This is a genomic window from Streptomyces sp. NPDC059897, from assembly GCF_042730865.1.
Classification (GTDB): Bacteria; Actinomycetota; Actinomycetes; order Streptomycetales; family Streptomycetaceae; genus Streptomyces.
Genome location: NZ_JBHWKQ010000018.1, coordinates 11,563 through 68,863, shown reverse-complemented (window position 1 = coordinate 68,863; position 57,301 = coordinate 11,563). Strand labels below are relative to the sequence as shown.

At 70.4% G+C, this 57,301-nt stretch carries 50 protein-coding genes and 2 tRNA genes; 9 read left to right on the top strand and 43 right to left on the bottom strand.

Annotated elements, in window-relative coordinates:
• Positions 1–1,241 precede the first annotated feature (1,241 nt).
• From ACFV9W_RS21160 to ACFV9W_RS21115, 10 genes are all read right to left on the bottom strand, one after another.
• A complete protein-coding gene (locus ACFV9W_RS21160) occupies positions 1,242–2,114 on the bottom strand; it encodes a Pro-rich N-terminal domain-containing protein (protein ID WP_385763061.1) in 873 nt (290 codons plus the stop codon).
• 134 nt (positions 2,115–2,248) lie between these two features.
• Positions 2,249–3,349, bottom strand: coding sequence for a 3-dehydroquinate synthase (gene aroB / locus ACFV9W_RS21155; protein ID WP_385763059.1), 1,101 nt, complete (start codon positions 3,347–3,349; stop codon positions 2,249–2,251).
• On the bottom strand, positions 3,346–3,861 hold the full coding sequence (locus ACFV9W_RS21150; RefSeq protein WP_385763057.1) for a shikimate kinase: 516 nt from the start codon (positions 3,859–3,861) through the stop codon (positions 3,346–3,348). The genes aroB and ACFV9W_RS21150 overlap by 4 nt, the downstream gene beginning before the upstream one ends.
• The gene (gene aroC, locus ACFV9W_RS21145; protein WP_385763055.1) at positions 3,858–5,042 is read right to left on the bottom strand and encodes a chorismate synthase; all 1,185 of its coding nucleotides are present in this window, start codon (positions 5,040–5,042) and stop codon (positions 3,858–3,860) included. The genes ACFV9W_RS21150 and aroC overlap by 4 nt, the downstream gene beginning before the upstream one ends.
• Positions 5,043–5,171: 129 nt before the next feature.
• A complete protein-coding gene (locus tag ACFV9W_RS21140; protein WP_385763053.1) occupies positions 5,172–6,005 on the bottom strand; it encodes a shikimate dehydrogenase in 834 nt (277 codons plus the stop codon).
• Positions 5,986–7,635, bottom strand: a complete 1,650-nt coding sequence (mltG, locus tag ACFV9W_RS21135) for an endolytic transglycosylase MltG (RefSeq protein WP_385763051.1) — start codon at positions 7,633–7,635, stop codon at positions 5,986–5,988. The genes ACFV9W_RS21140 and mltG overlap by 20 nt, the downstream gene beginning before the upstream one ends.
• Positions 7,636–7,763: 128 nt before the next feature.
• Positions 7,764–8,228 (bottom strand): Holliday junction resolvase RuvX, encoded by a 465-nt coding sequence (gene ruvX / locus ACFV9W_RS21130; RefSeq protein ID WP_326014249.1) that lies wholly within the window; start codon positions 8,226–8,228, stop codon positions 7,764–7,766.
• On the bottom strand, positions 8,228–10,900 hold the full coding sequence (gene alaS / locus ACFV9W_RS21125; protein WP_385763048.1) for an alanine--tRNA ligase: 2,673 nt from the start codon (positions 10,898–10,900) through the stop codon (positions 8,228–8,230). Before alaS ends, ruvX begins: the two co-directional genes overlap by 1 nt.
• Entirely contained in the window at positions 10,900–11,265 is a 366-nt protein-coding gene (locus ACFV9W_RS21120) for a DUF6167 family protein (protein ID WP_385763046.1), read from the bottom strand. The genes alaS and ACFV9W_RS21120 overlap by 1 nt, the downstream gene beginning before the upstream one ends.
• Before the next feature lie 8 nt (positions 11,266–11,273).
• Positions 11,274–11,720, bottom strand: a complete 447-nt coding sequence (locus tag ACFV9W_RS21115; RefSeq protein WP_385763044.1) for a DUF948 domain-containing protein — start codon at positions 11,718–11,720, stop codon at positions 11,274–11,276.
• A gap of 185 nt (positions 11,721–11,905) precedes the next feature.
• On the opposite strand from ACFV9W_RS21115, the gene ACFV9W_RS21110 reads away from it, so the two are divergent.
• Entirely contained in the window at positions 11,906–14,146 is a 2,241-nt protein-coding gene (locus tag ACFV9W_RS21110; RefSeq protein WP_385763042.1) for an ATP-binding protein, read from the top strand.
• A 54-nt stretch (positions 14,147–14,200) separates the two neighbouring features.
• Here the strand turns inward: ACFV9W_RS21110 and rpsD are convergent, their stop codons facing one another.
• The 5 genes from rpsD to ACFV9W_RS21085 form a co-directional block, all read right to left on the bottom strand.
• A complete protein-coding gene (rpsD, locus tag ACFV9W_RS21105) occupies positions 14,201–14,815 on the bottom strand; it encodes a 30S ribosomal protein S4 (RefSeq protein ID WP_327664298.1) in 615 nt (204 codons plus the stop codon).
• 365 nt (positions 14,816–15,180) lie between these two features.
• Positions 15,181–16,548, bottom strand: a complete 1,368-nt coding sequence (locus tag ACFV9W_RS21100) for a replication-associated recombination protein A (protein WP_385763040.1) — start codon at positions 16,546–16,548, stop codon at positions 15,181–15,183.
• A gap of 60 nt (positions 16,549–16,608) precedes the next feature.
• Complete coding sequence (locus ACFV9W_RS21095; protein WP_385763038.1) at positions 16,609–17,250, bottom strand: vitamin K epoxide reductase family protein; 642 nt, start codon at positions 17,248–17,250, stop codon at positions 16,609–16,611.
• 178 nt (positions 17,251–17,428) lie between these two features.
• A complete protein-coding gene (hisS, locus tag ACFV9W_RS21090) occupies positions 17,429–18,691 on the bottom strand; it encodes a histidine--tRNA ligase (protein ID WP_385763036.1) in 1,263 nt (420 codons plus the stop codon).
• A gap of 13 nt (positions 18,692–18,704) precedes the next feature.
• Positions 18,705–19,415 carry an MBL fold metallo-hydrolase gene (locus ACFV9W_RS21085; protein WP_385763034.1) on the bottom strand — a complete coding sequence of 237 codons (711 nt, stop codon included), beginning with the start codon at positions 19,413–19,415 and terminating at the stop codon, positions 18,705–18,707.
• A gap of 142 nt (positions 19,416–19,557) precedes the next feature.
• Between ACFV9W_RS21085 and ACFV9W_RS21080 the strand changes: the two genes are divergently transcribed.
• Positions 19,558–20,334 (top strand): peptidylprolyl isomerase, encoded by a 777-nt coding sequence (locus ACFV9W_RS21080; RefSeq protein WP_385763032.1) that lies wholly within the window; start codon positions 19,558–19,560, stop codon positions 20,332–20,334.
• Between the two features lie 202 nt (positions 20,335–20,536).
• Positions 20,537–21,769 carry a DUF349 domain-containing protein gene (locus ACFV9W_RS21075; protein WP_385763030.1) on the top strand — a complete coding sequence of 411 codons (1,233 nt, stop codon included), beginning with the start codon at positions 20,537–20,539 and terminating at the stop codon, positions 21,767–21,769.
• Between the two features lie 142 nt (positions 21,770–21,911).
• Here the strand turns inward: ACFV9W_RS21075 and ACFV9W_RS21070 are convergent, their stop codons facing one another.
• The 15 genes from ACFV9W_RS21070 to pgsA form a co-directional block, all read right to left on the bottom strand.
• Positions 21,912–24,434 carry a RelA/SpoT family protein gene (locus ACFV9W_RS21070; protein ID WP_385763028.1) on the bottom strand — a complete coding sequence of 841 codons (2,523 nt, stop codon included), beginning with the start codon at positions 24,432–24,434 and terminating at the stop codon, positions 21,912–21,914.
• Between the two features lie 170 nt (positions 24,435–24,604).
• The gene (locus ACFV9W_RS21065) at positions 24,605–25,144 is read right to left on the bottom strand and encodes an adenine phosphoribosyltransferase (protein ID WP_385763026.1); all 540 of its coding nucleotides are present in this window, start codon (positions 25,142–25,144) and stop codon (positions 24,605–24,607) included.
• Positions 25,145–25,299: 155 nt separating this feature from the next.
• A complete protein-coding gene (secF, locus tag ACFV9W_RS21060) occupies positions 25,300–26,436 on the bottom strand; it encodes a protein translocase subunit SecF (protein WP_385763024.1) in 1,137 nt (378 codons plus the stop codon).
• A 1-nt stretch (position 26,437) separates the two neighbouring features.
• Complete coding sequence (gene secD / locus ACFV9W_RS21055) at positions 26,438–28,192, bottom strand: protein translocase subunit SecD (protein ID WP_385763188.1); 1,755 nt, start codon at positions 28,190–28,192, stop codon at positions 26,438–26,440.
• 140 nt (positions 28,193–28,332) lie between these two features.
• Positions 28,333–28,854, bottom strand: coding sequence for a preprotein translocase subunit YajC (gene yajC, locus ACFV9W_RS21050; protein WP_385763022.1), 522 nt, complete (start codon positions 28,852–28,854; stop codon positions 28,333–28,335).
• Positions 28,855–29,018: 164 nt separating this feature from the next.
• The gene (ruvB, locus tag ACFV9W_RS21045; RefSeq protein ID WP_385763020.1) at positions 29,019–30,098 is read right to left on the bottom strand and encodes a Holliday junction branch migration DNA helicase RuvB; all 1,080 of its coding nucleotides are present in this window, start codon (positions 30,096–30,098) and stop codon (positions 29,019–29,021) included.
• 47 nt (positions 30,099–30,145) lie between these two features.
• Complete coding sequence (gene ruvA / locus ACFV9W_RS21040; RefSeq protein ID WP_385763018.1) at positions 30,146–30,757, bottom strand: Holliday junction branch migration protein RuvA; 612 nt, start codon at positions 30,755–30,757, stop codon at positions 30,146–30,148.
• A complete protein-coding gene (ruvC, locus tag ACFV9W_RS21035) occupies positions 30,754–31,329 on the bottom strand; it encodes a crossover junction endodeoxyribonuclease RuvC (protein ID WP_385763015.1) in 576 nt (191 codons plus the stop codon). Before ruvC ends, ruvA begins: the two co-directional genes overlap by 4 nt.
• A gap of 105 nt (positions 31,330–31,434) precedes the next feature.
• Positions 31,435–32,187: a YebC/PmpR family DNA-binding transcriptional regulator gene (locus ACFV9W_RS21030; protein WP_385763013.1), complete on the bottom strand. Its 753-nt coding sequence runs from the start codon at positions 32,185–32,187 to the stop codon at positions 31,435–31,437.
• 44 nt (positions 32,188–32,231) lie between these two features.
• Positions 32,232–32,837 (bottom strand): pyridoxal 5'-phosphate synthase glutaminase subunit PdxT, encoded by a 606-nt coding sequence (pdxT, locus tag ACFV9W_RS21025; RefSeq protein WP_385763011.1) that lies wholly within the window; start codon positions 32,835–32,837, stop codon positions 32,232–32,234.
• Positions 32,837–33,736: a pyridoxal 5'-phosphate synthase lyase subunit PdxS gene (gene pdxS / locus ACFV9W_RS21020; protein ID WP_385763009.1), complete on the bottom strand. Its 900-nt coding sequence runs from the start codon at positions 33,734–33,736 to the stop codon at positions 32,837–32,839. Before pdxS ends, pdxT begins: the two co-directional genes overlap by 1 nt.
• Before the next feature lie 123 nt (positions 33,737–33,859).
• Positions 33,860–34,405, bottom strand: coding sequence for a hypothetical protein (locus ACFV9W_RS21015; protein WP_385763007.1), 546 nt, complete (start codon positions 34,403–34,405; stop codon positions 33,860–33,862).
• A 32-nt stretch (positions 34,406–34,437) separates the two neighbouring features.
• Positions 34,438–35,598, bottom strand: coding sequence for a glycosyltransferase family 4 protein (locus tag ACFV9W_RS21010; RefSeq protein ID WP_385763005.1), 1,161 nt, complete (start codon positions 35,596–35,598; stop codon positions 34,438–34,440).
• Complete coding sequence (locus ACFV9W_RS21005; protein WP_385763003.1) at positions 35,595–36,509, bottom strand: phosphatidylinositol mannoside acyltransferase; 915 nt, start codon at positions 36,507–36,509, stop codon at positions 35,595–35,597. The genes ACFV9W_RS21010 and ACFV9W_RS21005 overlap by 4 nt, the downstream gene beginning before the upstream one ends.
• Positions 36,506–37,216, bottom strand: a complete 711-nt coding sequence (gene pgsA, locus ACFV9W_RS21000; RefSeq protein WP_385763001.1) for a phosphatidylinositol phosphate synthase — start codon at positions 37,214–37,216, stop codon at positions 36,506–36,508. Before pgsA ends, ACFV9W_RS21005 begins: the two co-directional genes overlap by 4 nt.
• Before the next feature lie 193 nt (positions 37,217–37,409).
• On the opposite strand from pgsA, the gene ACFV9W_RS20995 reads away from it, so the two are divergent.
• Together ACFV9W_RS20995 and ACFV9W_RS20990 are read left to right on the top strand one after the other, a co-directional pair.
• Positions 37,410–39,626 (top strand): elongation factor G-like protein EF-G2, encoded by a 2,217-nt coding sequence (locus ACFV9W_RS20995; RefSeq protein WP_385762999.1) that lies wholly within the window; start codon positions 37,410–37,412, stop codon positions 39,624–39,626.
• Positions 39,627–39,788: 162 nt separating this feature from the next.
• Positions 39,789–41,561: a hypothetical protein gene (locus ACFV9W_RS20990; RefSeq protein ID WP_385762997.1), complete on the top strand. Its 1,773-nt coding sequence runs from the start codon at positions 39,789–39,791 to the stop codon at positions 41,559–41,561.
• Positions 41,562–41,582: 21 nt separating this feature from the next.
• On the opposite strand, the gene ACFV9W_RS20985 is transcribed toward ACFV9W_RS20990, so the two are convergent.
• The gene (locus tag ACFV9W_RS20985) at positions 41,583–42,146 is read right to left on the bottom strand and encodes an HIT family protein (protein WP_385762995.1); all 564 of its coding nucleotides are present in this window, start codon (positions 42,144–42,146) and stop codon (positions 41,583–41,585) included.
• Between the two features lie 67 nt (positions 42,147–42,213).
• Between ACFV9W_RS20985 and ACFV9W_RS20980 the strand changes: the two genes are divergently transcribed.
• The gene (locus ACFV9W_RS20980; RefSeq protein WP_385762993.1) at positions 42,214–42,909 is read left to right on the top strand and encodes a potassium channel family protein; all 696 of its coding nucleotides are present in this window, start codon (positions 42,214–42,216) and stop codon (positions 42,907–42,909) included.
• Between the two features lie 12 nt (positions 42,910–42,921).
• Here the strand turns inward: ACFV9W_RS20980 and thrS are convergent, their stop codons facing one another.
• The gene (gene thrS, locus ACFV9W_RS20975) at positions 42,922–44,901 is read right to left on the bottom strand and encodes a threonine--tRNA ligase (RefSeq protein WP_385762990.1); all 1,980 of its coding nucleotides are present in this window, start codon (positions 44,899–44,901) and stop codon (positions 42,922–42,924) included.
• A 157-nt stretch (positions 44,902–45,058) separates the two neighbouring features.
• Here thrS and ACFV9W_RS20970 point away from each other — a divergent pair, with 157 nt between their 5' ends.
• On the top strand, positions 45,059–45,613 hold the full coding sequence (locus ACFV9W_RS20970; protein WP_385762989.1) for a DinB family protein: 555 nt from the start codon (positions 45,059–45,061) through the stop codon (positions 45,611–45,613).
• Between the two features lie 3 nt (positions 45,614–45,616).
• On the opposite strand, the gene ACFV9W_RS20965 is transcribed toward ACFV9W_RS20970, so the two are convergent.
• Both ACFV9W_RS20965 and ACFV9W_RS20960 read right to left on the bottom strand, forming a co-directional pair.
• The gene (locus ACFV9W_RS20965; protein WP_385762987.1) at positions 45,617–46,837 is read right to left on the bottom strand and encodes a hypothetical protein; all 1,221 of its coding nucleotides are present in this window, start codon (positions 46,835–46,837) and stop codon (positions 45,617–45,619) included.
• A gap of 36 nt (positions 46,838–46,873) precedes the next feature.
• Positions 46,874–47,440 carry a DUF4365 domain-containing protein gene (locus ACFV9W_RS20960; protein WP_385762985.1) on the bottom strand — a complete coding sequence of 189 codons (567 nt, stop codon included), beginning with the start codon at positions 47,438–47,440 and terminating at the stop codon, positions 46,874–46,876.
• Positions 47,441–47,624: 184 nt separating this feature from the next.
• On the opposite strand from ACFV9W_RS20960, the gene ACFV9W_RS20955 reads away from it, so the two are divergent.
• Positions 47,625–48,350, top strand: a complete 726-nt coding sequence (locus tag ACFV9W_RS20955; RefSeq protein ID WP_385762983.1) for a 3'-5' exonuclease — start codon at positions 47,625–47,627, stop codon at positions 48,348–48,350.
• Positions 48,351–48,479: 129 nt separating this feature from the next.
• Here ACFV9W_RS20955 and ACFV9W_RS20950 read toward each other — a convergent pair.
• From ACFV9W_RS20950 to ACFV9W_RS20910, 9 genes are all read right to left on the bottom strand, one after another.
• Positions 48,480–48,551, bottom strand: a tRNA-Val gene (locus tag ACFV9W_RS20950).
• 53 nt (positions 48,552–48,604) lie between these two features.
• Complete coding sequence (locus ACFV9W_RS20945; RefSeq protein WP_385762981.1) at positions 48,605–49,060, bottom strand: SRPBCC family protein; 456 nt, start codon at positions 49,058–49,060, stop codon at positions 48,605–48,607.
• An 18-nt stretch (positions 49,061–49,078) separates the two neighbouring features.
• Positions 49,079–51,823 carry a Tat pathway signal sequence domain protein gene (locus tag ACFV9W_RS20940; RefSeq protein ID WP_385762979.1) on the bottom strand — a complete coding sequence of 915 codons (2,745 nt, stop codon included), beginning with the start codon at positions 51,821–51,823 and terminating at the stop codon, positions 49,079–49,081.
• Positions 51,824–51,886: 63 nt separating this feature from the next.
• Positions 51,887–52,483 (bottom strand): hypothetical protein, encoded by a 597-nt coding sequence (locus tag ACFV9W_RS20935; protein ID WP_385762977.1) that lies wholly within the window; start codon positions 52,481–52,483, stop codon positions 51,887–51,889.
• Entirely contained in the window at positions 52,480–53,352 is an 873-nt protein-coding gene (locus ACFV9W_RS20930; protein WP_385762975.1) for a carbohydrate ABC transporter permease, read from the bottom strand. Before ACFV9W_RS20930 ends, ACFV9W_RS20935 begins: the two co-directional genes overlap by 4 nt.
• Positions 53,349–54,305, bottom strand: a complete 957-nt coding sequence (locus ACFV9W_RS20925) for a carbohydrate ABC transporter permease (RefSeq protein ID WP_385762974.1) — start codon at positions 54,303–54,305, stop codon at positions 53,349–53,351. Before ACFV9W_RS20925 ends, ACFV9W_RS20930 begins: the two co-directional genes overlap by 4 nt.
• A gap of 31 nt (positions 54,306–54,336) precedes the next feature.
• A complete protein-coding gene (locus tag ACFV9W_RS20920; protein WP_385762972.1) occupies positions 54,337–55,626 on the bottom strand; it encodes an ABC transporter substrate-binding protein in 1,290 nt (429 codons plus the stop codon).
• A gap of 221 nt (positions 55,627–55,847) precedes the next feature.
• Positions 55,848–55,919 (bottom strand) — tRNA-Val (locus ACFV9W_RS20915).
• 63 nt (positions 55,920–55,982) lie between these two features.
• On the bottom strand, positions 55,983–56,453 hold the full coding sequence (locus ACFV9W_RS20910) for a TIGR02611 family protein (RefSeq protein WP_385762970.1): 471 nt from the start codon (positions 56,451–56,453) through the stop codon (positions 55,983–55,985).
• A 190-nt stretch (positions 56,454–56,643) separates the two neighbouring features.
• Between ACFV9W_RS20910 and ACFV9W_RS20905 the strand changes: the two genes are divergently transcribed.
• Positions 56,644–57,057: an SsgA family sporulation/cell division regulator gene (locus ACFV9W_RS20905; RefSeq protein ID WP_004002642.1), complete on the top strand. Its 414-nt coding sequence runs from the start codon at positions 56,644–56,646 to the stop codon at positions 57,055–57,057.
• Positions 57,058–57,301 lie beyond the last annotated feature (244 nt).

Below are 57,301 nucleotides of genomic sequence, written 5' to 3'. Positions count from 1 at the left end.
CGTCTGCCGCGATCACCGGCACGGCGCCGCATCACCCCGGCTTCGCCGACCCCCGGTCACCTCCCACCCACCCGCCCCCTCCGGGGGCTTCGGCCCGACCGGGGCCCGGCACGCGGCACGCGGCGTCAGCGCCGGACCGGACTCGACCGCCGGGGCGGTACGGGGGGGCTGCCGCCGGTGCGGGTGGGGGTGCCGAGGTGGGCGGAGTGGCGCTGGTGGGGGTACCGCGGGGCGGGACCCGCCGGGATTACGGCTGCCCGGGCGCGGTCACTCACCGGAGCCTACGTCTGCCGCCATCACCGGCACGGCACCGCACCACCCCGGCTACGCCGACCCCCGGTCACCTCCCACCCACCCGCCCCCTCCGGGGGCCTCGGCCCGACCGGGGCCCGACCCACGACGCCGACGCCGGCGCCAGACCGGACGGGACCGCCGAGCGCAGCGGGCATGGCCCCCACCGTGGTCGGAGCCTCATTCTCGTTGCGCGGCACCGTGCGCCGCCTTGCCCACCCTGCCGCCCCAGGCGGCAGATTGCCCAAGGCGGTGGCGGCCGACCGCAACGGGCGGGGACCAGGTCTGGCGGCAGACTGCCCAAGCCTGTTGCAGCCGACCGCGACGGGTGGGGTCCAGGCCTGACGGCAGACTGCCCAAGCCTGTTGCAGCCGACCGCAAACGAGTGGGGACCGGGCCTGGCGGCGGCTTGCCCATGGCGGGACGGCCGGCCGCAAACGAATGGGGACCAGGTCTGGCGGCGGACTACCCAAGCCGGTTCCGGCCGACCGCAACAAGCAGGGAGCGGGCCTGGCGGCGACTCGCCCATGGCGGACGCGGAACCCCGTGGGGCCGAGGCCCCCGGAGGGGGCGGGAGGGTGGGAGATGGGCGGAGGAAACGGGCTCAGCGCGTCGCAGGCCGGGGTCAACCAGAGGCAACCGGCACGGCACGGGCACCGCACACCCTCATCCGCCGCAAACAACCCACCCCGCACGGACACCCCACACCCTCACCCACCGCAAACAATCCACCCCGCACACCTCACGCCCTCGTCCGGGAGACCCACCGTGGCACCCGGCCCAGCCGACTCCACCGGAACCAGGCCCACCCGCCGACCCGGCCCAGCCGAGCCCACCCGAATCGACCGACCCGGGCCCAGCCGAGCCCACCCGCACCGACCAGCCCACCCGAATCGACCAACCCGCCCGAGCCACGCCCCCCGGTCCTACGCCGCCGTCCTACGCCCCCGTCACCACTTCGGAGGGCTCGTGATCGCTCGGGCCAGGACCTCGTCGAGGACCTGGGCCGTGCCGGGGACGTCCAGTTGGGAGTTGTCGATGATCGGGAGGCCCGAGCCGTACCAGCCGGCCATCCGGCCGTGGATGCGGGCGACCTCCTCGTCGGTGAGGCGGCGGTTGCCGCTGCGCCGGGAGTTGCGCTCCAGGACGATCTCCAGGCCGGGGAGGAGGACGACCGGAAGAAGGCCGGGTCCCACGTGCCGCTTCCAGCCGCCGAGGCCGACCACGGGCCGGTCCGGGAACACCGCATCGTCGAGGATGCAGGAGATTCCATTCGCCAAGAAGTTCCGCGCGGCGAAACCGCAGGTGCGGCGGGCCAGCCGGTACTGCGCCTCGCTGTTGTCGTTCCACCCCGACTGCGGGTCGGCGAAGCCGGAGCGTACCCATTCCCGTACGTCGTCGAGGCTGATGTGGGCCGTCGGGACGCGACGGCTCTCCGCCCAGTGGCGGGCGACGCTCGTCTTGCCCGCGCCCGCGGGCCCGATGAGCAGCACGGCGAGCGTGGTCGACGTGGGGTCGGCGGGCGCCTGCGCGGGCGGCGGGCTCGGCACGGCCACGGGCGCGCCGGTCGGCAGCTGAACGTGCCCGGTGGTCTCGCGCGGCGGCTGCTGCGGCGGATGCGCGGCCTGCGGCGGTGGCGGGGCCGGGGCCTGCGGCGCCTGGATGTGCGGCGGCTGGGCCGGCGGATGGTGCGGCGGCGCCCCGCTGAAGCCCGGCATGCCTGGCGGCGGCTGAGGCGCGTGACTCGCCTGCGGCAAGGGGCCGGGCGGCACCTGTCCCGGCCGATGGGGCGGCGGCAGCGGAGACCCCCCTGCGTGCTGCATCCGGTGCCACTCCATCTCGTACGACGGTCAATTGGGCGCCGGCGAACGGGGCGCTACTGAACGGTACCGTCCCCGGCCGCCGTTGTGTGAACGGCCGGGGAGGTCACGACGTGCCCGAACGTGAACGGACCGCCCTATTCCGCCACTTCGCCGTACGCGGCGAGCAGAACCGCCGGGTCCGGGCCCTCCAGGACGGTGGGCCGGCCGAGGCCGTCGAGGACGATGAAGCGCAGCAGGTCCCCGCGGGACTTCTTGTCGACCTTCATGGTCTCCAGGAGCTTGGGCCACTGGTCGTAGCGGTACGACAGGGGCAGCCCCACGGACTCCAGGACCGTGCGGTGGCGGTCGGCCGTCGCGTCGTCCAACCGGCCCGCCAGACGGCCGAGTTCGGCGGCGAACAGCATGCCGACGGAGACCGCCGCGCCGTGCCGCCACTTGTAGCGCTCGTTCTTCTCGATGGCGTGCGCGAGCGTGTGCCCGTAGTTGAGGATCTCGCGCAGGCCCGCCTCCTTGAGGTCGGACGAGACCACCTCGGCCTTGACCCGGATGGCGCGCTCGATCAGCTCGGCGGTGTGCTTGCCGGTGGGCGTACGGGCCGACTCCGGGTCCTCCTCGATGAGTTCGAGGATCTTCTCGTCGGCGATGAAACCGGCCTTGATGACCTCGGCGAGACCGGACACGAAGTCGTGCACGGGGAGGGAGTCGAGCGCCGCCAGGTCGCACAGGACCCCGGCCGGCGGGTGGAAGGAGCCCACCAGGTTCTTGCCCTCGGCCGTGTTGATGCCGGTCTTGCCGCCGACCGCCGCGTCCACCATGGCGAGCACGGTCGTCGGGACGGCGATCCAGCGCACGCCGCGCAGCCAGGTCGCGGCCACGAACCCGGCGAGGTCCGTGGTGGCCCCGCCGCCGACGCCGACGACGACGTCGGAGCGCGTGAAGTTGGACTGCCCGAGGGCCTTCCAGCAGTACGCGGCGACCTCGGCGGTCTTGGCCTCCTCGGCGTTCGGCACCTGGATGGCGATCGCCTCGTAGCCCTGGTCGGCCAGGTCCGCACGGAGCGCCTCACCGGTCTCGGCGAGCGCCTCAGGGTGCACGATGGCGACACGCTTGACCTTGTCGCCGATCAACGAGCCCAGCTCGCCCAGGAGTTGACGCCCCACCAGGACCTCGTACGGGTCCGTGCCGGCGGTGCCGCCGACATGGATACGGGTGATCTGCTCCGGCTGCTCGCTCATGCCTGCTTCAACTCCAGTGCGTCGAGGACCGCTTCGGCGACCTCTTCGGGGGTGCGGCCGTCGGTGGCGACGACCACCCGGGCGACCTCGGTGTACAGATGCCTGCGCGCCTCCATCAGCTCCCGCCACTGCTTGCGCGGGTTGACGGCGAGCAGCGGCCGGGCCGCGTTCAGGCCGGTGCGCTTGGCCGCCTCCTCGACGTCCATCGAGAGATAGACGACGGTGTGCCCGGTGAGCAGGGCGCGGGTGTCGGCGTCGAGGATCGAGCCGCCGCCGAGCGCGAGGACGCCCTCGTGGTCGGCGAGCGCCGTCGCGACGGAGGCCTTCTCCAGGGCGCGGAAGTGCGCCTCGCCCTCGTCGACGAAGATGTCGGCGATGGTGCGGCCCTGTGCGGTGACGATGTCGTCGTCGGTGTCCCGGTAGGCGCAGCCGAGCCGCTCGGCGAGCAGCGCGCCCACCGTCGACTTGCCGACGCCCATGGGTCCGACGAGGACGACCTGCGGGCCGCTCACCGGATCTGGAGGTTGTCGAGGTACGACGTGACGTTGCGCCGGGTCTCCGGCACACTGTCGCCGCCGAACTTCTCCGCGACCGCGTCCGCGAGGACGAGCGCGACCATGGCCTCGGCGACGATGCCGGCGGCCGGGACGGCCGAGACGTCGGAGCGCTGGTGGTGGGCCTGGGTGGCCTCGCCGGTGGCGACGTCGACGGTCTTCAGGGCGCGCGGCACGGTCGCGATCGGCTTCATCGCGGCGCGCACCCGCAGCAGCTCACCGGTGGACAGGCCGCCCTCGGTGCCGCCCGCGTGTCCGGAGACGCGGCGGATGCCGTCGTCCGTCTTCACGATCTCGTCGTGCGCCTGCGAACCGGGCACCCGCGCGAGCTCGAAGCCGTCGCCGATCTCGACGCCCTTGATGGCCTGGATGCCCATGAGCGCACCGGCCAGGCGGGCGTCGAGCTTGCGGTCCCAGTGCACGTGCGAGCCGAGGCCCACCGGCACGTCGTAGGCGAGGACCTCGACGACGCCGCCGAGCGTGTCGCCGTCCTTGTGGGCCTGGTCGACCTCGGCCACCATCTGCTTCGACGCGTCGGCGTCCAGGCAGCGCAGCGGGTCGGCGTCCAGCTTCTCGACGTCGGCCGGGGTCGGGTAGACGCCCTGCGGGGCCTTGACCGAGCACAGCTCGACGACGTGGGAGACGATCTCGATCCCGGCCGTCTCCTTGAGGTACGAGCGGGCGACCGCGCCGAGCGCGACCCGGGCGGCCGTCTCGCGGGCGGAGGCGCGCTCCAGGATCGGGCGGGCCTCGTCGAAGCCGTACTTCTGCATGCCGGCGAGGTCGGCGTGGCCGGGCCGCGGGCGGGTCAGCGGCGCGTTGCGCGCCATGTCCTTGAGGATCTCCGGGTCGACCGGGTCACCGGACATGACCTGTTCCCACTTGGGCCACTCGGTGTTGCCGACCATGATCGCGACCGGCGAGCCGAGCGTCAGGCCGTGCCGCACGCCGCCGAGGAAGGTGACCTCGTCGCGCTCGAATTTCATCCGGGCCCCGCGGCCATAGCCGAGGCGGCGCCGTGCCAGGTGGTCCGCCACCATCTCCGTGGTGATCGGAACGCCGGCGGGAAGTCCCTCCAGCGTCGCGACGAGTGCGGGGCCGTGCGACTCCCCCGCGGTCAGCCAGCGCAACCTGCTCAACGGTGCTCCTCATGCTCGCGCTCTGTGTATGGGAACGATCCTCCCACGTCCACGGAGCCCGGCGTTTCGGGTGTCCGGGGTACGGACTGCGCATGAGACGCACGCCACTCGCGCGTGGCGTCGAAACCGTCAGCCGAGCGCCTTGACACCCGCCTCGCGCATCGCGGAGAGCACCGGGCGGGTGTCGCCGGTGAACTGCTCGAACTGGAAGACCGCCTGGTGAACGAGCAGGTCGAGCCCGCTGAGCACCGCCCCGCCGCGCCGCTCCCAGGCCGCGGCCAGCGGCGTGGGCCACGGATCGTAGAGGACGTCGAAGAGTGTGCCGACGCTCTCGGGAACCGTCTCGACCAGGTGGTCCGTGCCGCCCTTGGGTGTCGTGGCGATCACCAGCGGGGCCTCGAAGGCCGCCGTCGCCTCGGACCAGTCGGCCGTGCGCACCCGCACCCCGAGGCGTTCGCCCCAGCCGCGCATCTCGTCGGCGCGCTGCTCGCTGCGTACGTAGGTGACGACCTCGCCGGTGCAGATCCGGGAGAGGGCGGCGAGCGCGGAGGACGCGGTGGCGCCCGCGCCGAGGATCGCCGCCGACTCGACCTTTTCCACGCCGCGCTCGTGCAGCGCCGCGATCAGCCCCGGGATGTCGGTGTTGTCGCCGACCTTCCGCCCGTCGGCACGCAGCACGACCGTGTTCACGGCCTCCACGGAGCGCGCGGTCTCCGTGATCTCGTCGAGCAGCGGGATCACCGCCCGCTTCAGCGGCATCGTCAGCGACAGCCCGGCCCACTCGGGTCCGAGTCCGGCGAGGAAGGCGGGCAGCGCCGCCTCGTCGGTCTCGAACCGGTCGTAGCGCCACTCGTCCAGGCCGAGCGCCCTGTACGCCGCGTTGTGCAGTTGCGGCGACAGGGAGTGGGCGATGGGCGAACCCAGAACTGCCGCCCTGCGCACGTCAGTTGACCTGGCTGGCATTGAACTTGTCCTTCAGCTTCTCGAACTCGGCGTTGGTCTTCGCGAACTCGGTCTTGTGCATGCCGTCCGTGGCCACGAAGTAGATCCAGCCGTCGCTCGTCGGCTTGAGCGTCGCGGCGAGCGCCACGTCGCCGGGGTTGCCGATCGGGCCGGGCGGCAGCCCCTTGCGCGTGTAGGTGTTGTACGGGTCCTTGTTGCTGTTGATCTCGGACTCGCCGATGTTGATGTTGCTCTGACCCTTGAGGTAGTTGAAGGTCGAGTCGAACTGCAGGAGCTGATTGGTCTCCGTGTTGGTCGACTTGAGGCGGTTGTAGACGACCTCGGCCATCTTGCGGAAGTCGTCGTGCGTCTTGCCCTCGGCCTGTACGAGGCTCGCGACGGTGAGCACCTGCCACGGGTTGTCGAGGCGGAGCCGCTTGGCCTCGCCCTCGAGGTCGAGCTGCTCGTACTTGTCGTTGGCCCGCGCCACCATGTCCTTGAGGACCTCTTCGGGCTTCATGCCCTTGGCGGCCGCGTAGCTCGACGGGTAGAGGAAGCCCTCCAGCGGGTCCTTCACGCTGCCGTGGTCCAGCGCCCAGTCGGGCAGGCCGAGGTCCTTGTAGTCCTTCTTCGCGACCTTGGCCGTGCTGCCCTTGGCGACCTTCAGCTTCTTGTCGATCAGCTTGTAGACGGCCGCGTTGCGGGTGCCCTCGGGGACGGTGAGGTTGGCGCGGGCCGTCGGGCTGAGCAGCATGTCGACCGCGCTCGACGCGGACATCTGCTTCTCCATGACGTACGCGCCGTCCTGGATCGTCTTGCCCTTGGGGTCCGCGGACTGGGCGGCGACGAACGCGTCGACGCTCTGCACGACGCCGGCGTCCTTGAGTTTCTGCCCGATGGTGTAGCCGCCGGAGCCCTTCGGGATGACGACGGTGATCTGCTCGCCGTTGCCGCTGCCCGCGTAGTCCGGGGCCGCGCCGAAACGATCCTGGTAGAACTGGTAGCCGAAGTAGCCGACGCCGCCGACACCGGCCGCGAAGATCACGGTCAGGACCAGGCAGGCGCAGCCGCTGCGCCGCTTCTTCGGCTTCTTGCCGCCGCGGCCCCGGCGCCCGCCGCGCCCCTCGTCGTAGTCGTCCTCGTCGTCGCCACCGCCGTTGAAGAACGCTTCCTCGCCCTGGTCCGGGCCGGCGTCCCAGCCGGTACCGGGGTCCTGCGGGCGGCGCCGGTCCGGCGGCTCCGGCGGCGGGTAGGCGCCCGGAGTGTTGTAGTAGTCCGGCTCCTCGCCGTTGTACGCGGCGTGCTGACCGGTGCCGTACGGGTCCGCGGGGTCCACGCCGTACGGGGGCTGACCGCCCTGGCCGGCGTCCCAGCCGCCCTGGCCCTGCTGCCCACCGCCGTACGACTGCTGCCCGTAACCGGGGTCCTGACCGTAGCCGGGGTCCTGGCCGTAACCGGGTTCCTGCCCGTAGCCGTAGCCCTGCTGACCGGTGTCCCAGTCACCGCCGTAGGCCTGCTGCGGGTCGTAACTCCCCTGGCCGCCGTAGGGCGCCTGACCGTGCCCGGCCTGCTGCCCCCATCCCTGGTCCCCGTACGAAGGGTCCGCGGGATGCCACGGTTCGGGGCCCTGGCCCCGGCCATACTCAGTCATCGGTCCCCTACAAGCCGCGAGGCGGGGTGGGCCGCTGTCCGATCTGGAAGGTCAACCGTTCCGCCTCTTGATGCTGTGCGGCGGCTATTCGAACACCACCGGTCGCGCGGAACGTTACCGTATCGCGATCAGACAACCACTTCGACGCCCTCGCCAGGAGCAGTTCCTGACGCCCGTTCGGACTCCAGGGCCTGCTGGAGGATGATGACCGCGGCCGCCTGGTCGATGACAGAGCGGCCCTTTTTGGACTTAACGCCGCTGGCGCGCAGTCCCTGACTGGCCGTCACTGTGGTCATCCTCTCGTCCAGCAATCTCACTGGAACGGGTGCCACGCCCCGGGCGAGTTCCTGCGCGAAGCCGCGGACCTTGGCGGCCGCCGGGCCCTCGCCGCCCTTGAGGGAGCGAGGGAGCCCGACGACGATCTCGATCGGCTCGTACTCCTCGACGATTTGCTTCAGGCGCCGGTGGGCGGCCGGGACATCGCGTCCCGGCACGGTCTCCACCGGCGTCGCGAGGATCCCGTCGGGGTCGCAGGACGCGACCCCGATCCGGGCGTCCCCGACGTCGATCGCCAAGCGGCGGCCTCGGCGCATCAGTTCGCGGTCTCCGCGACGAGGCGCTCGACGGCGTCGATGGCCTCACCGATCGCGGCCGGGTTCTGGCCGCCGCCCTGTGCGACGTCCGGCTTGCCGCCGCCACCGCCGCCGAGGGTCTTCGCGGCCGTACGGACCAGGTCGCCGGCCTTGAGGCCGCGGTCACGGGCGGCGTCGTTGGTCGCGATGACCGTGAGCGGCTTGCCGTTCGCCGTCGTGAAGAGGGCGACGACCGCGGGGCGGCCGCCCTGGATGCGGCCGCGGACGTCGAGGACCAGCTTGCGCAGGTCGTCGGAGCCGGTGCCGTCCGGGACCTGGCCGGTGACGACGGCGACACCGCGGACGTCCTTGGCGCCCTCGGCGAGACCGCCGGCGGCCTGGAGGACCTTCTCCGCGCGGAACTTCTCGATCTCCTTCTCGGCGTCCTTGAGCTTGCCGAGCATCGCGGAGACCTTCTCCGGCAGCTCCTCGGAGCGGCCCTTGATCAGCTCCTGGAGCTGGGCGACGACCGTGTGCTCCTTGGCGAGGAAGCTGTACGCGTCGACGCCGACCAGGGCCTCGATGCGGCGCACGCCGGAACCGATGGAGGACTCGCCGAGCAGCTTCACCAGGCCGAGCTGGGCGGTGTTGTGCACGTGCGTGCCGCCGCACAGCTCCTTGGAGAAGTCGCCCATGGTGACGACGCGGACCCGCTCGCCGTACTTCTCGCCGAACTCGGCGATGGCGCCCTGCTTCTTGGCCTCGTCGATCGACATGACCTCGGCGTGCACGTCGAGCTCGCGCGCCAGGACCTCGTTGATCTTCTGCTCGACGTCCGTCATCACGGCCGTGGGCACGGCGGACGGCGAACCGAAGTCGAAGCGGAAGCGGCCCGGCTGGTTCTCGGAACCGGCCTGCGCGGCCGTCGGGCCGAGCGCGTCGCGCAGCGCCTGGTGCGTGAGGTGCGTGGCGGAGTGGGCGCGGGCGATGGCGCGGCGGCGGGTCACGTCGATGACCGCCTGGGCCGGAGCGCCGACGGTCACCTCGCCGACCTGGACGACGCCCTTGTGGACGTAGACGCCGGGGACCGGCTTCTGGCAGTCGCGGACCTCGACGACCGCGCCGTTGTCCAGCTTGATGCGGCCGGTGTCGCCGATCTGGCCACCGCCCTCGGCGTAGAACGGGGTGCGGTCGAGCACGACCTCCACCTCGTCGCCCTCGGTGGCGGCCGGCGAGGAGACGCCGTTCACCAGCAGGCCGACGACGCGGGACTCGCCCTCGGTCGAGGCGTAGCCGATGAAGTCCGTGGCACCGGCGGCGTCGGCGATCTCGCGGTACGCGCCGACGTTGACGTGGCCGGTCTTCTTGGCCTGGGCGTCCGCCTTGGCGCGCTCCCGCTGCTCCTTCATCAGGCGCCGGAAGCCGTCCTCGTCCACGGACAGGCCCTGCTCGGCCGCCATTTCGAGGGTGAGGTCGATCGGGAAGCCCCACGTGTCGTGGAGCAGGAACGCCTTGTCGCCGGCGAGGACCGACTTGCCGGCGGCCTTCGTCTCGGTGACGGCGGTGTCCAGGATGTTCGTTCCGCCCTTGAGGGCCTTGAGGAACGCGGCCTCCTCGGCGAGCGCGACCTGCTCGATGCGCTTGCGGTCGGTGATCAGCTCCGGGTACTGCAGACCCATCGTGTCGATCACGACGTCGAGCAGCTCCTGCACGACGGGGCCGGTGGCGCCGAGGATGCGCATGTTGCGGATGGCGCGGCGCATGATGCGGCGCAGCACATAGCCGCGGCCCTCGTTGCCGGGCGTGACGCCGTCGCCGATGAGCATCGTCGACGTACGCATGTGGTCGGCGACGACGCGCAGCGAGACGTCCGACTCGTGCTTGTCGCCGTAGCCGACGCCGGTCAGCTCGGTGGCCTTGTCGATGACGACGCGCAGGGTGTCCGTCTCGTACATGTTCTGTACGCCCTGCAGGATCATGGCGAGGCGCTCGAGGCCGAGACCCGTGTCGATGTTCTGCGACGGCAGGTCACCGAGGATCTCGAAGTCCTCCTTCGACGTGCCGGCGCCGCGCTCGTACTGCATGAAGACCAGGTTCCAGATCTCCACGTAGCGCTCGTCGTTGACGATCGGGCCGCCCTCTTCGCCGAACTCGGGGCCGCGATCGTAATTGATCTCGGAGCACGGGCCGCAGGGGCCGGGGACGCCCATGGACCAGAAGTTGTCCTTCTTGCCGAGGCGCTGGATGCGCTCCTTCGGCACGCCGACGACCTCGTGCCAGATGCGCTCGGCCTCGTCGTCGTCCAGGTAGACGGTGATCCAGAGCTTCTCGGGCTCCAGGCCGTAGCCACCGTCCGCCACGGAGCTGGTGAGCAGCTCCCAGGCGTATTTGATGGCGCCTTCCTTGAAGTAGTCGCCGAAGGAGAAGTTGCCGCACATCTGGAAGAACGTGCCGTGCCGGGTCGTCTTGCCGACCTCTTCGATGTCCGGCGTACGCACGCACTTCTGGACCGAAGTGGCGCGCGGCGCGGGCGGCTTGACCTCGCCCAGGAAGTAGGGCTTGAACGGGACCATGCCCGCGGGGACGAGCAGCAGAGTCGGGTCGTCCGCGATGAGCGACGCCGAGGGCACGACCTTGTGGCCACGCTCCTCGAAGAAGCTCAGCCAGCGGCGACGGATTTCAGCCGACTCCATCAGTGGTCCTCATTCCGATTGTTGATCGAGTACCTGGTGTTCTCGAGGTACTTGGGTTGCTTGGTGTGGACGGCCTTCGTGGTGAAGGTGTTCTGGATGACCGCGAAGCGGCGCTGCGGCAGCTCCGCGGGATCCGGCTGCTCGTTGATGCCGAGGGCGTCGCCCAGTTCGGCCTCGCGCTCCGCCATGTTGTCGCGGACGTCGAGGGCGAAGTCCTTGAGCTTGTGACCCGCCTCGACCGCCTTGTTCGCGGCCTGCGCGGCCAGCGACTCCGGCGTCAGCTGCTTGAGCTTGCGGTTGACCTTGGTGGTGGCCCATACGCCGGCGGCTGCGCCCGCGGTGAACCAGAACGTACGGCGGAACATGTCTGCGGTCAGTCCCTCTTGTTCCGGTTGGCCCGCTTGGCCCGCCGCGCCTCGGGGAGCGTGCGCCCCACGATCACGGTACGGCGCGACTCCTTGGCGGGCGCGTCCTTGCCCCGGCCACCGATGGCGCGGCGCACTCCGTAGCCGAACGCGGCCACCTTGACCAGCGGGCCGCCGAAGGTGGAGGCCACGGTGGAGGAGAGCGCCGACGCGTTCGAGGTGACTTCCTGGACGTCCGAGGCGATCGAGTCGACGCGGTCGATCTGGGTCTGCGCGGAGCGGACCGCGGCGGAGGCGTCGGCGAGCAACGGGACGGCCTGTTCGGTCACGTCCGCGACCAGCTTGGTGGTCGCCCTGAGCGTCTGGGCCAGCCTCACGAGCGCCACCGCGAGGAAGGAGACCAGGATCGCCCAGAAGACAGCCACCAGAATCCCGGCAACCTCTCCACCGGACACTTGGCACCGCTCCCTAGCTCTGTGCGAAAGCCCTGTGCGCAAGCACAGCTGCTGAACATCGAAAAGTCGTCCCCCGAGCCTATCGCGCCCGACCCCGCGCTCCGTACCGCATTCGCGTCCCGGGCGGTGGACATTCGACGATGCGATTGTACGGACCGCACACGCCTGAGTACGCTCTGTACCCCATGCGACGCACTTCGCGCCCCACTGATGTCCCCGCCGGTCCCCCACAACCCGGCAACCTCCCCCACGAACTCAATCGTTTCGTCGGCCGTGCCGCGGAACTCACCGCGCTGGCGTCGGCCCTGGAGGCGGGCCGCCTGGTCACGGTCACCGGGGTCGGCGGCGTCGGCAAGTCCCGCTTCGCCGCGCACGCCGCAGCCCGGGCGCCGCGGTCCCTGTGTCCCGACGGGGTGTGGCGGGTGGAGCTGGCGAACGTGCGGCTGCCGGAGCTCGTCGAGTACACGCTCGCCGAGGCCCTCGGCCTCACCGACCACACCACCCGCGCGCCCCGCCAGGTCCTCGTGGACCACCTCGCCGAGCGCCGGCTCGTCCTCGTGCTCGACGGGTGCGAACACCTCGTCGACGCGTGCGCCTCCCTCGTACGGGACCTGCTGCGCGCGGCGCCGGGGCTCCGGGTGCTCGCGGTGGGCCGCAGGCCGCTCGCCGTCGAAGGGGAGCAGGTGTTCCCGCTCGCCCCGCTGCCCCCGGCCGACGCGGCGGAGCTGTTCGCCGACCGGGCGGCGGCGCTGCTGCCCGGCTTCCGGCTGGACGGGCACACGCTGGTCGACGTATTGGAGGTGTGCCGGCGCCTCGACGGTCTGCCGCTCGCGGTGGAACTCGCCGCCGGGCGGCTGCGGGTGCTGTCGCCGCCGCAGCTGATGGAGCGGCTCGACGACCGGTTCCGGCTGTTGCGGGGCGGCGGCCGGGACGTGTTGTCCCGCCACCAGACACTGCGCACCACGATCGGCTGGAGCCATGAACTGTGCACGCCCCAGGAGCGGTTGCTGTGGGCGCGCCTCTCGGTGTTCTCCGGCTCCTTCGACCTGGAGGCCGCGGAGTACGTGTGCGGGGGCGAGAGCCTGCCCGCGGACGACGTCATCGACGTCCTCGACGAGCTGCTCGCGCAGTCCGTGGTCGTCCGCGAGGAGGCCCGCGGCGAGGCGCGCTACCGGATGCTCGACACGGTGCGCGCGTACGGGGCCGAGTGGCTGGACGCCCTGGGCGACGGCCGCCGGATGCGGCGCAGGCACCGCGACTGGTACATGGGCCTGGCCACCTGGTGCGAGCTGGACTGGTTCTCGCCGCGGCAGGGCGAGGTGGCCTCCCGGATCGAGGCGGAGCTGCCGAATCTGCGCGCCGCCCTCGAGCACTGCCTGACCGAACCGGGCGAGGCGCATCTGGGCCAGTACCTGGCGGGCACGCTCTGGTTCTACTGGGCGGGCTGCGGGCGGCTCTCCGAGGGGCGGCACTGGCTGGACCGCAGCGTCGGCCTGGACGTCGAGTTCGACGACGGCGATGTCTGCCCCGGCGGCGACGAGGACCTGGAGTACGCGGCCTCGCGCCTCAAGGCGCTGTGGGTGCTCGGCTACGTCGCGATCCTGCAGGGCGACACGGTGCCCGCGCTCGCCGCACTGCAGGAGTGCCGCGAGGAGGCGGAGCGCACCGGGGACGCCACGGCGCTCGCGTACGCGGTGCACCGCACCGGGTGCCTGGCCCTGGTCTCCGACGACATGCCGCGCGCCGAGGACCTGCTGCGCACCGCGCTGTCCAGCTACCGGGAGATCGGCGAGCTCAACAGCAACGTCCTGATGGGTCAGGTCGAGCTGGCGATGGCGCTCGCGTTCCAGGGCGATCTGGCGGAGGCCGTGGCGCTGTGCGCGGACGTACGACAGGTGTGCGAGGACCACGGGGAGCGCTGGACCCTCGCGTACGCGCTCTATGTGCTGGCGTACGCGCAGTGGACGGAGGGCGGCCACGCGCAGGCCCGCGTGCTGCTCGACGAGTGCCTGGCCATCGACCACGAGTTCCACGATCTGCTGGGCACCGTGCTGTCGATGGAGCTGCTCGCCCTGGTCACGGCCGAGGAGGGGGACGCCGCGGAGGCGGCGGTGCTGCAGGGGGCGGCGGCCCGGATGTGGTCCTCCGTGGGCCTGCCGCTGTTCGGCTCGGCGTACTACAACGCGCCGCACGAGCTGTGCGAGACGCGGGCGCGGCAGTCGCTCGGCGACGCCCGGTTCGCCGAACTCGCGCGCGCGGGCGAGCAGTTGGAGCACGACGAGGCGGTGTTCCGCGCGCTGGGCCGCGGCGGGCGGCGGCGGGCGGTCGCGACCGTCCCGCATCCGGCCCGCCCCGCGGAACCGGTCAGGGAGAAACGCGAACCCGCCGCCTCCCGCACCTGGAAGGGCGGGGAGACGGCGGGCTGAAACGCAGGTGGGACTACGTCCGCTCTCCCGTGAGGGAGACTCCGGTGAGGGAGATCAGCGGGCGTAGTACTCGACGACGAGCTGCTCGTCGCAGATCACGGGGATCTCCTTGCGGTTCGGGTCACGGTCCAGGCGGAAGGCCAGGGCCTTCAGGTTCACCTGGAGGTAACGCGGGGTCTCGCCCTCGGGGGCGAAGCCACCCTCGCGCGCGACCTGGAACAGCGGCTTGTTGCGGCTGCGCTCGCGGACCATGACGACGTCGTCCGGCTTGACGCGGAAGGACGGCTTGTCGACCTTCTGGCCGTTGACCTCGATGTGGCCGTGAACGACCATCTGACGGGCCTGGTAGATCGTGCGGGCGATGCCCGAACGGAGAACCAGGGCGTCGAGACGACGCTCGAGCTCGATGACGAGCGCCTCACCCGTCTTGCCCTCGACCTTCTTGGCGCGGTCGTAGGCGCGGGCGATCTGCTTCTCGCTCAGGTCGTACTGGGCGCGCAGACGCTGCTTCTCGAGCAGACGGACCTTGTAGTCCGAGTTCTGCTTGCGGCCGCGGCCGTGCTCGCCCGGCGGGTAGGGGCGGGCCTCGAAGTACTTGACGGCCTTCGGGGTCAGCGCGATGCCGAGGGCACGCGACTTCTTGACCTTGGGGCGGGACTGGTTCGGCATGAACCAAACACCTCGTGTTTCTGATGCGAATACGGCTTCACCAGGGTTCGGGGAGGTCGCAATCCGCAGCCCGGGAAACCCCACCGCTGTCCTTGCGGACGGCAGGGCAGCCGCTCCCAGGTCTGGGCACATACGTGCAGCACGCGAGTGGCCCACCGACCGGGCTCCGGGCCCTTGCGGGCCGGGCTGGTGGTGGGCTGCCCGCGACACCTTCGACGGTGCGCGACGCTCCTGGATCTCCTGTGCCGTACGGCTTTGACGCCATACGGTTCGGGGGATCCGGCTTGATGTCCCGCTCTGGTGGTGCCGGTCTCCCTTTCGGGATCCCGGGCACGGGACACAGCACTTCGGGGCAGTCTACCGGATCAGTCGGACCCCTCGCCGCCAGGGCCGCCGAGCCGCTCGCGGACCCGCTCCACCACGTCCGCGTACCGGGCCTCCGCCCCGTAGCGCGTCGGCTGGTAGTAGCGGCGGCCCGCGATCGCGTCCGGCGCGTACTGCTGGGCCGCGATGCCGCCGGGGACGTCGTGCGGGTACACGTAGCCCTTCGCGTGGCCGAGCTTGGCGGCGCCCTTGTAGTGCCCGTCGCGCAGGTGCGGTGGGACGGGGCCCGCCAGGCCCTTGCGGACGTCCTCCATGGCGGCGCCGATCGCCGTCGTCGCCGCGTTGGACTTCGGGGCGAGCGCGAGGGCGATCGTCGCGTGGCTCAGCGTGAGCGCGGCCTCAGGGAAGCCGATCATCGCGACGGCCTGGGCCGCGGCGACGGCGGTCGGCAGGGCGGTGGGGTCGGCGAGGCCGATGTCCTCGCTCGCGGAGATCATCAGGCGGCGGGCGATGAAGCGGGGGTCCTCGCCGGCCTCGATCATGCGGGCCAGGTAGTGCAGCGCCGCGTCCACGTCCGAGCCGCGGATGGACTTGATGAGGGCGCTCGCCACGTCGTAGTGCTGGTCCCCGTCCCGGTCGTAGGTGACCGCCGCGCGGTTCACCGACTCCTCGACGCTTTCGAGGGTGATGGTCTCCTCGCCCTTGGCGATGGCCGCTCCGGCCGCCGCCTCCAGGGCGGTGAGCGCGCGCCGGGCGTCGCCGCCGGCCACCCGCAGGATGTGCTCCTCCGCGTCCTCGGCGAGCGTCACCGCGCCGGTGAGGCCGCGCTCCTCGGTGAGCGCACGCGCGAGCAGTCCGCGCAGGTCGTCGTCGGTGAGGGACTCGAGGGTGAGCAGCAGGGAGCGGGAAAGGAGTGGGGAGATCACCGAGAAGTACGGGTTCTCCGTGGTCGCCGCGATCAGCGTCACCCAGCGGTTCTCCACGGCGGGCAGCAGCGAGTCCTGCTGGGCCTTGCTGAAACGGTGGATCTCGTCGAGGAAGAGGACGGTGTCCTTGCCGTGGGCGCCCAGGGCGCGGCGGGCGCCCTCGATGACGGCGCGGACCTCCTTGACGCCCGCGGTGATCGCGGACAGCTCCACGAACCGCTTGTTCGTCGCCTTCGACACCACGTACGCGAGCGTGGTCTTGCCGATGCCGGGCGGGCCCCAGAGGATCACCGAGGAGGCGCCCGCGGGGCCCGAGCCGCCGTCCCCGACCAGTCTGCGCAGCGGCGAACCCTGCTTGAGCAGGTGCTGCTGGCCGACGACCTCGTCGAGGGTGCGCGGGCGCATCCGAACGGCCAGGGGGCTCGCGGTCGGGTCCTTCTCCTGGCGCTCTTCGGCTGCGGCGGTGAACAGGTCGGCTTCCACGGTCAAAACCCTAAGTCACGCCACTGACAACGCGGCGGGCGCGGGCCTGTCGGCCTCCGCTCAGGCCCAGAGCGAGGAGCCCCAGCGCGTGAAGATGAGCACGGCGACGATGCCGATGTGCAGCACCGGCAGGGCCCAGGTGAAGTCCTCGAAGAACGTCCTGACCGGGCGCGGCGCGGGCAGGAAGCCGCCTCGGATGTTGGACGACGTGACGTACCAGAACATGATGATCGTGGCGACCCAGGCCAGGCAGCACCACAGGCACAGCGCGTTGATCCGGTACAGGGACTGGAACTGCAGCCAGGACACGAAGCAGACGCCGAAGAGGCAGCCGAAGTTGAAGGTCAGCCAGTACCAGCGCGGGAACCTCGCGTTGGCCAGCAGGCTCATGCCGACGCCGATCACGATGGCGTAGGTGACGAGGCCGAGCCACGGGTTCGGGAAGCCGAAGGCCGTCGCCTGCTCGCTCTTCATGATGTTGCCGCAGGAGATGACCGGGTTCAGGGAGCAGCCCGGCGTGAAGTTCGGGTCCTCGGCCAGCTTGAGCTTGTCGAGGGTGATGATCCACGAGGCGAGCAGCCCGGCCGCCCCTGTGATCACCAGGAGCAGCCCGAAGGCCCGGCTGCCGCCGACGGATCGCGGTGCGGGGTCGGCACCGGTGTCACGGGAGACGGTGTCACTTGCTGTCGTCGTCTTGCTCATCACGCCGATCCGTAGGTGAGTACGCGAGTGGGGTGTGCTGCGGTCGTGTTCATTCTGCCGCACCCGCCCCGGGGTCCACCGTTCGTTGGACATAAGCGTGTACGCCCCAGGGGGCCGAATTGTTCGAGCCCCCGGAAACGTGTTCCGGGGGCTCGAACATCACCTGTGGGAAATCGGCCTACTTCAGCTTCGCGGTGAGCACGCCGACGATGTCGTCGACCGCGACGGCGTCCTGCTCGCCGGACTCCATGTCCTTGAGCTGCACGACGCCCTCGGCCAGGTCCCGCTCACCGGCGACGAGCGTGAACCGCGCGCCGGACCGGTTGGCGTTCTTCATGGCGCCCTTGAGGCCCTTGCCGCCGAAGGAGAAGTCCGCCGAGATCCCGGCCTTGCGCAGCTCGCTCACCTTGGCGAAGAGGACGCGCCGCGCCTCGTCGCCGAGCGGCACCGCGAACACGCTGGTGGTGGCGGGCAGTGCGAGCTCGACACCCTCCGCCTCGAGCGCGAGCACCGTACGGTCCACGCCGAGCGCCCAGCCGACCGAGGGCAGCGAGGGGCCGCCGATCATCTCGGACAGGCCGTCGTAGCGGCCGCCGCCGCCCACCGCGGACTGCGAGCCGAGCCCGTCGTGGACGAACTCGAAGGTCGTGCGGGTGTAGTAGTCGAGGCCGCGGACCAGCTTCTCGTCGTCCTCGAAGGCGACGCCCTCGGCGGTGAGCAGCTCGCGCACCTGCTCGTGGTACGCCTTGCAGGCGTCGCACAGGTAGTCGCGCAGCAGCGGCGCGTCCGTGAGCTGCTTCTGCACGTCGGGCCGCTTGTCGTCGAGGACGCGCAGCGGGTTGATGTCGGCGCGGCGCAGCGTGTCCTCGTCGAGGTCGAGGCCGCGCAGGAAGGTCTGGAGTGCCTCCCGGTACACCGGGCGGCACTCCTTGTCGCCCAGCGAGTTGAGCAGGATGCGGAAGTTCTGGAGCCCCAGCGAGCGGTACGCCTGGTCCGCCAGGATGATCAGCTCGGCGTCCAGGGCCGGGTCCTCGGCGCCGATCGCCTCGGCGCCGACCTGGGAGAAGTGCCTGTAGCGGCCCTTCTGGGGGCGCTCGTAGCGGTAGTACGAGCCCGAGTACCAGAGCTTGACGGGCAGGTTGCCCGCCTTGTGGAGGTTGGCCTCCAGGGCGGCGCGCAGCACGGAAGCGGTGCCCTCGGGGCGCAGTGCGAGCCGGTCGCCGCCCTTGGTCTCGAAGGCGTACATCTCCTTGGTGACGATGTCCGTGGACTCGCCGACGCCGCGCGCGAAGAGCTCGACGTTCTCAAAGCCGGGCGTCTCGATGTAGCCGTAGCCGGAGTTCCGCAGCGGGGCGGAGATCGCCTCGCGGACCGCGAGGTACGTCGCGGAGTCCGGCGGAAGCAGGTCGTAGGTGCCCTTGGGGGCCTGGAAGGTACTCACGGGAGGTTTCTCGTCACATTCCTCGTCGGGGAGCCCCGGTGGAGGGTCCCTGGCCGGCGGCCACCTGCCGCAGATACGGGTTGGTGGCGCGCTCCTGGCCGATGGTCGTCTGGGAGCCGTGTCCGGACAGCACCACGGTCGAGTCGTCGAGCGGCAGGCACACGCGGCCCAGCGATTCGAGCATGTCGTCCATGGAGCCACCGGGAAGGTCGGTGCGTCCGATGGAGCCGGCGAAGAGCAGATCGCCCGAGAAGAAGACGGACGGGATGTCCGCCGCCTCGGGCATCTGGAAGGTCACCGACCCCTTGGTATGGCCCGGCGCGTGCGCGACGGTGAAGTCGAGCCCGGCGAGCTTCAGCTGTGCGCCGTCGGACAGCTCCCGCACGTCGTCCGGCTCCCCCACGGACAGCTCGCCCATCAGCGGCATGCCGATGGAGCGGCCGATGCCCTTCTCCGGGTCGCTCATCATGTAGCGGTCGGACGGGTGGATCCAGGCGGGGACGTCGTGCGCCCCGCAGACCGGGACGACCGAGGCGACATGGTCGATGTGCCCGTGCGTGAGGACGACCGCCACCGGCTTGAGGCGGTGCTTCTTGAGCGCTTCCTCGACTCCCTCGGCGGCCTGGTGGCCGGGGTCGATGATCACGCACTCCTCACCCGCGGCGGGGGCAACCAGGTAACAGTTGGTGCCCCAGGCTCCGGCGGGGAACCCGGCAATCAGCACAATCGTCCTTCGTATGTCGTCGAAACGGAATGCGGCGGATCAGAGCCTACCGGCGCGGCCGATTCCACAGCGAACCCATATACGGTACGGGGCACTATCAGGGGCCCCAACAAGGTCACGAGACGTACGAGGAGAAGACCCGGTGGTCAGCAAGGATCAGCGGCAGCGTCAGCTCGCCCGGGAGAAGTTCCTGCGCCAGCAGCAGCGGCGCGAGTCCGCACGGCGCAAGGCCCGCACGCGCAACACCGTGATCGCCTCCGTGCTCGCGGTGGCCGTCCTCGGCACGGGTGGCGCGTACGCCGCCGGGGCCTTCAGCGGCGACGGCACGAAGGACACCGGCGCCAAGGCGAGCCCGTCCGCCTCGCCGAGCAAGAAGGCGTCGGAGCCCAAGATGACGGTCGACAAGAAGGCCAAGTACGACATGGCCTTCAAGACGAGCGCCGGCGACATCACGGTCGCGATGGACGCGGCGAAGACCCCGCACACGGTGAACTCGTTCAAGCACCTCGCGGACAAGGGCTTCTTCGACGGGACGAAGTGCCACCGCCTCACCACCAAGGGCATCTACGTCCTGCAGTGCGGCGACCCCGAGGGCACCGGCGCGGGCGGCCCCGGCTACACGATCCCCGACGAGAACCTGAAGGGGCTCGGCAAGCCGGCCAAGGACGGTTCGGTGACGTACAAGGCGGGCACGGTGGCGATGGCCAACACCGGGCAGCCGAACTCGGGTGGCAGCCAGTTCTTTCTCGTCTACAAGGACAGCAAGCTGACGCCCACCTACACGCCCGTCGGCACGATGGACGCGAAGGGCCTCAAGGTCGTCCAGGACGTCGCCGCGAAGGGCGTCACCGGCGGCTCGGAGGACGGGGCGCCGAAGCAGGCCGTCAAGATCAGTAAGGCGACGGTCGGCAAGAAGTGAGGCCACAGGCCGCCCCACGCGCGCGTAGGCGCGGAATTGTGCCGCGCTGAGTGCGGACAGTGGGGCGGCCGGTCGCCTAGATTGGCTTCGTGCGGCGCGGATTCGAGCCGCGTTGTGGAGGGCGGGCCGGGCCCGCCAGGAAACTGTGGACGATGCCCCGGGGTGGGACACCCCCGCGCAGGCATCATGTGGAGGAGGCGCTGTGAGCAGCGACCCGTGGGGCCGCGTCGACGAGACGGGGACCGTGTACGTGCGTTCGGCCGACGGCAGCGAGCGAGAGGTCGGTTCGTGGAAGGCGGGGTCTCCTGACGAGGCCCTGGCCTACTTCAAGCGCAAGTACGACGGCCTGGTCGTCGAGATCGGGCTCCTCGAACGCCGGGTCCAGACGACGGACCTGTCGGCCAAGGACGCCATGACGGCGATCGAGCACCTGCGGGAGCAGGTCACGGACGCGCACGCGATCGGTGACCTGGAGGCGCTCGGCAAGCGGCTCGACAAGCTGGTGGCGAGCGTCGAGACCCGGCGCGAGGAGCGCAAGGCCCAGAAGGCCAAGCAGTCCGACGAGGCCCGGCACTCCAAGGAGGCGCTGGTCGTCGAGGCGGAGGAGCTGGCCCAGTCCGAGCAGTGGCGGGCGGCCGGCGAGCGGCTGCGCGCCCTCGTGGACACCTGGAAGGGCCTGCCGCGCCTGGACCGCAAGTCGGACGACGAGCTGTGGCACCGCTTCTCGCACGCCCGCTCGGCGTTCTCCAAGCGCCGCAAGGCCCACTTCGCGTCGCTCGACGCGCAGCGCGAGGAGGCCCGCAAGACCAAGGAGAAGCTGGTCGCGGAGGCCGAGTCGCTGTCGAACTCGACGGACTGGGGTGCCACGGCGGCCCGTTACCGCGACCTGATGGCGGACTGGAAGGCCGCGGGCCGCGCCCAGCGCGAGCACGAGGACGACCTGTGGAACCGCTTCCGCGGCGCCCAGGACATCTTCTTCGCGGCCCGCAGCGCGGTGTTCGCCGAGCGCGACGCCGAGCAGGGCGAGAACCTCAAGCTCAAGGAGGCGCTCGCCGACGAGGCCGAGAAGCTGCTGCCCATCGGGGAGTTGAAGTCGGCGCGCGCCGCGTTCCGTTCGATCAACGAGCGGTGGGAGGCCATCGGTCACGTCCCACGGGACGCCCGGCCGAAGGTGGAGGGCCGGATGCACGCCGTGGAGCGCGCCATCCAGGAGTCCGAGGAAGCCGAGTGGCGCCGGACGAACCCGGAGGCGCGGGCCCGTGCGGAAGGCCTCACCGGCCAGCTGCAGGCGGCGGTCGACAAGCTGAGCGGGCAGGTCGAGCAGGCCCGTGCGCAGGGCAACAACGCGAAGGCGGACAAGCTCCAGAAGGAGCTGGACGGTCGCCAGGCGCTGTTGGACCAGGCTGTGAAGGGGTTGCACGAGTTCGGCGGGTGAGCCTCCGCCTCCGCTGAGACCGGAACGTGGGAACGGCCCCCGAGCATTGCGCTCGGGGGCCGTTCTCATGCCTCGGGGCTCCGCCCCGGACCCCGCTGCTCAAGCGCCGCAGGGGCTCAATCATGCGCAGCCAGCTTGATCGTTACGGCCGACGTGCGGATGTCACGCGGTACACGTCGTACACGCCCTCCACGCCCCGTACCGCCTTGAGGACGTGGCCCAGGTGCTTCGGGTCGCCCATTTCGAACGTGAAGCGGGACGTGGCCACCCGGTCGCGGGACGTCTGGACCGCCGCGGACAGGATGTTCACGTGCTGGTCCGACAGGACCCGGGTCACGTCCGACAGGAGCCGCGAGCGGTCCAGGGCCTCCACCTGTATGGCGACCAGGAAGACGGACGACTGCGTGGGCGCCCACTCGACCTCGAGGATGCGCTCCGGCTCACGGGACAGCGAGTCCACGTTGACGCAGTCGCTGCGGTGAACCGATACGCCGCTGCCGCGCGTGACGAAGCCGATGATCGGGTCGCCCGGCACCGGCGTGCAGCAGCGCGCCAGCTTCACCCAGACGTCGTCGACGCCCTTGACCACCACGCCCGGGTCCGCGTTCGAACGGCGCTTGGAGCGGCCGCGCGAGGGCGGTGCGCTCTCGGCGATGTCCTCGTTGGCGGCCTCCTCGCCGCCGAGCGCCTGTACGAGCTTCTGCACGACGGACTGCGCCGTGACATGGCCCTCGCCTATGGCGGCGTACAGGGACGAGATGTCCGGGTAGCGCATCTCGTGCGCGAGCGTGACGAGCGAGTCGCCGGTCAGGATGCGCTGGATCGGCAGGTTCTGCTTGCGCATGGCGCGCGCGATGGCGTCCTTGCCCTGCTCGATGGCCTCCTCGCGGCGCTCCTTGGAGAACCACGCCCGGATCTTGTTGCGCGCACGCGGCGACTTCACGAAGCCGAGCCAGTCGCGGGACGGGCCCGCGCCCTGCGCCTTGGAGGTGAAGACCTCGACCAAGTCGCCGTTGTCGAGCGTCGATTCGAGCGGGACCAGGCGTCCGTTGACGCGTGCTCCTATGGTCCGGTGGCCGACCTCCGTGTGGACCGCGTAACTGAAGTCCACCGGGGTGGCCCCGGCCGGGAGCGCTATGACGTCGCCCTTCGGCGTGAAGACGAAGACCTCGTTGCGCGAGAGGTCGAAGCGCAGGGACTCCAGGAACTCGCCCGGGTCCTCCGTCTCCTTCTGCCAGTCGAGCAACTGGCGCAGCCACGCCATGTCGTTGAGGTGGTCGTCCTTGCCCTTGCCGGACGACTTCGGCGCGTCCGTGCGCACCTTGGAGGCGCCGGCGACGGCCTCCTGCTTGTACTTCCAGTGCGCGGCGATGCCGTACTCGGCGCGGCGGTGCATGTCGAACGTGCGGATCTGGAGCTCGACCGGCTTGCCGTTGGGCCCGATGACCGTCGTGTGCAGCGACTGGTACATGTTGAACTTGGGCATCGCGATGTAGTCCTTGAACCGCCCCGGAACCGGGTTCCAGCGGGCGTGGACCGTGCCAAGGGCCGCGTAGCAGTCGCGGACCGTGTCGACGAGGACGCGGATGCCCACCAGGTCGTAGATCTCCGCGAAGTCACGGCCGCGGACGATCATCTTCTGGTAGACGCTGTAGTAGTGCTTCGGGCGTCCGGTGACGGTCGCCTTGATGCGGGCCGCGCGCAGGTCGGACTGCACCTCGTCGGTCACTATGGCCAGGTACTCGTCGCGCTTGGGCGCGCGCTCGGCCACGAGCCGCACGATCTCGTCGTACATCTTGGGGTAGAGGATCGCGAAGGCGAGGTCCTCCAGCTCCCACTTGATGGTGTTCATGCCCAGGCGGTGCGCCAGCGGAGCGTAGATCTCCAGCGTCTCGCGGGCCTTCTTCTCCTGCTTCTCGCGCTTGAGGTAGCGCATCGTGCGCATGTTGTGCAGGCGGTCGGCGAGCTTGATGACCAGGACGCGCGGGTCCTTGGCCATCGCCACGACCATCTTGCGCACGGTCTCGGCCTGCGCGGCCTCGCCGAACTTGACCTTGTCGAGCTTCGTGACGCCGTCGACGAGCAGGGCGACCTGGTCGCCGAAGTCGCGCTTGAGGGTGTCCAGGCCGTACTCGGTGTCCTCGACCGTGTCGTGCAGCAGGCCCGCCATCAACGTCGCCGGGTCCATGCCCAGCTCGGCAAGGATCGTCGTCACCGCGAGCGGGTGCGTGATGTACGGGTCGCCGCTCTTGCGCTTCTGGCCGCGGTGCCAGCGCTCGGCGACCTGGTAGGCGCGCTCGACCTGGCGCAGCGTGGACGTCTCGATCTTCGGGTCGTTGCTGCGCACTATCCGCAGCAGCGGCTCCAGGACCGGGTTGTACGGGTTCGAGCGCTGCACGCCGAGGCGGGCGAGGCGGGCGCGGACGCGGTTGGAGGAGCCGGAGCGCGCGGCGGGCTGGTTCGTGGCCGCGCGGATCGCGGGCGGGGGCGTGGGGCGCGGCTGGTTGGCGGGAGGCTTGGTGCGCGGCTGCTCGGCCGCCGTGCCGCTCGGCGGCGCAGGCCTCGCCGCCTTGGCGTCCTTCTCGGGCGTGCGGGAAGGAGCCGCGGCGCGCGTGGCCTGTTCGTCATGCGCGGCGGCGGAGAGTGGCTTGGCCTCGTCTGGCAACGGCGCTCCTCGTGCGCGACGGGTCCCCCGTTCAGGTCCCGGAGAGCCCATGGTATCGATCCGGCGTCCTCGGCTCGCCCTGGGCCGACGGGACGCCTTCGTACTGGTGAAACACCAGAGGCGGGCACCGGATTCCTCCGGACCCGCCGCCAGGGCTGTGAGCTGCGGCTTTACACCACGAGCAGGGAGTCGAGCGGCGCGCCCTCAAGGGCGGATTCCAGTCGTCCGCGGCCGGGCAGAAAACCCAGTTCCATGAGGACGGCGCAGCCCGCGACCTCGGCGCCCGCGCGGCGGATCAGATGGACGGCGGCCTCGGCGGTGCCGCCGGTGGCCAGCACGTCGTCGATCACCATGACCCGGTCGTCGGCGCCGAGGTCCTCGGCGTGCACCTCGATCTCGGCGGAGCCGTACTCGAGCTCGTACGACTGCGCGAGCGTCGCACCGGGGAGCTTGCCCGCCTTGCGTACGGGGATGAAGCCGAGGCCCGCGCGGATCGCGACGGGGGCGCCCAGGATGAAGCCGCGCGCCTCCAGGCCGACGATCTTCGTGGCGCCGTTGCGGACGCAGAGCTCCGCGAGCGTGTCGGTGAGGGCCGTGAAGGCCGCCGGGTCCGCGAGCAGCGGCGTGATGTCCTTGAACAGGACGCCGGGCTCCGGATAGTCCTGCACATCGCGGATGCGGCTGAGGAGCAGCTCCTTGATGTCGGTCATTTCTGCACCTCAGCGAGTATGTGAAGAGTTTTTCCAGGAGATTCGACCGCTTCGCGGCGACCGCCAACCCTAGCAGTCGCGGCTGTCGACGAACGCCAAGGGCGCCAGGGGCTCGAAGGCTCCCGGCGCCCTTGTGACGACCGTGCGGGACCGGCTCAGCGGCGCTTGCCCGAGGGGCGGCCGCGGCCGCGGTTGCGGGCCGGCTGGTTGCGCGGACCCGCCGTGGTGGACCCTGCGGCCGCGGGGGCGGCGTCCTCGGGATCGACGTCCGTCTCCTCCGAGCCGTCGGCCTGGTGGCCCACGACGGCCGTGTCGGCCTTGGCCGCGGCGGCGGCCCGCTTGGCGAGCACCCGCTTCTTGAGCGCCTTCATCTTCGGGTCGCGCTCCTTGAGGTCGGCGACCAGCGGAGTGGCGATGAAGATCGACGAGTACGCACCGGCGGCGAGGCCCACGAAGAGCGACAGCGAGATGTCGTTCAGCATGCCCGCGCCGAGGAAGCCGCCGCCGATGAACAGCAGGCCGCCGACCGGGAGGAGCGCCACGACCGTGGTGTTGATCGAGCGGACCAGGGTGCTGTTGATCGACCGGTTGGCGACCTCGCTGTACGTGAAGCGGGTCTGCTTCTCCAGGTCCTTCGTCTGTTCCTTGAGCGAGTCGAAGACGACGACCGTGTCGTAGAGCGAATAGCCAAGGATGGTCAACAGACCGATCACCGTGCCCTGCGTGACCTCGAAGCCCACGAGGGCGTAGATCCCGACGGTGATCGTGATGTCGTGGATGAGCGCGACGAGTGCCGCGAGCGCCATCCGCCACTCGAAGGCGATCGCCAGATAGATCACGACCAGGACCATGAAGACGGCCAGGCCCTGCCATGCCTTGTTGGCGATCGAGGCGCCCCAACTGGGGCCCACCAGGTCGGCGTTGATGTCGTCGGCGGGGATGTCCATGTCCTTGGACAGCTCGGCCTTGATCTGGTCCGACTTGGCGGTGTCGACGCCCGCGACCTGGATGCGCAGACCGCCCGAGCCGAGTTCCTGGACGACCGCCGGGTGGCCCGAGGCGTCCGCCGCGTACTCCTCGGCCTTCTGCGCCGAGACGCTGGTCTTGGGCGTCGTGAAGATCGCGCCGCCCTCGAACTCGATGCCCATGTTCAGGCCGCGCACCCCGAGGCCGACGATGGCCGTGATGGTGATGAGGATCGAGACGCCGTACCAGATCATGCGCTTGCCGATGAAGTCGTAACCGACCTCACCGCGGTACAGCTTGGCGCCGAGATTGCCCAGCTTCGACATCTCACGCCTCCTTCGGGTCGACAGGGCGGGTGGCGCGGCGGGTGCGACGCAGCGGGGGCTGCACGCCGAGGCGCTTCGGGTCGAGGCCGGACCACTTGTGCCCGCTCGTGAAGAACTTGGTGCGGGCCAGGAGCGTCATCAGCGGCTTCGTGAAGAGGAAGACCACGACGATGTCGAGCAGCGTGGTCAGGCCGAGCGTGAACGCGAAGCCCTGCACCTTGCCGACGGTCACGATGTAGAGCACCGCGGCCGCGAGGAACGACACGAAGTCGGAGACCAGGATGGTGCGTCGGGCCCGCGGCCAGGCGCGCTCCACCGCGGGACGCACGGTGCGTCCCTCTCTGATCTCGTCCCGGATTCGCTCGAAGTACACGATGAACGAGTCCGCGGTGATGCCGATGGCCACGATGGCACCACAGACGGCCGGCAGGTTCAGCGCGAAGCCGATGGCCGGGCCGAGCAGCGTCATCAGGGTGTACGTGAGGATGCCGGACGTGAGCAGCGAGGCGAGGGCGACGATCGACAGGCCCCGGTAGTAGACCACCAGGTAGATCACGACCAGCGCGAGGCCGATGGCGCCCGCGATCAGGCCGGCGTCGAGCTGCTCACCGCCGAGCGCGGCGGTCACCGAGGTGACGCTCTGCTCGTGGAAGGTCAGCGGCAGGGCGCCGTAGGAGAGCACGTTCGCGAGGTCCTGGGCGGACTCCTGGGTGAAGGAGCCGGAGATCTCGGCGTTCTGGCTCAGGGTGGAGCTGACGCTGGGGGCGGAGACCACGTCGCCGTCGAGCACGATGGCGAACTGGTTCATCGGCGACTGCTGGGTCTTGAGCTTGCCGGTCGTCGCGGCGAACTTCTTCGATCCCGCGCCCGTGAACTCCATGTTCACGACCCACTGGCCGGACTGCTGGTTGATGGTCGCCTGGGACTTCTTGACGTCCTTGCCGCCCACCTCGGACGGGCCGAGGATGTACTTCTGCCACTGGCCCTGGCTCTGCCCGCAGGCGATGATCGGGTCGGAGGACTTCGCGCCCTCGTTGATCTTGGTGCGGGCCGACTTGTCCGTGCAGTCGAGCTGCATGAACTTCTTCTGCAGCGCGGCGGTCGCCGGGTCGGTGCTGGGGCTCGGGCTCGCCTTCGCGTCGTCGCCGCTCTTCGCGGAGGCGCTCGGCGTCGCGTCGGCCTTCAGGCTGTCGGTGACGGCGCGGCCCTGCGTCGTGGCGGTGGGCGACGGCGTGGCCGACGACTTGTCGGTCGCCTTGTCCGAGCCGGTGGTCTTGTCGGTCGCCTTGCCGCCGGACGAGGCGCTCGGGGACGGGGTGGCCGACTTGTCACCCTGGCCGGCGGGCTGGCCGGCGGTCATCGTGAGCACCGGACGGAAGTAGAGCTGCGCGGTCGTACCGACCTGCTCGCGAGCCTGCTTCTCGTTCGTCCCTCGCGGGATGTTGACGATGATGTTGCTCTTGCCCTGCGTCTGGACCTCGGCCTCGGAGACACCCATGCCGTTGACACGGCGGTTGATGATGTCCGCCGCCGTGTCCATGTTGGTCTTGTTGATCGCGTTGGGCTTGCCCGGCTCGTTCTTGGCCTCCAGCGTGATGCTGGTGCCGCCCGCGAGGTCGATGCCAAGGCGCGGGGTGAACGTGCCGGAGGCGAACATCCCCCCGACGAGCGCGACCATGATGATCACGATCAGGCCCAGGGCGCGCCCCGGCTTCGACTGGGCACCTGCCCCTCGGCTCTTCTTAGGTGTGGCCACCTTCTCGTACTCCCTCTCCATCCGTCCGGCATCGGGGTTGGGTGCCAGGACGGCCATGAAATGGTCGAGAGTCCGCGCGGGTCACGCACGGACAGGAACCGCGGGGCACATCGAGCGGTCGCCCCACGGTTCCGGCCGTACTACTTCGCGTCGGACTCGCCGTCGGTCTTCTTCACCTCGGCGTCGCCGGCCTTCTCGGCCTTCTCGGCCTTTTCGGCCTTCTCGGCCTTCTCGCCCTCGGTGTCCTCGGCGGGCTCGTCCTTCTTGCCGAGGTCGATGCGCGAGTCGTCAGCGGCGGCGGTCTCGTCGGCCTCGGTGAGGGAGGAGGCGTCGTCCGGCACGACGGCGTCGTTGGTCAGTTCGTCATCTTCAACGACTTCCTCGCCGTGGACGATGCGGTTGTACTCGTCATCGGTGAGCACGGCACCGATGGCGTTCTTCGCGAACATGAGGTGGACGCCGGGACCGGCGTCGAGAAGGACCGCGTCGTCGTGGACCTCCTTGACCGTGGCGTACATGCCCCCGATCGTGCGGACGCCGGAACCGGGCTGCATCTCATTGCGCATATTCGCGGCCTGCTGCTGCTTCTTCTTGGCAGACCGGGTCATCAGGAACATGGCCCCGATGAGCACGATGAACGGGAGGAGGGTCACGAGACTCACGGGTAGGAACTTCCTTCATTCGGCCGTGTCGAAATGCGGCCGCATCGATGATGGGGTATTACGCCGCCGCAAAGGCGACGTCGGCGGAGTCTAAGCGAGTCCGCACGGTGGGAACAACGCTCAGCATGGCACCGGGGTTCCAGCCCCGGCGACTACGCGCGCCGTCATGCCCCGAAGAGGTCTTGTTGTCCGCCTGCCCCAGGTCTCCCTTGGGGTGCGGTGAGTCCCAGGTGGGCCCACGCGGCGGGAGTCGCCACACGTCCCCTGGGGGTGCGCGCCAGGAGTCCTTCCCTGACGAGGAAGGGCTCGGCGACCTCTTCCACGGTCTCACGCTCCTCCCCCACGGCGACGGCGAGTGTCGAAAGTCCCACAGGTCCGCCGCTGAACAGCTTGAGCAGGGCTTCGAGCACGGCGCGGTCCAGGCGGTCGAGGCCGCGGCCGTCCACCTCGTAGACACCGAGGGCGGCGGAGGCGATGTCCCGGTCGATCTGCCCGTCGGCCTTGACCTGCGCGTAGTCGCGGACGCGGCGCAGCAGGCGGTTGGCGATACGCGGGGTGCCGCGGGAGCGTCCGGCGATCTCGGCGGCTCCGGCGGTGTCGATCTCCACGTCGAGGAGGCTCGCCGAGCGGTGGATCACCCGCTCCAGCTCGGGAGGCCCATAGAACTCCATGTGCGCGGTGAAGCCGAAGCGGTCCCGCAGCGGCGGCGGCAGCAGCCCCGCGCGCGTGGTCGCGCCGACGAGGGTGAAGGGCGGCAGCTCCAGCGGGATGGCGGTGGCGCCGGGGCCCTTGCCGACGATGACGTCGACGCGGAAGTCCTCCATCGCCATGTAGAGCATCTCCTCGGCGGGCCGCGACATCCGGTGGATCTCGTCGAGGAAGAGGACCTCGCCCTCCTGGAGCGAGGAGAGGATCGCCGCGAGGTCGCCCGCGTGCTGGATCGCGGGGCCCGAGGTGATGCGGATCGGGGCGCCCATCTCGGCCGCGATGATCATGGACAGGGTGGTCTTGCCGAGGCCGGGGGCGCCGGAGAGCAGGACGTGGTCAGCGGTGGCGCCACGCGCGCGGGCGGCGCGCAGGACCAGGTCGAGCTGTTCCCTGACCTTCTCCTGGCCGATGAATTCGCCCAGGTCCTTGGGGCGCAGGGCGGCCTCGACCGCCTGGTCCTCCGTGTCGGCGGACGCACCTACGAGCCGGTCGGCCTGCGGCGTCGCGGCGTCGTCGGTGGTCTCGTCCCAGTTCATGTGTGGTGCCTCGCGTTACGGGTGGGGGCGGGTGGTGGGCCGGTCGGCTAGCGCGTGCGGTTGAGGGTCTGCAGGGCTGCCTTCAGGAGCTGGCCCACCTGCGGAGTGCCCTCGGTGGCCTCGGCCTGCGGGGCGACCGCGTCGACCGCCTCGTCGGCCTCGCGGGTGGCGTAGCCGAGGCCGATCAGCGCGGCGTGCAGCTGCTCGCGCCAGCCGTTCGTGACGGCCGTGCCGATGGCCGGGCCGCCCGTGCCGAGGGGCTCGCCGAGCCGGTCCTTCAGCTCGAGGAGCAGCTTCTGGGCGCCCTTCTTGCCGATGCCGGGGACGGCGGTGAGGGACTTCTCGTCGCCGGTGGAGACGGCTCTGCGCAGGGCGTCCGGGCTGTGCACGGCGAGCATCGCCTGGGCCAGGCGCGGGCCGACGCCGCTCGCGGTCTGCAGCAGCTCGAAGGTCTGCTTCTCGTCGTCGTCCGCGAAGCCGTACAGGGTGAGCGAGTCCTCGCGCACGACCAGGGAGGTGGCGAGCTTGGCCTGCTGGCCGATACGGAGCGTGGACAGCGTGTTCGGCGTGCACTGGAGGGCCATGCCGACACCGCCCACCTCGACCACCGCGGCGTCGGGTGCGAGGGCGGCGACGGGGCCGCTGACGAAGGCGATCATGCGGTACGGCCTTTCGGTGCGTGGGCCGCGCGGGCGGCGCGGGAAGCGGGGGCTGCATTGGCCGCGTGCTGGGCCACGGCCTGCTGGAGTCTGTTCTGCGCGGGGGCGCGCCAGATGTGGCAGATGGCGAGGGCGAGCGCGTCGGCCGCGTCGGCCGGCTTGGGCGGCGCGTCGAGCCTGAGGAGGCGCGTCACCATGGCGCCCACCTGCGCCTTGTCGGCGCGGCCCGTGCCCGTGACGGCGGCCTTGACCTCGCTGGGCGTGTGCAGCGCCACGGGGATGCCGCGGCGCGAGGCGCACAGCATGGCGACGGCGCTGGCCTGGGCCGTGCCCATCACCGTGCTCACGTTGTGCTGGCTGAACACCCGCTCCACGGCGAGGACTTCGGGCCGGTGCTCGTCGAGCCACTGCTCGATGCCCTGCTCGATGGCGACGAGGCGGTGGCCCAACTCGGCGTCCGGGGGCGTCCGTACGACACCGACGCCGCGCATCGTGAGCGGCCGGCCCGCGATCCCCTCGACCACGCCGACACCGCACCGGGTGAGACCCGGGTCCACCCCGAGAACGCGCACGCCTGCCCCCAACCTTCGATCGCCTGTTTGTGCAGGCTATCGGGTGCCACTGACAAAGCGGCGGGCCGACGGGGTGTGTCCCATCGGCCCGCCGCTGATGTCACGTCAGGCGTCGACCTTCTCCATGACCTCGTCGGAGACGTCGAAGTTGGCGAAGACGTTCTGCACGTCGTCGCTGTCCTCCAGCGCGTCGATGAGCTTGAAGATCTTGCGCGCGCCCTCCTCGTCCAGCTCGACCTGCATGGTCGGGACGAAGTTGGCGTCGGCCGAGTCGTAGTCGATGCCGGCGTCGACGAGCGCGGTGCGGACCGCGACCAGGTCGGTGGCCTCGGAGAGCACCTCGAAGGACTCGCCCAGGTCGTTGACCTCCTCGGCGCCCGCGTCGAGCACGGCGCCCAGGACGTCGTCCTCGGTCAGCTCGGCCTTGGGGACGATCACGACGCCCTTGCGGTTGAAGAGGTACGAGACCGAGCCCGGGTCGGCCATGTTGCCGCCGTTGCGGGTCATGGCGACGCGCACGTCGGACGCGGCGCGGTTGCGGTTGTCGGTGAGGCACTCGATGAGCACCGCGACACCGTTCGGCCCGTAGCCCTCGTACATGATCGTCTCGTAGTCGGCGCCGCCGGCCTCCAGGCCGCCGCCGCGCTTGACCGCGGAGTCGATGTTCTTGTTGGGGACCGACTGCTTCTTCGCCTTCTGGATGGCGTCGTACAGCGTCGGGTTGCCCTCGATGTCGGTGCCGCCCATGCGCGCAGCGACCTCGATGTTCTTGATCAGCTTCGCGAAGAGCTTGCCGCGCTTGGCATCGATCACGGCCTTCTTGTGCTTCGTCGTAGCCCATTTAGAGTGGCCGGACATCTGCCTGTCTCCTTCGCGTAACCAATTTACGAACGCCAGAGATCCTACAAGGAACCCGGGGCACCCTTCGCCCGCACCATGTCCACGAACACGGCGTGGATCCGGTGGTCCCCCGTGAGCTCCGGATGGAAGGACGTCGCGAGGGCGTCGCCCTGGCGCACGGCCACGATGTGCCCCTCGTGCTCGGCGAGCACCTCCACCTCGGCGCCCACGGACTCCACCCAGGGGGCCCGGATGAAGACGCCCTCCACAGGATCGCCCTCGACGCCCCTGACGTCGACCGCCGCCTCGAAGGACTCGTTCTGACGTCCGAAGGCGTTGCGCCGCACGATCATGTCGATGCCGCCGATGGTCTCCTGGCCCGAACGCGGGTCGAGGATCTTGTCGGCGAGCATGATCAGTCCGGCGCACGAGCCGTAGACGGGCAGCCCTTCGCGCACACGCGCGCGCAGGGGCTCCATCAGGCCGAAGAGGTGGGCCAGCTTCGAGATGGTGGTCGACTCGCCGCCGGGGATGACGAGACCGTCGACCTCCGCCAGTTCCTCGGGGCGCCGCACCGGCCTGGCCACGGCGTCGGCCGCGGCCAGGGCGACGAGGTGCTCGCGCACGTCGCCCTGGAGCGCGAGCACTCCGACCACGGGAGTGGTCATCACCAGCCCCGGTTCGCGTAACGCTCGCCCTCGGGGAGCGTGTCGCAGTTGATGCCGACCATGGCCTCGCCGAGGTTGCGGGACGCCTCCGCGATGATCTTCGGGTCGTCGTAGAAGGTGGTGGCCTTCACGATGGCGGCGGCGCGCTTGGCCGGGTCGCCGGACTTGAAGATGCCGGAGCCGACGAAGACGCCCTCGGCGCCGAGCTGGCGCATCAGCGCGGCGTCGGCGGGGGTGGCGACACCACCGGCGGAGAACAGCACGACCGGCAGCTTGCCGAGCTCGGCGACCTCCTTGACCAGCTCGTACGGGGCGCGCAGGTCCTTGGCGGCGGCGTACAGCTCGTTGTTGTCGAAGCCGCGCAGGCGGGCGATCTCGTTCTTGATCTGGCGCATGTGGCGGACGGCCTCGACGACGTTGCCGGTGCCGGCCTCGCCCTTGGAGCGGATCATCGCGGCGCCCTCGGCGATGCGGCGCAGGGCCTCGCCCAGGTTGGTGGCGCCACAGACGAACGGGGTCGTGAAGGCGAACTTGTCGCTGTGGTTGACCTCGTCGGCCGGGGTGAGCACCTCGGACTCGTCGATGTAGTCGACGCCGAGGGACTGCAGCACCTGGGCCTCGACGAAGTGGCCGATGCGGGACTTGGCCATCACCGGGATCGAGACAGCGCCGATGATGCCCTCGATCATGTCCGGGTCGGACATCCGGGCCACGCCGCCGTCCTTGCGGATGTCGGCGGGCACCCGCTCCAGGGCCATCACGGCGACGGCGCCGGCGTCCTCGGCGATCTTCGCCTGCTCGGGCGTGACGACGTCCATGATGACGCCGCCCTTGAGCTGCTCGGCCATGCCGCGCTTGACGCGTGCGGTGCCGGTGGCGGTGTTTTCGGAAGTGGACACGGGTGACCTCACTCGGTGAACGAAGGCTTTTGCAGCACCGAGGAAACCTCTGGGGAGCAGGCCACTACAAGGGCCAATGAGCAGCCGGTGGCTCCTTTTGGCCTGCGATCCGGTGGGTCCGGTCTACGTGGTGGCGCGGTCGGCGAGCGCGGCCGGAGGCTCGTCGTCCATCTCGAAGGCCAGCGGGAACGGGGCGTGTCCGGCGAGCCGGAACCAGCGGACCTTGCGGTGGCGGCGCAGCGCGCGGGCCGCGCGCACGGCGTCGTTGTGGAAGCGGCGGGCCATGGGGACGCGGCGGACGGCCTGGGCAAGCTCCTCCGCGGCCTCCTCGCCGCCGGGGGCCTCCCGGACCACCTCGACCTGGGCGGGCTCGCCGAAGACCGCCCTGAGGGCCTGGCTGAGCTCGCTCTCGGCGACCTCGCGCTGCTCCTCCTCGGCCTGCCGCGCGGCGTGCGCCGCCTCGTACAGCACGATCGACGCGGCCGGGTCGAGCACGCCCGACGTGGCCAGTTCCTGCGCCACGGAGGCGCGGCGCAGGAGTTGGGCGTCGAGCGCGGCGCGGGCCGCGTCGATCCGGGCGTGCAGGCGGTCGAGCCGCCCCGCGGTCCAGCTCAGGTAGAGCCCGATCGCGAAGAGGGCTACGGCGATCCAGATGAGGGTGACGGTCACGGGCGGCAAGGCTACCGGGGCGGCGGCAGGGGTCAGTCCCGCGCCAAGCCGAAGCGTGCCCGCAGCCCCGTCCGCTCGTCCGCCGCGACCGCCGCCGCGCCCTGGGTCACCGTCTCGTAGACGGAGAGGATGTCCGCGCCGACCGTGGACCAGTCGAAGCGCCGGACGTGCTTGCTGCCACGCGCGCGCAGTTCGGCGCGGCGCTCCGGGTCGCCAAGAAGGCGCAGGGCCGCGACGGCGAGAGTGTCGGCGTCCTCGTTGGTGAACAGCTCCCCCGCCGCGCCCTGGTCGAGGACCTGCGCGAAGGCGTCGAGGTCGGAGGCGAGCACCGGGGCGCCCGCCGACATGGCCTCCACCAGGATGATGCCGAAGCTCTCGCCTCCGGTGTTGGGCGCGACGTACACGTCGACGCTCGCCAGGAGGCGCGCCTTGTCCTCGTCACTGACCATGCCGAGGAACTCGACGCGGTCCCGCATCTCCTTGGGCAGGGAGGCCACGGCCTCGTCCTCGTCGCCCCGTCCGGCGACCAGAAGGCGGGTCTGCGGGCGCTCGGCGAGGATCTTCGGGAGGGCCTTCATGAGCACCGGCAGGCCCTTGCGGGGCTCGTCGATGCGGCCGATGAAGCCGATGGTGTCCCCTTGCCACTCGGCCTTGGGCTCGGCCCGCGCGAAGAAGTCGACGTCGACGCCGTTGGGGATCACGACCGCGTCGCCGCCCAGGTGCTCGACCAGGGTCCGGCGCGCGTACTCGCTCACCGCGATGCGCGCGCTGATCTTCTCCAGGGCGGGCTGCAGGATCGGGTACGCGGCGATCATGGCGCGCGAGCGCGGGTTGGACGTGTGGAAGGTCGCGACGATCGGCCCCTGCGCGGCCCAGCAGGTCAGGAGGCCGAGCGAGGGGGACGCCGGTTCGTGGATGTGGATCACGTCGAACGTGCCGTCGTGCAGCCACCTGCGTACGCGCGCGGCGCTCAGGAACCCGAAGTTCAGGCGCGCCACCGAGCCGTTGTACGGCACGGGAACCGCGCGGCCCGCCGACACGACGTACGGCGGCAGCGGGGTCTCGTCGTCCGCGGGCGCGAGGACGGACACCTCGTGCCCCAGGGCGATGAGGTGCTCCGCCAGATCGCGGATGTGGAACTGGACGCCGCCCGGCACGTCCCAGGAGTACGGGCAGACGATTCCGATCCTCACGCCGGCCTCTCTTCGAAATGGTCGAGGTCGGCGAGCCACAAGCGCTGCAGCATGTGCCAGTCCTCCGGATGGTCCGCGATCCCCGTGGCGAAGGCATCGGCCAGCGCCTGCGTCATGGCAGACGTCTTCTCGGCCCGCGTACCTGTCTCCGGCACGTCGACGGGTGGGTGGACGCGACCCCGCATGACGGACGATTCGTCGTACCAGAGGGTGACCGGGAGCAGCAGCGCGCCGGTCTGCTGGGCGAGCATCGCGGGCCCGGCGGGCATCCGCGTCGTCTCGCCGAAGAACTTGACCTCCACACCGGAGGACGACAGGTCCCGGTCGGCCACCAGGCAGACCAGGCCGCCCGCACGCAGCCGCCGGGCGAGCGTCCCGAAGGCGGAGCCGCCCGTGTGCGGCAGCACCTCCATGCCGAGGCCCTCCCGGTACGCGACGAAACGGTCGTACAGGGTCTCCGGCTTGAGGCGCTCGGCGACGGTCGTGAACGGCGTGTCCAGCTTGGTGGTGACCCAGGCGCCCGCCAGGTCGTAATTGCCCATGTGGGGCAGCGCGAGGACGACGCCCTTGCCGGCGTCGAGGCCCTCGGTGAGGTAGTGCAGGTCCTTGGCCGTGAAGCCGTCCTTGATGCGCTCCTTGCTCCACGCGGGGAGCCGGAAGGACTCCATCCAGTAGCGCAGGTACGAGCGCATGCCCTGCTTGGAGAGCTGTCGCAGGCGCTGCGGCGTGGCGTCGGGCACCACGCGCGCGAGGTTGGCCTCCAGGCGCAGCACGCCCTTGCCGCGCTTCTTCCAGGCGGCGTCGGCGATCGTGCGGCCGAGGCGCCGGGCGACCGGCTCGGGGAGCTTCTTGACGGTCGCCCAGCCGAGCCCGTACAGCGCGTCGGTGATCCGCTCCTGCGTCCCGCTCACGAGGTGGCCCCCTCCTGGGCGGCCGCGTCGGCCTCCGCGGACTCGCGGCGCACCGTCACCACGCGCTGGATCAGCGTGACGAGGCTGCCCACGGCGACGATCCACAGGGCGACCGGCAGCAGGTACTGGATGCCCGGCACGCCGAACGTGTGCAGCCCGGCGAGGCCCGCGGCGACGAGCGAGATGACGAGCCGCTCGGCGCGCTCCACGAGTCCGTTCACGGCGACTGGCAGGCCGATCGATTCGCCACGTGCCTTCGTGTAGGACACGACCTGGCCGCTGGCGAGGCAGAAGATCGACACGGCGCACAGCACGTTGTCGTTCCCGCCGCCGGCGTACCAGAGCGCGAGTCCGCCGAAGATGGCGCTGTCGGCGACGCGGTCGAGCGTGGAGTCCAGGAAGGCGCCCCAGCGGCTGGAGCGGCCCAGCTGGCGCGCCATGTTTCCGTCCACGAGGTCCGAGAAGACGAACAGCGTGATGACGACGGTTCCCCAGAAGAACTCACCGCGCGGATAGAAGACCAGCGCACCGGCCACCACTCCGGCGGTGCCCAGGAGCGTGACAGCGTCGGGGCTCACTCCGCGGCGGATGAGAAACGCGGCGAACGGTGTGAGGACACGCGTAAAGAATGCACGCGCGTACTTGTTCAGCATGGCCTTCCCGAGGGTCGGTGGCCGCGCGGCCCCTCTGGCCACCGGCTGGCCCATCGTAGCCAGGAGCGCGCGTAGAACGCGGACGGGCCGCACACGCGCGCGTGCGATCCCGTACGACGTATGGACGCACAGTGACCCGAGTGGAAAGCTCGAAGACACCGCGGGCGTCGCCGAAGCCGCCTCCGCACGCGGATTCGCGTGTCCGCGCCCTCACGACCTCACCGAGCAAGCAACCGGGAGGCAAGGCATGGGCGACAAGACCAACGGACACCCCGGAGCCGCCGGCAGGGCAGCGACGGCCGACCATCCCGCGTCCGTACGGAATGTGGTGCTGGTCGGCCACAGCGGATCGGGCAAGACGACCCTGGTGGAGGCCCTCGCGCTGACCGCGGGGGCGGTGAATCGGGCGGGCCGCGTCGAGGACGGCACCAGCGTCTCCGACTACGACGAGATCGAGCACCGCCAGCAGCGCTCGGTCCAGCTCTCGCTCGTCCCGCTGGAGTGGGACGGGTTCAAGATCAACTTGCTGGACACCCCCGGCTACGCGGATTTCGTCGGGGAACTGAGGGCCGGTCTGCGGGCTGCGGACGCGGCCCTTTTCGTCGTCTCGGCGGCCGACGGGCCCGAGACGATGGCCGGCGCGACACGCATGGTGTGGGAGGAGTGCGCGGCGGTCGGCATGCCACGGGCCATCGTGATCACGCACCTGGAGGCGGCGCGCGCCGACTTCGAGGACATGACACGCACCTGCGCGGAGATCTTCGGCGGCGACGACCCGGACGCCGTGCTCCCGCTGTACCTCCCGCTGCGCGGCGAACCGGCGCCGGACGGGCACGCGCCCGTGACGGGCCTGATCGGTCTGCTCACGCAGCGCCTCTTCGACTACGCGTCGGGCGAACGCAAAGAGTCGGAACCGGACGCCGAACAGGCCTCATTGATCGAGGAGGCCCGCAACCGGCTCATCGAGGGGATCATCGCCGAGAGCGAGGACGAGACCCTCATGGACCGCTACCTGGGAGGCGAGGCGATCGACGTCAAGACGCTCGTCGACGACCTGGAGCGGGCCGTCGCGCGCGGCGTCTTCCACCCGGTCCTGGCGGCGGCCCCGGCGGCGGAGGACGCACGGCAGGGCATCGGCACCGTCGAACTCCTGGAGCTGATCACCGGCGGCTTCCCGACCCCCCTGGAGCGGGCCACGCCCGATGTGCGGGGGCGCGACGGGAAGGAGCTCGACATCCACGCCTGCGACCCGCAGGGGCCGCTGGTCGCGGAGGTCGTGAAGACCGCGTCCGACCCGTACGTGGGGCGGGTCTCGCTCGTCCGCGTCTTCTCCGGCACCCTGCGGCCCGACGAGACGGTGCACGTGTCGGGCCACGGCCTGACCGACCACGGGCACGAGACCCGCGCCCTGCACGAGGCGGACGAACGGATCGGGGCGCTCTCGGCCCCCTTCGGGAAGCAGCAGCGCACGCTGACCCACTGCATCGCGGGCGATCTGGCGTGCGTGGCGAAGCTGAGCCGGGCGGAGACCGGGGACACGCTCTCGGCGAAGGAGGCGCCGCTGCTCATGTCCCCGTGGGAGATGCCCGACCCGCTGCTCCCGCTGGCCATCCAGGCGCACAGCAAGGCCGACGAGGACAAGCTCTCGCAGGGGCTCTCACGCCTTGTCGCCGAGGACCCGACGATGCGCCTGGAACAGAACCAGGACACGCATCAGGTGGTGCTGTGGTGCCTCGGTGAGGCGCACGCGGACGTCGCCCTGGAACGGCTGCGCAGCCGGTACGGCGTACAGGTCGACGTCATCGCGCACAAGGTCTCCCTCCGGGAGACGTTCGCGGGCAAATCGGCGGGGCGCGGCCGCCATGTGAAGCAGTCCGGTGGCCACGGCCAGTACGCGATCTGCGAGATCGAGGTGGAGCCGCTGCCCGGCGGCTCGGGCATCGAGTTCGTGGACAAGGTCGTCGGCGGCGCGGTGCCCCGGCAGTTCATCCCGTCCGTGGAGAAAGGCGTGCGGGCGCAGGCGGCGAAGGGCGTCGCGGCCGGGTATCCGCTGATCGACGTGCGGGTGACGCTGCTCGACGGCAAGGCGCACTCGGTGGACTCGTCCGACGCGGCGTTCCAGACGGCCGGGGCGCTCGCGCTGCGGGAGGCGGCGGCCGAGGTGCGGATCCATCTCCTGGAGCCGGTGGCCGAGGTGGAGGTCCTCGTCGGCGACGACTACGTGGGCACCGTGATGAGCGATCTGTCGGGGCGGCGCGGCCGCGTCGTCGGCACCGAACAGGCGGCCGGCGGGCGGACGTTGATCCGGGCCGAGGTGCCGGAGATCGAGATCGGCCGCTACGCGGTGGACCTGCGCTCGCTGTCGCACGGCACCGCGCGTTTCAGCCGCGCGTACGCCCGGCACGAGCCGATGCCGGCCCAGCTGAGCGAACGGATCCGCGAACAGGCCCAGGACGTCCCGTAGTCGGCCCGGGAGCGCGCGCCGGCACCGGCTTCCCGTTCCACGGGACCGGTGTCGGTGGTGGCCGTTACGCTGGTCGAAGATCAGCCGGATCCGGCCGACGGCGCGCCCAACAGGTGTGCGGGGCGGGCAAGTCGGGAAAAGCCGCAGCGACGGCGTGCGGTGATGGGGGTGGCAGTGGCGGACACGATCAAGCCGGCTTCGGCCGACGGAATATTCGACTTCCGGCCGGGCGCGCAGATCCCGCTGCAGGGTTCCGCGGGCCAGACCGCCGCGACGTTCGCCATCGCCTCGGCCGCGTACCGGGACGACCCGGCGATGAAGATCGAGGACACCAACAACGAGTGGCACAAGTCCCAGGTGAAGAAGGGGATGTGGTCGCTCTTCGCGCCGAACCTCGGCGAGGCCTTCGCGCGGGCGGTGCAGGTGCGGATGCTGGGCGGCGCCCGCAAACCGCTCATCCAGTCGTTCGGCACGGAACCGCAGGTCGTCGTGGAGCACTGCCTCGCGGCCAACCGGATCCGGCGCCAGCGCGACAGCCTGCTGACGCTGGTGACGGTGGTGTTCGGCTTCCTGTTCCTGCCCGGTTTCCTGCTCTGGGTGACCGCGTTCGAGCTCCGCCGCAGGGACAACATCCGGGTGGCCCTGGCCGAGAAGGAGGTCAAGGAGGCCGAGGGCAAGGGCACCAAGGAGAAGCGCGAGGCCAAGAAGCACGAGCGTGCGGCGCGCGGCCGGGCCGGCCTCACCATGGCACTGATGGCCGTCGTGTTCGTCGTCGTCGTGATCGCGCTCGTCAAGCTTCCCTCCGACAGCGGCTGGACCTGGTACCTGCGCGCCTCGTTCGTGGCTCCCGTGGTCGGCGGCTGGTGGGCGCGGCGGATCTGCGAGAGCACCGCCAAGGACCTGCGGGACCGCTGGGGCGGGCTGCTGTCCGGCGGCGGGATCGGGGCGAAGATCCCGGAGGCGGTGCCCGGCAGCCCCGGCGAGACCGCCGCGGAGCAACTGCGGCAGAACCTCGCCAAGTTGTCGGCCGAGCAGCAGTCGAACTCCGTGTTCTACGCCGGCCCCAAGGGCATCCTGGGCATGGGCACGCGCTGGGGCGGCTGGCAGCTCGCCGAGGACCTGGTGTCGAAGGAGCCCGGCAAGGACATCCACCCGTTCCGCAGCTGGGACGTGGTCCGCGCGATCCACGACCAGCTCCGCCTCCTGGAGCGCAAGCCCATCCACACGGGCGGCTTCCCGACGCCCTCGGTGAAGCACTGGATCGTCTCGCCGATCGGGGAGAACGCGAAGAGTGTGACGCGCCCCTCTGGCGTGAACGTCGAGGCGTTCGAGACGAGGCAGCACGAGATAGAGCGGATCTGCAACGAGCAGCAGTTCGGCGGCGGCAGCCGTCACTACCTGGGCGTGCAGTTCACGCTCTGGGACGGCCAGTTGGTCATCACCATGCTGATCACGGTGACGGTGCTGCACCAGACGCTGCGGATCGAGGTGACCGGGCACGCGCTCGGCCCGGTGCACTCCCTGTTCACGTCGAAGCCCGAGCCGAAGACGAAGGAGATCTCCAAGCCCATACGGTTCTGGGAGACCACGGAGAAGACGCTCCCGCTGATCACCTCGGACGAGGCGGTCCGGATCGCGGTCCGCGCGCCCTTCACCTGGTACCCGCCGCTCCTGGACCACCTCGGCGGCAAGCTGGTGCTGCCCGAGCCGTTCGGTCTGCGGCACGCGTGGGCGGACCAGCCGTGGCGGCACCGCTTCATGGCGGACGACGCGCTGCGCACGGCCACGCCCGTGCTGCGCGTGGTGCACGCGGCGGCCATCAGGGTGCTCGAGGAGAACGGCGTGGACACCGAGAAGTTCGGCGCCCGCTCGGGCTTCCTCAGCGGCGCGGTCCAGGACCCGACGCCGGGGAAGGCCGACACGTACAACGCGTAGGGGGCCCGCCCCCTCGGGCGGTCAGTCGCTCGGCCAGGCCTTCGCCAGGGCCGTGCGCGTGTCGGCGAGCATCTGCGGCAGCACCTTGGTGTGGCCGACGACCGGCATGAAGTTGGTGTCGCCGCCCCAGCGCGGAACGATGTGCTGGTGCAGATGGGCGGCGATGCCGGCGCCCGCGACCGCGCCCTGGTTCATGCCGATGTTGAAGCCGTGCGCGCCCGACGCGGCGCGCAGCGCGGCCATCGCGCGCTTGGTGAAGTCGGCGAGTTCCGCGGTCTCGTTCAGGTCGAGGTCGGTGTAGTCGGCGACGTGCCGGTACGGCAGCACCATCATGTGCCCGCCGTTGTACGGGTACAGGTTGAGGATCGCGAAGACGTGCTCGCCGCGGGCGACGATCAGCGCGTCCTCGTCGGACTTGCCGGGAGCCGCGCAGAAGGGACAGCCGTCGTCGGCTCCGGGGCCGCTCGGTTTGCCCTCGCCCTGGATGTAGGCGATGCGGTGCGGGGTCCACAGACGCCCGAATCCGTCCGGCTCACCCACTGGACCGACCTGCTGCTCCGGCTCACTCGTCATGCAATGCAGCATATGGCGTCACCTCACGGGGGCGTGTCGGCGGGTACCGCCCCAGATCGGCGCGGGCGATGCTGTCGGGATGACCGACACCCCACTCGCCCGCTGGGAGCGGCACAACGGCGTCGTCCTGGCGGTGGCCTCGCTCGTCTACCTCGCCGGGTACGCGGTCCGGGTCCTCGGCCAGGGCCTGCCCGGCGCCCTGCGGGACCTGTCCCTCGCCCTCACGCTCGCCGCGTGGGCGGTGTTCCTCGTGGACTACGTGGTGCGCAGGCGCCTGAGCGGACTGCGCTGGCCGCGCTTCGTCCGCACGCACTGGCTGGACACGCTGGTCCTGCTGCTTCCGCTGCTGCGTCCCGTCCGGATCGTGCAGGCCTACGAGGCGGTGCAGCGCCGGCAGAACGAGCCGCGGCTGTCGCTGCACGCGCGCGTGATCGCGTACGCGGGCCTGTCGGTGACGCTGCTCGGTTTCGCGGGCTCGCTCGCCCTGTACCAGCAGGAAGCCACTGCGCCCGGCGCGGACATCCGCACGTACGGCGACGCGGTGTGGTTCACCTGCACGACGCTGTCGACGGTGGGATACGGCGATCTGGCCCCGGTGACCCCGATCGGCCGGCTCGTGGCGGTGGGCGTGATGGCCTGCGGCCTGGCGCTGCTCGGCGCGGTCACCGGCTCGTTCTCGTCGTGGCTGCTGCAGGTGTTCGCGCGGGAAGGGGACCTGGAAAGGGAGAGGCCCCCGGAGCGTGCTCCGGGGGCCTCTCGACGCGATACCGACTGACGGGACGGGCGGTCAGACCTGCGCCCGCTCCTCGACGACCTTCGCGATCTTCGCGATGGCCTCGTCGACCGGGATGCCGTTCTCCTGCGAGCCGTCGCGGTAACGGAAGGACACCGAACCGGCGTTCATGTCCTCGTCGCCCGCGATGACCATGAAGGGCACCTTGGCCTTCTGCTGGTTGCGGATCTTCTTCTGCATGCGGTCCGAGGACTTGTCGACCTCGACGCGCAGGCCCTGGGCGCGCGCCTTCTCGGCGAACTCCTCCAGGTACGTCACGTGGCCGTCGCCGATCGGGATGCCGACGGCCTGGACCGGGGCGAGCCACGCCGGGAAGGCACCCGCGTAGTGCTCAAGGAGCACACCGAAGAACCGCTCGATCGAACCGAACAGCGCGCGGTGCAGCATGACGGGCTGCTGGCGCGAGCCGTCCGCGGCCGTGTACTCCAGGCCGAACCGCTTCGGCTGGTTGAAGTCGACCTGGAGGGTCGACATCTGCCAGGAGCGGCCGATGGCGTCCTTGGCCTGCACGGAGATCTTCGGACCGTAGTAGGCGGCGCCGCCCGGGTCGGGCACGAGCGGCAGGCCCTGCTTCTCGGCGGCGGAGCGCAGCGCCTCGGTGGCCTCCGCCCAGTCCTCGTCCGTACCGATGAACTTGTCGGACTCGTCGCGGGTCGACAGCTCCAGCTCGAACTCGGTCAGGCCGTAGTCGCGCAGCAGGTCGAGGACGAAGGTGAGGAGCTTGTCGAGCTCCTCCGCCATCTGCTCCTTGGTGCAGTAGATGTGCGAGTCGTCCTGCGTGAAGCCGCGCGAGCGGGTCAGGCCGTGCACGACGCCCGACTTCTCGTAGCGGTACACGGTGCCGAACTCGAAGAGCCGCAGCGGCAGTTCACGGTAGGAACGCCCGCGGGACTTGAAGATCAGGTTGTGCATCGGGCAGTTCATCGCCTTGAGGCGGTAGTTCTGCTCGTCGAACTGGATGGGCGGGAACATGCCCTCCGCGTAGTGCGGCAGGTGGCCCGAGGTCTCGAAGAGCGCTTCCTTCGAGATGTGCGGGGTGTTCACGAACTCGTAGCCGGACGCCTCGTGGCGGCGCCGCGAGTAGTCCTCCATGACCTTGCGGATCACGCCGCCCTTGGGGTGGAAGACCGCGAGGCCGGGGCCCAGCTCGTCCGGGAAGGAGAACAGGTCGAGCTCGGCGCCGAGCTTGCGGTGGTCGCGCTTCTCGGCCTCGGCGAGGAACTCCAGGTACGCCTTCAGCTCGTCCTTCGACGGCCACGCGGTGCCGTAGATGCGCTGGAGCTGCGGGTTCTTCTCGCTGCCCCGCCAGTACGCGGCGGCCGAGCGCATCAGCTTGAACGCGGGGATGACACGGGTGGTCGGCAGGTGCGGACCCCGGCAGAGGTCCTTCCAGCACAGCTCGCCGGTCTTGGCGTCGAGGTTGTCGTAGATGGTCAGCTCGCCGCCGCCCACCTCGGCGTCCGCGCCGTCGGCGGCCTGCGCCGCGTTGCCCTTGAGGCCGATGAGCTCCAGCTTGTACGGCTCGTCGGCCAGCTCGACCGCGGCGTCCGCGTCGGTGGTGACGCGGCGCGAGAAGCGCTGCCCCCGCTTCTGGATCTCCTGCATCTTCTTCTCGATGCGCTTGATGTCCTCGGGGGTGAACGGCTCCTTGACGTCGAAGTCGTAGTAGAAGCCGTCCTTGATGGGCGGGCCGATGCCGAGCTTGGCCTCGGGGAACAGCTCCTGCACGGCCTGCGCCATGACGTGCGCGGTCGAGTGCCGCAGGATGTTCAGGCCGTCCTCGGAGGAGATCTCCACGGGCTCTACGGTCTCGCCGTCGGCGACCTCGTACGCGAGGTCCTTCAGCTCGCCGGCCACGCGGGCCGCGACGATGCTGCGCTCACCGGGGAAGAGCTCGGCGGCCGTAGTGCCCGTCGTCACCACGCGCTCTTCCCGCTCGGAATCGCGTTGGATGGTCACACGGACGTCAGACACCGGACTTCTCCTACCTGAAGATGGAACGCCGCGCCATTACCTGTGACGCGCGCAGCCACGATCGTACCGAGTCACCAGGGCCGCTCGCGAAACGGTTAACCAGGGCGGTCGCCCGCAGGCCGGGCGACTGTCAGTGCCGGGATCTAGCGTGAGACGTATGACACTCGACTGGAACACGCTCCTCGCCGACCAGCTCGACTGGCACTGGCGCCACCAGCTCCGCGACCGCCTCGCGGGGCTCACCGACGACGAGTACTTCTGGGAACCGGTGCCGGACTGCTGGACCCTGCACCCGCGCGGCACCGGCACCGCCGCCATCCAGGGCGGCTCCGGGGACCTCACGATCGACTTCGAGTACCCGGAGCCGGTCCCCGCCCCGGTGACGACGATCGCGTGGCGCCTCGGCCACATCCTGGTGGGCGTGCTCGGCGCGCGGAACGCGGCGCACTTCGGCGCGGAGCCGGTCGACTACATGTCGTACGACTATCCCGGCACGGCCGCCGGGGCCCTGGACCGCCTCGACAGCGCGTACCAGCAGTGGATCGCGGGCGTGCGCGGCCTGGACGAGAAGGGCCTGGCCCGCCCCTGCGGACCCGCCGAGGGCGAGTTCGAGCAGGAGCCGATGGCGACGCTCGTGCTGCACATCAACCGCGAGATGCTCCACCACACGGCGGAGATCGCCCTGCTCAGAGACCTGTACGCACACCGGTAGCGGTCAGGGCTCGTCCCCCGCGCACGCCTCCTCGAAGAAGTCCAGGTTCTCCTGGAGCGACTTCATCAGCCGGTCCCGCTCGGCCTCCTCCACCTGCACGGGTACGACGCCGGTCGCGTCGGTGAGGCGGCGGAACCCGCCCCGGCTCTCGAGCCGCCCGTGGACCCGGATCGGCAGGCCCACCAGGTGCGCGTGCCCCGCGATCCGGTACGCCTCCTCGTCCAGCGTCATCCGCACGTGCGGCACCTCGACGCCCGCGAGCACCCGGAGCCGTACGGTGCCAGGGCCGCGCGGCCCCGCCCTGCGCATGCGGACGACGGTGCCGGTGACGCGGACGGAGACGGCGGGTTCGGCGTACAGGAAGCGGGCGCCGGCCTCGCGCAGCACGTCGAGGTCACCGGGTGAGAACTCGACGGGGGCGTCGCCGTCCGTGCACTCCAGCGGCACTCCGGCGGCGGGCGCCCAGGCCACGCCGACGCGTGCGCCCTCGGTGCCGCGCACCAGCGCGACGAGCGCCTCGGTCAGTTCGTGGCTGACGCCCGCCTCGATCGCGCTGTCGAACGCGTCCATGCCTCCGGTGGCCCGCCGGTAGTCGACGGCCTCGCGCACCGCGTACAGCGCCTGGTGCAGCCGGACGGCGAGCGTCCGCCCGGTGGCGACGGGCACGAACGCGGTGAGACGGCTCCCACCGGACACCGTCTGCACCAGTACGTTCTCCAGGGCCGCCGCCGCGGGCCGCCGGTGCCTGGCCCCGTAGTACCCGGCCCGGCCGCGCGCGGCGAGCGCACCCGCGAGCAGCATCTGCCGTGCCGCGCCCCGCAGTTGCTCCTCGGCGGGCCAGGACGAGGCGCCCGCGGGCCCGGCCGGGACGTCGCGCGTCCAGCGGATCTCGTCGCTCGGCACGGCGAGGGAGACCAGCACCTCGCGCGCGGACGGCGTGCCGCTGCGCTCCAGGGCGACGAGCGCCTCGCCGAGGAGTTCCTCGCTGTCCGGGAAGGCCCGGCTCTCCGGCACCAGCAGGCTGGTCCGGGCCCCGGCCCCCGGCAGCGTCCAGCGCGCGTACCGTCCGGCGGCCCCGCCGCGCCGCTGCCAGCCGTGCCGGTCGAGCAGGGCGCCGAGGACGGCGGGGTCGACCTGCCCCGGCTCGGGTCCGGCGAGTTCCACGGGGTGGCCGCGGCCCACGCCGAGGGGACGCAGGGATTCATCGATCGGGCGGTGCTGCATCACACAACTCCCTTCGGCCCAGGCCGAGTCGAACCGTCAGGGACGTCCACCCGCGCCGGCCCTCGCCATGATCTCGCAGAGCGCGCGGTCGTCGAAGATCCGCGCCGTCGGGACGCGCACGGTGGTCCTGCGCCGCCCGGTGACCGGGTGTCCGGCGAGGTTGATCCAGTAGCAGCAGTGCCGCAGGTCGAGCCGGTCGTGCGCGGCCCGCAACCAGTCGTCCTGGGAGCGCGGCACGAGCATCACGACGAGGATCTTGTGCACCGAGACCGGGGTGCGGGCGAGCTTCTCCAGGTGCGCATTGTCGAGCGTGAACGCGAAGGAAGGACCCGGCGGGTCGGGCGCGACCTGGTACGTCGCCTTGAGCTGCACCTTGATGGTGACCTCGTCGTCGATGGCGTGCCCGGGCGAGCTGTGGCTGACGTGCCAGTCGATGCCGTTGTCCGGAAAGGGCTGGGAGAGCGAGCACCCCGCGGCGGCCGCCACGGCGTGCAGATAGCCCACCTGCAGGGTCTCCATGCAGGCGGTGGTGGCGAGGGTGCCGCGCGGCGGTGCGATCCGCTCGGGCAGCAGCCCGCCTTGTTCGGGCCGCGCGAGCGCCATGGTCCAACTGGCCTTCCGGGAAAGCGGGTTCGCGCCGATGGCACCCCGCTGAACTGCCGTGACTCGTACCTGTGTTGTCACCGCTCGGCGTACGACGCAAACAGCGCGGGTATCACCGCTTGGGGCAGGGGCAACACGTCGACGGGACGTCATCTGCCGCGCGGGAAGCAGGAGTTGAGAGATCATGACGTGCTGGTACGAAGGGCCGCTGGCCGCCTTCGACACCGAGACGACCGGCGTGGACGTGGAGAACGACCGCATCGTGTCGGCCGCTGTCGTGGTGCAGGACGCGGCGGGAACGCGACCGCGAGTGACGCGCTGGCTGGTGAACCCCGGGGTGCCGGTGCCCCCGGGTGCCACGGAGGTGCACGGGCTGACCGAGGAGCATCTGCAGTGCAACGGGCGCTGGCCCGCGCCCGTGATGGAGGAGGTCGGCCGGGCGCTCGCCGAGCAGGCCGCGGCAGGGCGGCCGCTGGTCGTGATGAACGCCCCGTTCGATCTGACGCTTCTGGACCGCGAGTTGAAGCGGCACCGGAACTCGTCGCTCTCCCACTACCTGGAGACCGCGTCCCTGTGCGTGGTCGATCCGCGCGTCCTGGACAAGCACCTGGACCGGTATCGCAAGGGCCGCCGCACGCTGACCGACCTGTGCGAGCACTACGAGGTGGAGCTGGCGGGGGCGCACGACGCGGGGGCGGACGCCCAGGCGTCCCTCGATCTGGTGCGGGCGGTGGGCCGCAGGTTCGCGTCCCGCCTCGAACGCCTCTCCCCCGCCGAGCTGCACACCTTGCAGGCGGTGTGGCACGCGGCGCAGGCCCGCGGCCTGCAGGCCTGGTTCGCCCGCAGCGGCAACCCGGAGGTGGTGGACCCGGCGTGGCCGCTGCGCCCGGAACTTCCGGCCGCGGCCTGATCGTTCCCCCGTCGGGGCCCCGACGGCAGAAACGACACCGCACCCTCCAGTGCCGCCGCCCCGTACCCGCACAACACCCGTACAACGAAAAACCGGCCCGCCTGTGCGACGGACCGGTCATTCTCCGGGTGGGCGATACTGGGTTCGAACCAGTGACCTCTTCGGTGTGAACGAAGCGCTCTCCCACTGAGCTAATCGCCCGGGAACGCGTTGAACAATACAGGTCGCGGCGCCCCGTGTTCAAACCGGTTGCGTCAGGCCGGTCTCAGATGGGCGGCGAGACCCCGCCGCCCGCCGCGCATCATCCACGCGTGGTTGGCCAGGAACACCGGCCGCCCCGCCACCGCGAACCGGCGCATCAGCGGTTTGCTCACCTCGACCTCCTGGTCGTAGGCGGCGCGGGTGCCGCCGCCCGGCAGCGGCGTCAGCGTCCAGCGCGCCCAGCCCTTCAGGTCCCCGGACATCGCGATCGCCAGGATCCCCGCGGCCGGGTCGCGCCGCGTCTCGCGCGCCGTGACGTGCAGCTCGTACGGGAGGAAGGACCGGAAGACGGCGACGCCGCTGGAGTCGCTTCCGTCCAGCGGCGTCACCGATCGCACCTGGGGCCACCACCGCGGGTACTCCTCGGCCCGCTCGAGCACCGCGTACACGGCGCCCGGCGGGGCGGGCAGTTCCCACACGCTGCGAAAGCGGTAATGGTTCCAGTCCATGGGCAGAGTCTGCCGGGGTCAGGGCATCTTGTCGCCGACCAGCGCCAGGTTCTCGATGGCGGCCAGTCCGTACAGGGCCGTGTCGTTGGTGTAGACCCAGTTCGCCTCGGTGCCCGCGACGAGTGTCACCGGTCCGTCCACCTTCTCCGTCTTCCACGGCGAGGACTCGGTGTAGCCGTCGCTCTTGAAGAACTTCTCCCAGGCCCGCTTGGCCAGCTTGTCGTCGCCGGTGCGCACGGCGGCGTAGGCGTCGAGCCGGGAGTGGCCCTGGAAGAGGATGAGCGAGCCGAAGTCGGAGCCGTAGCGCGCCTTCTGTTCCGCCTTCGTGGCGTTGAAGTAGCGGCAGTAGTCGTAGTACGCCTCCTCGAACTTCGGCATGTCGACCTGGTCGATGAGCTCCGCGCACAGCTCGTTGAGGCCGAAGACCGCCGACAGGTGGGAGACGCCGACGACGGGCTTGTCGGCGATGGCGAACTTTCCGGTGTCGAGGTCGTAGAGGCCACTGCCCTGCACGAACCCGTTGGGCTGCGCGGCGATCGTCTCCATCGTCGAAAGCACCCGGGCCTTCGCCTTCTCCCACTTCGGCCCGCGCCGCTCCCACTCGGTGAGCCAGGCGGAGACGAGGCCGCTCCAGTCGGTGCCGAAGCCGATGGACAGGGCGTGCGGGTCGGGCTTGTAGTCGGGGTCGGGGCGGACCTTGCGCTGCGGGTCGAGCACGAGGAACGTCTCGTCGGAGTCGACGTTGGCGTGCATGAGATCGCCGACGCGTTCGTCGCCGGTGAGGAAGTAGTAGTAGCGGCGGTACGTGGTGTTGGCGATGCGCTGCTGCTTCGCGGAGTCGGCGTAGTGCTGGACGCCGTGCCGGGTGCCGAGTCCCGCCCATTTGCCGAGGTGGTAGACGTCGACCTCGCCGGTGTGCCGGGTCATGGCCTCGGCGAAGCGGAAGATGTCGGCGCGGCCCGAGCGCAGGTAGGCGAACCAGAGCCACAGGTCGGGCGAGAGCTCGGAGTTGTCCCAGGCGTAGCCGCCCACGTCGTAGCGCCACTGGTGGCGTGCCGGGTCGTAGGAGTGCATCACGTCGCCGTAGTCCCAGAAGCCGTACCAACGGCGCATCTCCACCTGGTCCTTGTAGTAGGTGAAGAGGAAGTCGAGGTGGTCCTCGATCTTCGCCTTGGCGGGGGTGGAGCGGTCGGGTTCGGAGTAGAGGCCGGGGCCGAAGACCTTCGCCTTGATGAGCTGCTTCGGCGGCGCGGCGAGCTGCGGGAGGACGCGGACGGCCTCGACCTGCTGGGCGAGGGCGGCGGGCTTGGGGGTCGCGTCGTTGGCCCAGAACATCAGCTCGCTGGTGCGGGCGATGCCGTAGGGGGTGCCGAACTCGGGTTCGTAGTCCTCGTACGTGATGTTGAGGCCTTCGAGCTGTTCGGCGAAGGTGTCCTGGCCCATGCCGTCGTGGTAGAAGCGCAGGTCCATGGGCTGGGCCTCGGGCGACCAGAGCCAGAGGGTGACCTCGGCCTCGTCGGTGTGGGCGCCGCGGATGTCGAGTCCGGCCGGGTGCTTCTCCCAGAAGTCCCGCAGGCCGAAGGAGAGTCCGCCGGTGGGTCCGCCGACGTAGCCGAAGCCGCTGGCGCGCCGGCCGCCGCCCGCACCGATCCAGCCGTGGCCCTTCTTGGTGCGCTTCTTGAGCGTGAAGCCGTCGGCGGAGAGCTGGGAGAGGCTGTAGTCGCCCCATTCGGGGATGTACTGGAGGCGGGTCGTGACGCGCTGGTCCCAGGTCGACGGGTCGGGCAGCTTCTCGCCGGCGAACTGGGCGGCCTGCACGGCGGCGCCCGGGTCGCGGCGCAGTCCGGTGATGCCCTGGACGGCCTCCCTGAGCATGCCGGTGTCCTCGCCGCCGATGCGGATGTGCCGGTCGTACGCCTTGTCGCGCATCGGCACGGTGAAGCGGACGCCGAGCCCGCGGATGAAGTCGCCGGAGGCCTTGCCGGGTTCCTGGGTGCCGTCGTACGTGATGGTGTGCACCATGCGGAACGATTCGGCGCCCGCGTAGAAGTAGAAGCGGATGGAGAAGGGGAGCCAGCTGCGGCTGCCCTTGCGGTGCTTGCCGTCGATGCGGACGACGGCGCGGACCGGTCCTTCCTGCTCGACCTTCGTCTCCTCGATGACGGACTCGAAGCGCTCGTACTTCTGGGTGCCCTGGTCGCCGTCCTCGATCTCGCCCTGCCGCAGGAGGACGAGTCGGCCGTCCTTGGCGATCTCCGTGGAGCCACGGGTGACGGTCTTGACCAGGCTCGATCCGCTCTTGCCGAGCTTGGCGACGACGACGCCGGTGTCGACGGTGACGACTCCCCCGCTGTTCGAGACGGTCACCTTCTTGTCGGGTGCGGCGGCGTTTCCGGCGGCGAGCTTCAGCTTTCCGGCCCCGACGCCTGGGCCGACTGCGTGCGCGGTCCACTTCAGGGAGCCGTCGGGCCACTGCGCGAGGGGCCAGGTCTGGACGGGGACCTGCTTGCCGTCCTCCGCGGTGAGGGCGAACTCCTGCCCCTTCTCGTACGCGCCCTTGGGCCAGGGCACGCCGACGGTGGCGCCGGGGGCCGCGCCGAGCCCGCCGTCCTCCAGCCAGCCGAGCGTGACGGGTTCGGCCGCCGCGGGTGCCGCGGCCGGTGCGGCCTGCGCCTTCTTGTCGCCGAGCGCCCAGCTGAACTGCGCGGCGGCGCCGGCGACCGCGGCGGCCTTGAGGAGGGACCTGCGGGGAATGGGGGACATCGTCGTTCCTTTCCGTGCATGCCAAACGTGCTGTACGAGAAGGGGGTTGAGGGGAACTGCGTATCAGCGGCCCCGGCCGCGCTCCTCCACCGCGACCGCCGCGGCGGCGAGGATGCCGAGGACCGGGACCGCGAGCGGCGTGAGGAACTCGGCGCTGAGGATCACGAGGGCGATCCCGCAGACCAGGAGCAGGGACCCGCCCGGGGTGCGTGCCGTGCGCCGGGCGGCCTCACGGAGGAGGGCCCGCCAGGACCGGCCCGGCTCCCACACCGCGGCGGCCCGCAGTACGATCACGGCGCCGCCGATGAGCGCGAAGATGCCGACGGCCGCGGCGAGTTGACCGCCCGGCAGCCCGGCCCGCGCGACCCGCACGTCGACCCATACGGCGAGCCAGGCGGCCACTGCGGCGAGGCCTACGAGCCAGCCGCGCCGGGCCGCAGCACGGAGGTCGGCGACGAACTCCCGCCAGTCGCCGCCCTGTTGGGTGACGTGGCGGCGCAGATGCCGGGCCCCGGCCGCGAAGGCCGCGGGAGCGGTGACGACGGGCACGGACGCGAGCGCGATCCACACCCCGGTGAGCAGGCACTCGGCGAAGACGGCGAACCCGACGCGGCGCCGCGACTCGACCACCGGCTGCGGCTTGCGGACAGTGGCCCTCACTTGAGCCCCGACGTGGCCATGCCGTCGATCAGATACCGCTGGAAGGCCATGAAGAAGGCGATCACCGGGATGAGCGCCATCATCGCCATGGCGATCTGACCGCCGTAGTCGGAGATGCCCTGCTGGTCGCGGAACATCATCAGGCCGAGCGAGACGGTGTACTTGGAGGGCTCGTTGAGGTAGATCAGCGGGCCCATGAAGTCGTTCCAGGCGTTGATGAACGTGAAGATCGCGCTGGTGATCAGGGCGGGCCTGCACAGCGGCAGCACGATCGACCAGTAGATCCGCAGGTGTCCGCAGCCGTCGAGGCGCGCCGCCTCGTCCAGTTCGCGCGGCAGTCCGCGCATGAACTGCACCATGAGGAAGACGAAGAAGGCCTCCGTGGCGAGGAACTTGCCCGCGAGCAGCGGCACGTACGTGTTGATGAGCTCCAGCTTCTGGAACATGACGTACTGCGGGATGAGCAGCACGTGGTACGGCAGCAGCAGCGTGCCGATCATCAGCGCGAAGAGCAGGTTCCGGCCCCGGAAGGGGATCTTCGCGAAGGCGTACGCGGTCAGGGAGCTGGAGATGACGACGCCGACGACGGCCATGCCCGCGTAGAACAGCGAGTTGGTGAAGAACGTGCTGATGGAGATGGAGGCGATGCCGTCGGCGAGGCCCTTGACGTTGTCGAGGATCGGGTCGGCGGGGAAGAGGTCGAGCGAGCCGATGATCTTCTTGCCGGGCTTGAAGGCGGCGCCGATCACCCAGACGACCGGGTAGAGGACGACGCAGAGCACGGCGAGCGCGAAGACGTGCCAGACGAGGGAGCCGGTGCGCTTGCGGGGGTTGGTTCCGCTCGACAACTCCGGTGCGATGGTGGTCACTTGGCGTCCTCCTCGTAGTGCACCCACTTCTTCTGGGACCAGAACAGGACGGCGGTGACGAGCGCGACGGCGAGCAGCAGCATCCAGGCCATCGCGGACGCGAAGCCCATCTGGGACTGCTGGAAACCCTTTTGGTACAGGTAGCAGGTGTAGACGAGGGTGGCGTCGGCCGGTCCGCAGAACGTGTTGGAGACGACGTACGCGGAGCCGAAGATCTGGAACGAGTGGATCGACTCCAGCAGGACGTTGAAGAAGAGCACCGGGGAGATCATCGGCAGGGTGATGTTCCAGAACCGGCGCAGCGGTCCCGCCCCGTCCACGGCGGCGGCCTCGTAGAGCTCCTTCGGCACCTGCTTGAGCCCGGCCAGGAAGATGACCATGGGCGCGCCGAACTGCCAGACGGTGAGCGCGACGAGCGAGTAGAGGATCAGGTCCGGGTCGCCGATCCAGCCGCCGAGATTCAGGCCGAGCGAGCCGAGCCCCTTGTCGACGACGGCGTTGTCGGAGAACAGTGCCCGCCAGACGAAGCCGACCGAGACGCTGGCGCCGATCAGCGACGGTGCGTAGAACGCGGCCCGGTACAGGCCCTGGCCGCGGCGGCTCTGGTTGAGCAGCAGCGCGACGCCGAGGGCGAGCAGCAGCTTCAGCGGGGTGCCGATGACCACGTACTTGAGGGTGACCTGCACGGACTTCTGCCAGCGCGGGTCGTCGAACATGGCGGTGAAGTTGTCGAGGCCGATCCATTTGGGCGCCGCGAACAGGTTGTAGTCCGTGAACGCGTAGTAGAGCGAGGCGATCATCGGCCCCGCCGTGAGCAGCAGGAATCCCGCGAGCCACGGCGACATGAAGAGGTAGCCGGCGAGGTTGTCGCGCCGTCCCCGTCGCTTTTGTGCGACGGGTCGGACAACGTTCACCTCGTCGGCCAGGACTGTGGCGTCCTTGACGAGCGACATGGTGCTGTTTCCCCTCGGAAACTAGGGGCTGTCAGGCCTGGAAGGCTGCCTCGGCCTCGCTGAAGAACTGCTTCACGGCCGCGGGGACCTTCTGCTTGCCGTTGGCGACGTCCCCGGCGATGCGCAGGAACGCGGCCTCGACGACATCCGCGCCCGACGGGTGCGGCGTGATCTTGCCGAGCACGCCGGCCTTCTCGACGTCGGTCTCGTACGCGGCGATGCCCTTGTTGGCCTCGGCGACGGCCTTGTCGGTCTCGGCGCCCGGCTTGTAGGCGTCGAACTGCTCTTCGGTGGCGAGCACGCCCATGTCGTAGCCCAGGACCTTGCCGACCTCGGGGTCGTGGACCATGAAGTCGATGAACTTGGCGGCCTGCGCCTGGGCCTCGCACTTGGTGGAGATCGACAGCATGAGCGAACCGAGGTACTGGCCGGTGTCCTTGCCGTCGGTGGTCGGGATCGGCGCGAGCGCGTAGTCGGAGTCGCCCTCGCCCTCGTAGCGCACCGAGAAGTTGTCCCAGGTGAACTCGGAGCCCGCGAGCCCGGCCGAGAGCCCGGACTTGGGCTTGACCTGTTCGATCTTCTTGGGGTCGGCGACGATCCCGGACTTCACGCGCTTGTAGTAGTCGGACCACCACTGCGTCAGGTCGTCCTCGGTGAAGCCGAGTTTGCCGTCCTTGAAGAACGCCTTGCCGTTCTGGCGCAGGTACGGGTCGTAGAGGTACATGACCCCGGCGTAGCCCGTGTCTCCCGCGATCTTCAGCTTGTCCTGGATGGTCTGGAGCGCCTTGAAGTACTCGTCCCAGGTCCAGCCGGACTTCGGCTCCACGCCCGCCTTGGCCCACGCCTTCTTGTCGATGACGAGCGACATGGTGTTGGCGCCGACCGGAACCGCGACCTGCTTGCCGCCGGAGACCTGACCGGCCGTCTCGACTCCGCCGCGGAACTGCTTGAGGCTCAGATTCCCCGCGTCCACCTGGGACTTGAGGTCGAGCAGAACTCCGCGCTTGTCGTACTTCGCAAGGAAGGCAACGGAGTTGAGGAATACATCCGGAGGATTTCCGCCCGAGGCCTGCGTCTGGAACTTTTCCCAGAATGCCTGGTAATCGGTGAATTCGGGCTTGATTTTGATCTTCGGATTCTTCTTCTCGAAGAGCGCGATCGCCTTCTTCATTTTCACGGCGCGCGGTTCACCGCCCCACCAGGCGAACCGCAGGGTCGCCGGACCCTCCGCGTCCCCCGCACCTCCTGACCCACCGTCACCGCCGCAGCCGGCCGCCGTCAGACCGAGCGCGGCGACCGACGCCCCCGTCGCCTTCAGCACGCCTCTTCGACCAAGATCCCTGTTCATCGGCACAGCCAGCCCCTCCACCTGCGCATTGAATCGTTTTAGGTAAGCGCTTGCCGAGCAAAAGTAGAGACGGGTGGGGGGCGCGTCAACAGTTCGGACAAAGATTTGCGCCGAAGCGGCTCGAAGGCCCAGGTCGGGCACGAAAAACGCCGAGAGCCCCGGAGACTCGATGTCTCCGGGGCTCTCGGTCCGGGTGGGCGATACTGGGTTCGAACCAGTGACCTCTTCGGTGTGAACGAAGCGCTCTCCCACTGAGCTAATCGCCCGGGCGCAGGAAGAACATTACCCCATGTCAGGGGGTGCCTGGGACCACCCTGCGCCGCCCGCGATCACTGCTTGATGTTCCACGGCATCTCGAACCCGAACTTCCACAGGTAGACCCCGCCGAGCACGGCGATGACCACCACGCCGATCGTCGTCAGGATGATGTTCCGGCGCCGCACCTTCGGGTCGAGGGCGCGCTGCGTCGCCTCCGTGACCTTCCGCTTCGTCCAGCGCAGGACCAGCTGCGCCCAGACGAACTCGGTCGCCCAGATCGCCATGCCGCCGAAGATCACCAGCCAGCCGGGCCCCGGCAGCGGCAGCATGATCACGCCGCCCACGACGACCGCGAGCCCCACGATGAAGACGCCGACCTGCCAGCTCAGGTGCAGCGTCCTCCTGGCCTGGATGAACCCCGGCGCCCGCGACCCCAGCGGCTTCCCCTCGGCCGCCTCGCCGTCGGCACCGGCCCCGGAGGCCGCCTCGGCCCTCTCGGGCGCCTCGGGCCCCTGGGCCCCCTTGTCACTCCCCGTATTCATGCACTCAAACCTACCCGACTCTTTCGCGTCACCGGAATGGGCGTTGCCCCACAGATAAGACTCGGCCGTACGAGCTACCTAAAGACGCTCAAAACACTCAGAGGGGTTTACAACGGCACCGTAGGTGGCATGTCGATTTCGCCGACGTGCGAATCCCCGAGCGCACACTGAGCGAAAGGCCCTGGCGCTTATGAACACCACGGTCAGCTGCGAGCTGCACCTGCGCCTCGTTGTGTCGAGCGAGTCCTCACTGCCCGTTCCCGCAGGTCTGCGGTATGACACGGCCGATCCGTATGCCGTGCACGCCACCTTCCACACCGGAGCCGAGGAGACAGTCGAATGGGTGTTTGCCCGCGACCTCCTCGCCGAAGGCCTTCACCGGCCGACCGGCACCGGAGACGTCCGAGTCTGGCCGTCCCGCAGCCACGGTCAGGGCGTTGTGTGCATCGCCCTGAGCTCTCCCGAGGGCGAGGCTCTGCTCGAGGCCCCGGCGCGGGCCCTGGAGTCGTTCCTCAAGCGAACGGACGCCGCCGTGCCACCCGGCACGGAACACCGCCACTTCGACCTCGACCAGGAGCTGTCGCACATCCTCGCGGAAAGTTAGCGCCGCGGAACGAGGAGGCCCGCGCCGGCACCCGGTCGGCGTGAGCTGCGCGAGAGCGTGCCGTGCCGTCCACTCGGGGAACGGCACGGCATCACGGTCGGGACAACCGCATACGACATACACCTGCGCCGTGCGCCGGGGGGGATACCCCGGGGCCGGGGCGCGGGGGTTCCCGCGGGCCGGCCGCCCCCCGGGCGGGGGGGCACCGGGGGGGGGGGGCCGCCCCCCCGCCAGGGGGCGGAAA

What these genes read in the sequence shown, in the direction of transcription:
- ACFV9W_RS21160 (WP_385763061.1), bottom strand. Translation starts at nt 2,114, where the DNA reads ATGCAGCACGCAGGGGGGTCTCCGCTGCCGCCGCCCCATCGGCCGGGA.
- aroB (WP_385763059.1), bottom strand. Translation starts at nt 3,349, where the DNA reads ATGAGCGAGCAGCCGGAGCAGATCACCCGTATCCATGTCGGCGGCACC.
- ACFV9W_RS21140 (WP_385763053.1), bottom strand. Translation starts at nt 6,005, where the DNA reads ATGCCAGCCAGGTCAACTGACGTGCGCAGGGCGGCAGTTCTGGGTTCG.
- mltG (WP_385763051.1), bottom strand. Translation starts at nt 7,635, where the DNA reads ATGACTGAGTATGGCCGGGGCCAGGGCCCCGAACCGTGGCATCCCGCG.
- ruvX (WP_326014249.1), bottom strand. Translation starts at nt 8,228, where the DNA reads ATGCGCCGAGGCCGCCGCTTGGCGATCGACGTCGGGGACGCCCGGATC.
- alaS (WP_385763048.1), bottom strand. Translation starts at nt 10,900, where the DNA reads ATGGAGTCGGCTGAAATCCGTCGCCGCTGGCTGAGCTTCTTCGAGGAG.
- ACFV9W_RS21120 (WP_385763046.1), bottom strand. Translation starts at nt 11,265, where the DNA reads ATGTTCCGCCGTACGTTCTGGTTCACCGCGGGCGCAGCCGCCGGCGTA.
- ACFV9W_RS21110 (WP_385763042.1), top strand. Translation starts at nt 11,906, where the DNA reads ATGCGACGCACTTCGCGCCCCACTGATGTCCCCGCCGGTCCCCCACAA.
- rpsD (WP_327664298.1), bottom strand. Translation starts at nt 14,815, where the DNA reads ATGCCGAACCAGTCCCGCCCCAAGGTCAAGAAGTCGCGTGCCCTCGGC.
- ACFV9W_RS21095 (WP_385763038.1), bottom strand. Translation starts at nt 17,250, where the DNA reads ATGAGCAAGACGACGACAGCAAGTGACACCGTCTCCCGTGACACCGGT.
- ACFV9W_RS21065 (WP_385763026.1), bottom strand. Translation starts at nt 25,144, where the DNA reads ATGACCGACATCAAGGAGCTGCTCCTCAGCCGCATCCGCGATGTGCAG.
- secF (WP_385763024.1), bottom strand. Translation starts at nt 26,436, where the DNA reads ATGTCGAAGCTGGGCAATCTCGGCGCCAAGCTGTACCGCGGTGAGGTC.
- ruvB (WP_385763020.1), bottom strand. Translation starts at nt 30,098, where the DNA reads ATGAACTGGGACGAGACCACCGACGACGCCGCGACGCCGCAGGCCGAC.
- ruvA (WP_385763018.1), bottom strand. Translation starts at nt 30,757, where the DNA reads ATGATCGCCTTCGTCAGCGGCCCCGTCGCCGCCCTCGCACCCGACGCC.
- ACFV9W_RS21030 (WP_385763013.1), bottom strand. Translation starts at nt 32,187, where the DNA reads ATGTCCGGCCACTCTAAATGGGCTACGACGAAGCACAAGAAGGCCGTG.
- pdxT (WP_385763011.1), bottom strand. Translation starts at nt 32,837, where the DNA reads ATGACCACTCCCGTGGTCGGAGTGCTCGCGCTCCAGGGCGACGTGCGC.
- pgsA (WP_385763001.1), bottom strand. Translation starts at nt 37,216, where the DNA reads ATGGGCCAGCCGGTGGCCAGAGGGGCCGCGCGGCCACCGACCCTCGGG.
- ACFV9W_RS20995 (WP_385762999.1), top strand. Translation starts at nt 37,410, where the DNA reads ATGGGCGACAAGACCAACGGACACCCCGGAGCCGCCGGCAGGGCAGCG.
- ACFV9W_RS20990 (WP_385762997.1), top strand. Translation starts at nt 39,789, where the DNA reads ATGGGGGTGGCAGTGGCGGACACGATCAAGCCGGCTTCGGCCGACGGA.
- ACFV9W_RS20985 (WP_385762995.1), bottom strand. Translation starts at nt 42,146, where the DNA reads ATGCTGCATTGCATGACGAGTGAGCCGGAGCAGCAGGTCGGTCCAGTG.
- ACFV9W_RS20980 (WP_385762993.1), top strand. Translation starts at nt 42,214, where the DNA reads ATGACCGACACCCCACTCGCCCGCTGGGAGCGGCACAACGGCGTCGTC.
- ACFV9W_RS20970 (WP_385762989.1), top strand. Translation starts at nt 45,059, where the DNA reads ATGACACTCGACTGGAACACGCTCCTCGCCGACCAGCTCGACTGGCAC.
- ACFV9W_RS20965 (WP_385762987.1), bottom strand. Translation starts at nt 46,837, where the DNA reads ATGCAGCACCGCCCGATCGATGAATCCCTGCGTCCCCTCGGCGTGGGC.
- ACFV9W_RS20960 (WP_385762985.1), bottom strand. Translation starts at nt 47,440, where the DNA reads ATGGCGCTCGCGCGGCCCGAACAAGGCGGGCTGCTGCCCGAGCGGATC.
- ACFV9W_RS20955 (WP_385762983.1), top strand. Translation starts at nt 47,625, where the DNA reads ATGACGTGCTGGTACGAAGGGCCGCTGGCCGCCTTCGACACCGAGACG.
- ACFV9W_RS20945 (WP_385762981.1), bottom strand. Translation starts at nt 49,060, where the DNA reads ATGGACTGGAACCATTACCGCTTTCGCAGCGTGTGGGAACTGCCCGCC.
- ACFV9W_RS20940 (WP_385762979.1), bottom strand. Translation starts at nt 51,823, where the DNA reads ATGTCCCCCATTCCCCGCAGGTCCCTCCTCAAGGCCGCCGCGGTCGCC.
- ACFV9W_RS20925 (WP_385762974.1), bottom strand. Translation starts at nt 54,305, where the DNA reads ATGTCGCTCGTCAAGGACGCCACAGTCCTGGCCGACGAGGTGAACGTT.
- ACFV9W_RS20910 (WP_385762970.1), bottom strand. Translation starts at nt 56,453, where the DNA reads ATGAATACGGGGAGTGACAAGGGGGCCCAGGGGCCCGAGGCGCCCGAG.
- ACFV9W_RS20905 (WP_004002642.1), top strand. Translation starts at nt 56,644, where the DNA reads ATGAACACCACGGTCAGCTGCGAGCTGCACCTGCGCCTCGTTGTGTCG.